Annotated in this window: 49 protein-coding genes, 1 tRNA gene and 1 pseudogene (1 of these 51 running past the window's edge); 22 read left to right on the top strand and 29 right to left on the bottom strand. The window is 70.9% G+C overall.

All coding sequences use genetic code 11. The features are described from left to right. Window positions 1-721, top strand: partial view of a hypothetical protein gene (locus P3X83_RS20000; RefSeq protein WP_277306653.1) — the 3' portion only. It extends 101 nt beyond the left edge of the window; the window shows 721 of its 822 coding nt (coding positions 102-822); its start codon lies beyond the left edge, outside the window; its stop codon occupies window positions 719-721. Between the two features lie 52 nt (window positions 722-773). Here P3X83_RS20000 and P3X83_RS19995 read toward each other — a convergent pair whose 3' ends face one another. From P3X83_RS19995 to P3X83_RS19985, 3 genes are all read right to left on the bottom strand, one after another. Continuing rightward, window positions 774-4220, bottom strand: a complete 3447-nt coding sequence (locus P3X83_RS19995; protein WP_277306652.1) for a protein kinase — start codon at window positions 4218-4220, stop codon at window positions 774-776. A 154-nt stretch (window positions 4221-4374) separates the two neighbouring features. Continuing rightward, window positions 4375-5043, bottom strand: a complete 669-nt coding sequence (locus P3X83_RS19990) for a response regulator transcription factor (protein ID WP_277306651.1) — start codon at window positions 5041-5043, stop codon at window positions 4375-4377. After that, on the bottom strand, window positions 5040-6227 hold the full coding sequence (locus tag P3X83_RS19985) for a GAF domain-containing sensor histidine kinase (protein WP_277306650.1): 1188 nt from the start codon (window positions 6225-6227) through the stop codon (window positions 5040-5042). Before P3X83_RS19985 ends, P3X83_RS19990 begins: the two co-directional genes overlap by 4 nt. Window positions 6228-6337: 110 nt before the next feature. Between P3X83_RS19985 and P3X83_RS19980 the strand changes: the two genes are divergently transcribed. The 4 genes from P3X83_RS19980 to serB all read left to right on the top strand — a co-directional run bounded on the left by P3X83_RS19980 (window position 6338) and on the right by serB (window position 10338). Continuing rightward, complete coding sequence (locus P3X83_RS19980; RefSeq protein WP_277306649.1) at window positions 6338-7012, top strand: SDR family oxidoreductase; 675 nt, start codon at window positions 6338-6340, stop codon at window positions 7010-7012. Next, window positions 7009-8052 carry an S-adenosylmethionine:tRNA ribosyltransferase-isomerase gene (locus P3X83_RS19975; RefSeq protein WP_277306648.1) on the top strand — a complete coding sequence of 348 codons (1044 nt, stop codon included), beginning with the start codon at window positions 7009-7011 and terminating at the stop codon, window positions 8050-8052. The genes P3X83_RS19980 and P3X83_RS19975 overlap by 4 nt, the downstream gene beginning before the upstream one ends. Before the next feature lie 195 nt (window positions 8053-8247). Next, on the top strand, window positions 8248-8892 hold the full coding sequence (locus P3X83_RS19970; protein ID WP_277306647.1) for a hypothetical protein: 645 nt from the start codon (window positions 8248-8250) through the stop codon (window positions 8890-8892). Between the two features lie 198 nt (window positions 8893-9090). After that, window positions 9091-10338, top strand: a complete 1248-nt coding sequence (gene serB / locus P3X83_RS19965; protein WP_277306646.1) for a phosphoserine phosphatase SerB — start codon at window positions 9091-9093, stop codon at window positions 10336-10338. Between the two features lie 44 nt (window positions 10339-10382). On the opposite strand, the gene P3X83_RS19960 is transcribed toward serB, so the two are convergent. The 5 genes from P3X83_RS19960 to P3X83_RS19940 form a co-directional block, all read right to left on the bottom strand. Next, on the bottom strand, window positions 10383-12641 hold the full coding sequence (locus tag P3X83_RS19960) for an FUSC family protein (protein ID WP_277306645.1): 2259 nt from the start codon (window positions 12639-12641) through the stop codon (window positions 10383-10385). A gap of 71 nt (window positions 12642-12712) precedes the next feature. Beyond that, complete coding sequence (locus tag P3X83_RS19955) at window positions 12713-13219, bottom strand: histidine phosphatase family protein (RefSeq protein ID WP_277306644.1); 507 nt, start codon at window positions 13217-13219, stop codon at window positions 12713-12715. Between the two features lie 304 nt (window positions 13220-13523). Then, window positions 13524-15854, bottom strand: coding sequence for a sodium-translocating pyrophosphatase (locus P3X83_RS19950; protein WP_277306643.1), 2331 nt, complete (start codon window positions 15852-15854; stop codon window positions 13524-13526). Window positions 15855-16202: 348 nt separating this feature from the next. Then, on the bottom strand, window positions 16203-16646 hold the full coding sequence (locus tag P3X83_RS19945) for an ATP-binding protein (protein WP_277306642.1): 444 nt from the start codon (window positions 16644-16646) through the stop codon (window positions 16203-16205). Between the two features lie 2 nt (window positions 16647-16648). Continuing rightward, complete coding sequence (locus P3X83_RS19940) at window positions 16649-16999, bottom strand: STAS domain-containing protein (RefSeq protein WP_111171502.1); 351 nt, start codon at window positions 16997-16999, stop codon at window positions 16649-16651. Between the two features lie 154 nt (window positions 17000-17153). Between P3X83_RS19940 and P3X83_RS19935 the strand changes: the two genes are divergently transcribed. Continuing rightward, a complete protein-coding gene (locus P3X83_RS19935; protein ID WP_277306641.1) occupies window positions 17154-19523 on the top strand; it encodes a DEAD/DEAH box helicase in 2370 nt (789 codons plus the stop codon). 661 nt (window positions 19524-20184) lie between these two features. On the opposite strand, the gene P3X83_RS19930 is transcribed toward P3X83_RS19935, so the two are convergent. The 9 genes from P3X83_RS19930 to P3X83_RS19890 form a co-directional block, all read right to left on the bottom strand. Continuing rightward, window positions 20185-21666, bottom strand: coding sequence for a hypothetical protein (locus P3X83_RS19930; protein ID WP_277306640.1), 1482 nt, complete (start codon window positions 21664-21666; stop codon window positions 20185-20187). Between the two features lie 278 nt (window positions 21667-21944). Then, the gene (locus tag P3X83_RS19925; protein ID WP_277306639.1) at window positions 21945-22370 is read right to left on the bottom strand and encodes an Rv3654c family TadE-like protein; all 426 of its coding nucleotides are present in this window, start codon (window positions 22368-22370) and stop codon (window positions 21945-21947) included. Window positions 22371-22389: 19 nt separating this feature from the next. Further along, window positions 22390-22806, bottom strand: a complete 417-nt coding sequence (locus P3X83_RS19920; protein ID WP_277306810.1) for a TadE family type IV pilus minor pilin — start codon at window positions 22804-22806, stop codon at window positions 22390-22392. 159 nt (window positions 22807-22965) lie between these two features. Next, entirely contained in the window at window positions 22966-23262 is a 297-nt protein-coding gene (locus tag P3X83_RS43345) for a DUF4244 domain-containing protein (RefSeq protein ID WP_346742724.1), read from the bottom strand. A 1357-nt stretch (window positions 23263-24619) separates the two neighbouring features. Then, the gene (locus tag P3X83_RS19910) at window positions 24620-25222 is read right to left on the bottom strand and encodes a type II secretion system F family protein (RefSeq protein WP_277306638.1); all 603 of its coding nucleotides are present in this window, start codon (window positions 25220-25222) and stop codon (window positions 24620-24622) included. A 491-nt stretch (window positions 25223-25713) separates the two neighbouring features. Further along, window positions 25714-26313 (bottom strand): type II secretion system F family protein, encoded by a 600-nt coding sequence (locus P3X83_RS19905; RefSeq protein ID WP_277306637.1) that lies wholly within the window; start codon window positions 26311-26313, stop codon window positions 25714-25716. 531 nt (window positions 26314-26844) lie between these two features. Continuing rightward, window positions 26845-28020, bottom strand: coding sequence for a TadA family conjugal transfer-associated ATPase (locus P3X83_RS19900; protein ID WP_277306636.1), 1176 nt, complete (start codon window positions 28018-28020; stop codon window positions 26845-26847). Continuing rightward, a complete protein-coding gene (gene ssd / locus P3X83_RS19895) occupies window positions 28017-29093 on the bottom strand; it encodes a septum site-determining protein Ssd (protein WP_277306635.1) in 1077 nt (358 codons plus the stop codon). The genes P3X83_RS19900 and ssd overlap by 4 nt, the downstream gene beginning before the upstream one ends. Window positions 29094-30114: 1021 nt before the next feature. Then, window positions 30115-30915: an oxidoreductase gene (locus tag P3X83_RS19890; protein WP_277306634.1), complete on the bottom strand. Its 801-nt coding sequence runs from the start codon at window positions 30913-30915 to the stop codon at window positions 30115-30117. A gap of 544 nt (window positions 30916-31459) precedes the next feature. On the opposite strand from P3X83_RS19890, the gene acs reads away from it, so the two are divergent. The 5 genes from acs (at window position 31460) to P3X83_RS19865 (ending at window position 36804) form a co-directional block, all read left to right on the top strand. Continuing rightward, window positions 31460-33454, top strand: coding sequence for an acetate--CoA ligase (gene acs, locus P3X83_RS19885; protein ID WP_277306633.1), 1995 nt, complete (start codon window positions 31460-31462; stop codon window positions 33452-33454). A gap of 146 nt (window positions 33455-33600) precedes the next feature. Then, the gene (gene nhaA, locus P3X83_RS19880; protein WP_277306632.1) at window positions 33601-34875 is read left to right on the top strand and encodes a Na+/H+ antiporter NhaA; all 1275 of its coding nucleotides are present in this window, start codon (window positions 33601-33603) and stop codon (window positions 34873-34875) included. A gap of 36 nt (window positions 34876-34911) precedes the next feature. After that, window positions 34912-35403, top strand: coding sequence for a phage holin family protein (locus P3X83_RS19875; protein WP_277306631.1), 492 nt, complete (start codon window positions 34912-34914; stop codon window positions 35401-35403). Further along, window positions 35393-36316: an alpha/beta hydrolase gene (locus P3X83_RS19870; RefSeq protein WP_277306630.1), complete on the top strand. Its 924-nt coding sequence runs from the start codon at window positions 35393-35395 to the stop codon at window positions 36314-36316. The genes P3X83_RS19875 and P3X83_RS19870 overlap by 11 nt, the downstream gene beginning before the upstream one ends. Beyond that, on the top strand, window positions 36313-36804 hold the full coding sequence (locus P3X83_RS19865) for a DUF309 domain-containing protein (protein ID WP_277306629.1): 492 nt from the start codon (window positions 36313-36315) through the stop codon (window positions 36802-36804). Before P3X83_RS19870 ends, P3X83_RS19865 begins: the two co-directional genes overlap by 4 nt. 11 nt (window positions 36805-36815) lie before the next feature. Here the strand turns inward: P3X83_RS19865 and P3X83_RS19860 are convergent, their stop codons facing one another. The 3 genes from P3X83_RS19860 to nth form a co-directional block, all read right to left on the bottom strand. Further along, window positions 36816-38006: a MarP family serine protease gene (locus P3X83_RS19860; protein WP_277306628.1), complete on the bottom strand. Its 1191-nt coding sequence runs from the start codon at window positions 38004-38006 to the stop codon at window positions 36816-36818. A gap of 79 nt (window positions 38007-38085) precedes the next feature. Next, a complete protein-coding gene (locus P3X83_RS19855; protein WP_277306808.1) occupies window positions 38086-38715 on the bottom strand; it encodes a CoA pyrophosphatase in 630 nt (209 codons plus the stop codon). A gap of 65 nt (window positions 38716-38780) precedes the next feature. Beyond that, on the bottom strand, window positions 38781-39503 hold the full coding sequence (gene nth, locus P3X83_RS19850) for an endonuclease III (RefSeq protein ID WP_277306627.1): 723 nt from the start codon (window positions 39501-39503) through the stop codon (window positions 38781-38783). A 142-nt stretch (window positions 39504-39645) separates the two neighbouring features. Between nth and P3X83_RS19845 the strand changes: the two genes are divergently transcribed. Further along, window positions 39646-40326, top strand: coding sequence for a Crp/Fnr family transcriptional regulator (locus tag P3X83_RS19845; protein WP_277306626.1), 681 nt, complete (start codon window positions 39646-39648; stop codon window positions 40324-40326). Here P3X83_RS19845 and P3X83_RS19840 read toward each other — a convergent pair. Genes P3X83_RS19840 through P3X83_RS19825 form a run of 4 tightly spaced genes read right to left on the bottom strand, consistent with a single transcriptional unit; the run spans window position 40308 to window position 42557 of the window. Then, window positions 40308-41108 carry an MBL fold metallo-hydrolase gene (locus tag P3X83_RS19840; protein ID WP_277306625.1) on the bottom strand — a complete coding sequence of 267 codons (801 nt, stop codon included), beginning with the start codon at window positions 41106-41108 and terminating at the stop codon, window positions 40308-40310. The two genes, P3X83_RS19845 and P3X83_RS19840, sit on opposite strands and share 19 nt — an antisense overlap. Continuing rightward, on the bottom strand, window positions 41105-41929 hold the full coding sequence (locus tag P3X83_RS19835) for an NUDIX hydrolase (protein ID WP_277306624.1): 825 nt from the start codon (window positions 41927-41929) through the stop codon (window positions 41105-41107). Before P3X83_RS19835 ends, P3X83_RS19840 begins: the two co-directional genes overlap by 4 nt. A 17-nt stretch (window positions 41930-41946) precedes the next feature. Then, entirely contained in the window at window positions 41947-42405 is a 459-nt protein-coding gene (locus P3X83_RS19830) for a RidA family protein (RefSeq protein ID WP_277306622.1), read from the bottom strand. Continuing rightward, window positions 42402-42557, bottom strand: coding sequence for a hypothetical protein (locus P3X83_RS19825; protein ID WP_277306621.1), 156 nt, complete (start codon window positions 42555-42557; stop codon window positions 42402-42404). Before P3X83_RS19825 ends, P3X83_RS19830 begins: the two co-directional genes overlap by 4 nt. 78 nt (window positions 42558-42635) lie before the next feature. Between P3X83_RS19825 and P3X83_RS19820 the strand changes: the two genes are divergently transcribed. Together P3X83_RS19820 and P3X83_RS19815 are read left to right on the top strand one after the other, a co-directional pair. Continuing rightward, window positions 42636-43640: an ArsA-related P-loop ATPase gene (locus P3X83_RS19820; protein ID WP_277306620.1), complete on the top strand. Its 1005-nt coding sequence runs from the start codon at window positions 42636-42638 to the stop codon at window positions 43638-43640. Continuing rightward, a complete protein-coding gene (locus tag P3X83_RS19815) occupies window positions 43637-44767 on the top strand; it encodes an ArsA family ATPase (RefSeq protein ID WP_277306619.1) in 1131 nt (376 codons plus the stop codon). Before P3X83_RS19820 ends, P3X83_RS19815 begins: the two co-directional genes overlap by 4 nt. Window positions 44768-44940: 173 nt before the next feature. Here P3X83_RS19815 and P3X83_RS19810 read toward each other — a convergent pair whose 3' ends face one another. Then, window positions 44941-45237, bottom strand: a complete 297-nt coding sequence (locus P3X83_RS19810; RefSeq protein ID WP_277306618.1) for a WhiB family transcriptional regulator — start codon at window positions 45235-45237, stop codon at window positions 44941-44943. Between the two features lie 279 nt (window positions 45238-45516). Between P3X83_RS19810 and P3X83_RS19805 the strand changes: the two genes are divergently transcribed. After that, window positions 45517-47790, top strand: a complete 2274-nt coding sequence (locus tag P3X83_RS19805; RefSeq protein ID WP_277306617.1) for a transglycosylase domain-containing protein — start codon at window positions 45517-45519, stop codon at window positions 47788-47790. Window positions 47791-47798: 8 nt separating this feature from the next. Here P3X83_RS19805 and P3X83_RS19800 read toward each other — a convergent pair whose 3' ends face one another. Continuing rightward, window positions 47799-47951 carry a hypothetical protein gene (locus P3X83_RS19800; RefSeq protein WP_277306616.1) on the bottom strand — a complete coding sequence of 51 codons (153 nt, stop codon included), beginning with the start codon at window positions 47949-47951 and terminating at the stop codon, window positions 47799-47801. A gap of 201 nt (window positions 47952-48152) precedes the next feature. Next, window positions 48153-48608: a GatB/YqeY domain-containing protein gene (locus P3X83_RS19795; protein WP_277306807.1), complete on the bottom strand. Its 456-nt coding sequence runs from the start codon at window positions 48606-48608 to the stop codon at window positions 48153-48155. A gap of 113 nt (window positions 48609-48721) precedes the next feature. Between P3X83_RS19795 and P3X83_RS19790 the strand changes: the two genes are divergently transcribed. After that, the gene (locus P3X83_RS19790; protein ID WP_277306806.1) at window positions 48722-49585 is read left to right on the top strand and encodes a metallophosphoesterase; all 864 of its coding nucleotides are present in this window, start codon (window positions 48722-48724) and stop codon (window positions 49583-49585) included. 65 nt (window positions 49586-49650) lie between these two features. Further along, window positions 49651-49724, top strand: a tRNA-Pro gene (locus P3X83_RS19785). A 250-nt stretch (window positions 49725-49974) separates the two neighbouring features. On the opposite strand, the gene P3X83_RS19780 is transcribed toward P3X83_RS19785, so the two are convergent. After that, the gene (locus P3X83_RS19780) at window positions 49975-50181 is read right to left on the bottom strand and encodes a helix-turn-helix domain-containing protein (protein ID WP_277306615.1); all 207 of its coding nucleotides are present in this window, start codon (window positions 50179-50181) and stop codon (window positions 49975-49977) included. Window positions 50182-50201: 20 nt separating this feature from the next. After that, window positions 50202-50648, bottom strand: a complete 447-nt coding sequence (locus P3X83_RS19775) for an XF1762 family protein (protein WP_277306614.1) — start codon at window positions 50646-50648, stop codon at window positions 50202-50204. 337 nt (window positions 50649-50985) lie between these two features. Between P3X83_RS19775 and P3X83_RS19770 the strand changes: the two genes are divergently transcribed. The 5 genes and pseudogenes from P3X83_RS19770 to P3X83_RS19750 all read left to right on the top strand — a co-directional run. Beyond that, a complete protein-coding gene (locus P3X83_RS19770; RefSeq protein ID WP_277306613.1) occupies window positions 50986-52245 on the top strand; it encodes a hypothetical protein in 1260 nt (419 codons plus the stop codon). A 6-nt stretch (window positions 52246-52251) separates the two neighbouring features. Continuing rightward, on the top strand, window positions 52252-53712 hold the full coding sequence (locus tag P3X83_RS19765) for a hypothetical protein (protein WP_277306612.1): 1461 nt from the start codon (window positions 52252-52254) through the stop codon (window positions 53710-53712). After that, window positions 53709-54605, top strand: coding sequence for a PrgI family protein (locus P3X83_RS19760; protein ID WP_277306611.1), 897 nt, complete (start codon window positions 53709-53711; stop codon window positions 54603-54605). Before P3X83_RS19765 ends, P3X83_RS19760 begins: the two co-directional genes overlap by 4 nt. Continuing rightward, window positions 54602-56347 (top strand): ATP-binding protein, encoded by a 1746-nt coding sequence (locus tag P3X83_RS19755; protein ID WP_277306610.1) that lies wholly within the window; start codon window positions 54602-54604, stop codon window positions 56345-56347. Before P3X83_RS19760 ends, P3X83_RS19755 begins: the two co-directional genes overlap by 4 nt. After that, window positions 56344-57671, top strand: a pseudogene (locus P3X83_RS19750) (hypothetical protein); the annotation flags it as partial. The gene P3X83_RS19755 and the pseudogene P3X83_RS19750, both read left to right, overlap by 4 nt.

Here is a 57671-nt window from a genome sequence, read left to right as displayed (position 1 = left end):
CGACCACATCGAGCGTACGGCCGGCCCCGGCATCGTCGCCTGCCCACCGTCAGATGATCTCCCCCCACGGGGATCCTCCGCCAGCGGATCGCCCACAAGCGAGCTCCCCGGCACCTCCCGTCCCACCGAACTCCCTCTGCGCGCCTTCCTCGCCGACCTGCGCGTGGACGGCATGACGGCGCTGCGCCTCGCCCTCCCCGTGGCGGGCGACCCGCTCGGGCTCACCGGCCCGCCGTCGTTCAACTCCGCCGCCATCGAGGCCGGACAGGCCGCCATCGCCGTGCTACGCGGCCGATGCGTCGGCCTGGTCCCCGAACCCGACCGGCGCGGCTCCTCCTACCGAGGCACCCGCTGGGTCTCGGAGGAGGCGGCCGTGACCATCCCCGACCTTCCGTCCCTCGCCGAGGCCGAACGCGAGCTGAGCACGTCCATGAGCGCCGTCACCGAGGCGCTGGCGGGCGTCGAGGGCCCGCGCCAGGCCCGCCCCGACGACGCCCTGTCCGCCCCCGGCGACACGCTCGCCCCCGGATACCCCGCACGGGCCCACCGGGTGGCGGCGCTGTCGGCGCGGCTCTCCGTCGTGCTGCGCCTGGCCGACGACCGTGGCCTGACCACCGGCCAGGTGGCGGCCAGGGGCGAGGCGCTGCGGCGGCTCGACCACGCCGTCCGCCGCGCCCAGGTGGCCGCCCACCACGCGATCCTCGAACCGCGCGCCTCGTGACCTCACGCCCATCCGGCGGCTCGGCTCGGGACCTGATCGGCTCGGGACCTGATCAGTTCAACGATCCGAACCGCCAGATGGCCAGGGCCTTGGCGTCCTTGCCCGTGGTCACGAGCATCAGCCTGCCGTCCTTGTCCACGTGCGGCACCACCGAGAGCGCACCGCCCGGGTGCGCGTCCTCGATCTTGCCCCGGAGCTTGCCCGTGGCCAGGTCCCAGGCCCGCAGCATACCGTCGCCGCTGGCCGCCACCAGGGTCTCGCGGTCGCCGAGCTCGGTGACCGCGAGGCCGTTGACGGACCCCTTCGGGCCGGAGATCGGCTTCCTGGCGGGCTTGCGGCTGGCGGCGTCCCAGATCCGGACGGCCTTCTCGCCGCCCGCGGCCGAGGCGACCACCGGCCGCCCGCGGATCACCCCGGTCGCCAGGGCCCGCACGGCGCGGGTGTGGTCGTTGTACGCCTTGCCGTACGCCTTGCGGCGCACGGGGTCCCACAGGCGGACCGTCTCGTCGCTCCCGCCGGAGGCCAGGTACTGCTTGCCCGAACGGAACTCGCCCGCGGCCAGCCACGTGATCGCCTTGTGGTGCCCGCGCAGCGGCTTGCCGATCGGACGGCGCTTGGCCAGGTCGTAAAGGCGGATCCGCTTGTCCTTGGCGGTCGCGACCGCCACCACCGTGCGACCGCGCGCCTTGAGCACCGTAAGCGCCGACACCGCGCCGCCACGCGTCTTGACGGCCTTTCCGATGGGACGGCGGGTGTTGAGGTCCCAGAACTTGAGCGTGCCGTCCCGGCCGCCGGAGACGGCCACCGGGCGCTTGCCGAGCCTGGCCGTCGCCAGCGCCTCGATCGCGCCCCGATGGCCCTTCCCGGCGAACCTGCCGCCGACGGCGTCGCCGGTCTCCAGCCTCCAGAGCCGCAGACGTCCGTCGGCGCCACCGGTCACGATGACGGCGCTCTTGCGCACCTGCGTGAGGGCGGTCGCCTTGACCTCGCTCCCGGTCTTCACGGACCGGATCCGGTAGCCGTACCCGAGCCACGACAAACCCTCGGGCGGAGGGGCCGCCTGGAAGGGGGTGATGTCGGGGGCGGGTGTCGAGGTGGGGAGGGTGGGCGTGGGCGCGACCGGCGTGGGCGCGGTGGAGGCGACCTCCGCCTGCTTCACGATCCCGACGGTGGGGAGGGCCTCGGGCTTCCCGGAGTTGCCCATCGGCCCGAACACCAGCCACGTCGGCACGGCCAGCACCGCCACGACCCCAAGCCCGACCCCGACCCGGGTCCACCCACCGACCCGCCGCCGCCGAGCGGTGGTCCCCGCCTTCGCGGGCCCGGTAGAGGTGGTCTTGGCCGCCGGCCGCGTCCCGGTGGCCTTCCCCGCGACCTTCTTGTCCGCCACCACCGCCGCCGTCCCAGCGGCCCTGGCAGGAGCGGAGGGCTTGATGGGCTTGATGGGCTTGGTCGACTTCGTGGCTCCGCCCGAGACGGAACCGGAGGCCGTGGGGGCGGGGGTGGAGTCCTGGGCCGCGTCTGTGCGCGAATCGGAGTCCGGGGTTTCGGTGAGCTTGGCGTCCTTGACCTCGTCGCCGGTCTTGTCCGGCTCGACGCCGTTGATCGAAGCGCCGGCCGAGCCCGGTTCGGCCTTCTGATCCGGCACGGCGTCGGTCTCGGTCTCGACCGGGCCACCGGAGGCGGTACCGGACGCAGGCGTCTCCGCCGCCGTCTCTGTGGCGTCGGAGGGCGCGTCGGCCGCGCCGTCCTGCTGGGGCTCCGGCTCTGCCGTCACGGCGCTTGAGGGGGCGTCGCCAGGCGTTTCATCGGCCCGCTCGGCACCGCCGGAGGGGACGGCGGCGGCCTCATCCACTGAGGGGGACGGCTCCGCCGTAACGGTGCCCGCACCGGCCGCCGCCACGGGCTCGGCTTCCGCACCGGCCGCACTGGCCACGTCGTCCGGACGCCCGACAAGGGCGTCCGCCTCCACGACCGAATCGACCACTCCGCCGGAAAGCTCCGGCCACTGGGTCACGGCGCTGCCCAGAGCGGTAACGCCATCGCCCTCCACGACCGCGTCCACCGTCACGGGCGCGTCCGCCGAAGGCTTCACGGGGGCCGTAGTACCGCCCGAGGTCACCGTGTCCGACTCCGCGCCTGCCGTACCGGACGCGGGCGCGTCGCTCAGCGGCTTCGCGGCGGTGCGGTCCAAGTCCGCCGCATCGGCCGAAGGCTTTGCGGGGGCCGGCTTGGGCTTTGGGGCTGTGGAGCGGGGGCGGGTGGTGGCGGGCTTGGTGGCGCGCTTGGTGGCGGGCTTCGGGCGGGCCGTGGCGGGCTCGCTGGACGCCGTGGTCGGCTTCGGCGTGGTGGTGCGGGGCTTCCTGGGCTTGGTGGTCCGGGGCTTGGCCGGGGTGGCGGGCTTCGATCCGGCGGCGGGGGTCGCGCTCGCCGTGCCCGGCTCGGCCGTGTCGGACGAGGTCGCGGCCTTGCGCATCGCCGCCGTTCCCCGGGCCCGCACGACCGTGGACCTGGGGGTCGGCGCCTTCTTGGGCCGCTCGGGCCGCTCCGGCTTCGCGGGCTTCTCCGCCTCTACCGGCTCGGGCTTCTCCTCGACGACGGGTTCCGGCTTCGGCGCCTTCGCCCGGACCGTGCGCGGCGCGGGTGCGTTGAGCCCCTCCAGCACCTCCGGGAACGAGGGCCGCTCCTCCGGGAGCTTGGCCAGGCAGCGCGCCAGCAGTTCGCGCAGGTCGGACGGAACCCCCGAAAGGTCGGGCGGCACCGCGAGGACCCGGTCGAGCACCGCCGGAACAGAGTCGTCGAAAAGCACGAACAGCTCAGACGACACCACATCATGCGTCAGCGGGGTGAACGGATCCCGTCCCGTCGCCGCGAAGGCGATCGTGGTGGCCCACGAGAACACATCGGAGGCCGGCCCAGGGTCCTCACCGGTGATCTGCTCGGGCGAGAGGTACTGCGGCGTGCCGATGGTCCCGCTGAAGACGGTCGCGCCCGCCTGGAGCGCGGCGGCGATTCCGGCGTCGAGGAGCCACGGCCGGTCCACGCCGAGCATGACGTTGCCGGGCTTCACGTCGCCGTGCACGACGCCCGCCGCGTGCAGCGACGCGAGCGCGCGGGCCGTCCCCTTGGCGAGCGAGCGCAGGCGGCGGGCCGCGACATTGGTGGAGAGCGGGAACCCGTCTGCCATGGCGCTCACCACGTACGGCCTGCCGTCATGGATCCCCGCGCCCAGGACGGTGACCGTGTTGGGGTGCTCCGTTCCGCGCAGTCCGTTCATGACCGCGAGGAACCGTTCGTCCCCGTCCTCGGTGAGCCGGAACCGGGGGTGGAGGAGCTTGACGACCACCTGGTCGCCCTCAGGGTCCACGGCGGAGAAGATCACGCCCTGGCGGCCCTCGCCGAGGCGGCCGGTGACGCGATAGCCGTCGATCATCTTGTCGACGGCATCGGGCACGGCCGGACCGGGGTCACCCGCCCCGGCAATTCGGGCGAGCGGCATGCGCACCTCCTCCGGCAACGCCGGAATCACGGGAACTCACGGGGATACGCGGGACCCGACCGTACTTGTCGTGGGTCCACACAATACGCCGGTCGAGATGTCGCGAAGGTCGTCTCCGCGCAGCCTTTCCCCTATCGAAACGATCAGAATCAGGTCATGCCATGCCATGTCGTACGGCATAGAGCGCGGCCTGGGTGCGGTCCTGCACGCCGAGCTTCATCAGCACGTTGGAAACGTGCGTCTTGACCGTTTTCTCGGCCACCGACAGCTCCCTGGCGATCTCCCGGTTGGAGCGTCCGCCCGCGATCAGCTTCAGGACCTCCCGCTCACGCTCTGTGAGCGGCGAGACCGAGGGCGCGTCGGATGACGACGCGCCCGCACGCGAGGCCGCGGTCTCCTGCCGGGCGTCCGTTCCTCCCGCCAGCATCGCCTGCGCGGCCTCGGGGGCGAGCAGCACCTGCCCGGCCGCCACCGCCCGGATGGCCTGCACCAGCGAGGCCGGATCGACGTCCTTGTAGAGGAACCCGGCCGCGCCCGCGCGCATCGCGGGGGCCACGTCGCCCTGGTCGCTCACCGAGGTCAGCACGAGCACCCGCACGGCCAGCCCGCGCTCGGCCAGCCGTCCGAGCGCGCCCAGGCCGTCCAGCTCCGGCATCCGCAGGTCGAGGAGGAGCACGTCGGGCGTCACCGCGGCGACGACTTCGACGGCCTCGGCCCCGTCAGACGCCTCACCCACCACCTCCACGTCCTCCTGAAGGTCGAGGAACGTGCGGAGCCCCTGGCGGACGACCGGATGATCGTCGGCGATCGCCACGCGAATCAAGGATGGACCTCCATGCGAACCGTCGTTCCGGCGTCTGGCCGCGATCGTATGTCCACCGTGCCGCCGACCGCCTGCGCCCGCTCCTGCATGGAGGCGAGCCCGAGCCCCTGGCCGCGTCCCGGTGCGGACTCGACGTCGAAGCCGTCGCCGTCGTCGCAAACGTCGAGCACCAGCGTCCCGCAGCTCTCGGTCAGCCGGACGGTGACCCTGGCCGCCCGCGCGTGCCGCAGCGCGTTGTGCAGCGCCTCCTGGGCCACCCGCAGCACGGCGACCTCGACGGCGGGCTCGGCGGCGGCCGAGTCGTCGTCGCACGCCTCGTCCACCCACTCGAACCGCACCTCGGCGGGGTGCAGGTGGTCGAGCAGCGAGACGTGCTTGCGCAGCGTCTCGGCCAGGCCGTGCCGGTCGAGCTCGGCGGGCCGCAGTTCGACGATCACCGCGCGCAGCTCGGCCAGCGCCTCCCCGGCGAGCCGCTGGACCTGGTCGATCTGGACGGCGGCGCGCTCTGGATGCTCGGCCAGCAGCGCCCCGGCGGCCTGCGCCGTCAGGCGCAGCGAGAACAGCTTCTGGGTGACCGCGTCGTGCAGCTCGCGCGCCACCCGGGTGCGCTCCTCGACCATGGCCAGCTCGCGGCTGCGCTCGTAGAGGCGGGCGTTGGTCAGCGCGATCGCGGCGTGCGCGGCGAACAGCGTCAGCAGCTCCTGGTCGGCCTGGGTGAACCCGCCGGGAGTGCGCTTGTTGGACAGGAAGATGATGCCCAGCACCTCGTCGGCGTCGCGGATGGGCACGCCGATGAAGTCCTTGAGCACCGGATGGGCCCTCGGCCACCACTCGAACCTGGGATCCCTGCGGATGTCGGGCAGCCGGGCGGGCACGCCGTCGCGCAGCATCGCGCCGAGCATGCCGTGCTGGCGCGGCGTGGGGCCGATCGCGGCCCACTCCTCGTCGGTGAGGCCCTCGGCCACGAACTCGGCGAACGCCCCCTGGTCGTCGGGAACGCCGAGCGCGGCGTATCGCGCGTCGAGCAGCCGCTGCGCCGAGCGCACGATGACCTGGAGGACCTCCCGGACCGACAGGTGACGCGTGACGGCCAGCACAGCCGAGCTGACGGCCTGCAGGATCTCCTCACGTTCCGCCACGCCGTCCGGACGCGGCGGCGATGGTTCTTCTCGCCTGTCCCCCACACAGTTCACCCTAGGTCGTCCGCGGCCGTTGGTCCTACGCCGATATGCCCAGACCGTCACGGGGCCTTGGCCCGATGTCCGAAAGGCACGCGCTGCCTAGCGTCGGCGGTATGACGAAGAACGCACTCATCACCGGCGCGTCCCGGGGACTGGGACTGGCCCTCGCCCGCTCCTTCGCCAAGGAGGGCTGGCGTCTGATCATCACCGCGCGCGGCGCGGATGCCCTGGACCAGGTGGCACTGGAACTCGGACCTTCTCAGGTCACCGCCCTGGCCGGGGACGTCGCCGACGCGACGCACCGCGCGCTGCTCGCCGACGCGGCACGAGATCTCGGGGGACTCGACCTGCTGATCAACAACGCCAGTGGGCTGGGCCCGACGCCGCTGCCCCCGCTGGCCAGATATCCGCTGGCAGAGCTGGGCGAGCTGTTCGCCACCAACACGCTGGCGCCGCTCGGGCTGATCCAGGCGACGCTGCCGGGCCTGCGGGAGCGGCGCGGCGCGATCGTGAACATCTCCTCCGACGCCGCCACCGAGGCGTATCCGGGCTGGGGCGGGTACGGCGCGACCAAGGCGGCCCTGGACCAGGTGTCGCACGTGCTGGCCGAGGAGGAGCCCGACGTCGCCGTGTGGTGGGTGGACCCGGGTGAGATGAACACCGCGATGCTCGCCGAGGCGGCGGGGGAGGAGGAGGCGAGCGGCGCGCCGTCCCCGGAGACCGTGGCGCCGACGATCCTGCGGCTCGTCCGGGAGCGGCCGGAAAGCGGAAGGCTGGTCCACCGATGACCGCGCTGGCCGCCAAACCGGGACTGAAACCGGATTTCGACTTCGAACTGCCGACCACGCTGGAGGCCCACGAACCGCCGGAGGCGCGGGGGGTGGCCCGCGACGGAGTTCGGCTGATGACCTCGCGGCGGGACACCGGGGAGATCACCCACGACGCGTTCACCGAACTGCCCGGGCTGCTCTCTCCCGGAGACCTGCTGGTGGTGAACAACTCGGGGACGCTCCCGGCGGCGGTGCGCCTGGACCGGCTGGCCGTCCACTTCTCCACCGAGTACGAGGACGGTTCATGGCTGGTCGAGCTGCGCCGCCCCATCCGATCGGGGGCCAGCAGCCCCTACGCCGGGGGCGAACCCGGCGAGTGGCTGCCGCTACCGGGTGGTGCGACGCTGCGGCTGCTGGCCAGGGAGACGCCGAGGCTGTGGCGAGCGCGACTGGACCATGAGGTCCACGGGTACCTGGCCCGGCACGGCGTGCCGATCCGCTACTCCTACGTCGGGCGCGACTGGCCGCTGGCCGCCTACCAGACGGTGTTCGCGGCGGTGCCGGGCAGCGCGGAGATGCCGAGCGCGGGCAGGCCGTTCAGCGAGGCGCTGGTCACGGCCCTGGTCTCACGGGGCATCGGGATCGCGCCGATCACTCTGCACACGGGGGTGGCCTCGCCGGAGAAGGACGAGCCGCCCTATCGGGAGCGCTTCGCCGTACCGGCGGCCACGGCGCGTCAGGTGAACCTGACCCTCGCGTCGGGCGGGCGGGTGATCGCGGTCGGCACGACCGTGGTCCGCGCCCTGGAGACGGCCGCCACGGGCCCGGGAGTGGTGGCGGCGGCCGACGGCTGGACCTCCCACGTGGTGACGCCGAACGGCGGGGTCCGCGCGGTCACCGGCCTGGTGACGGGCCTGCACGAACCCCGTTCGAGTCACCTGATGATGCTCACCGCGATCGGCGGGCGGGAGCTCGTCGCGCGCTCCTACGAGGAGGCGCTGCGCGAGGGATATCTGTGGCATGAATTCGGTGATACGCACCTCATTCTCGCCACATAACATGATCTAGACCTAAAACAGATCTTTACGCCGGAACCTAGATCATGATAGAACGCAGCGAATCTTCCGTGGGGATCAGGCGATCAGCAGGCGGAGATTCCCTGGGTGAGCGCGGGTTCCGTGCTGCCCGCCGCCGCTTCGACCCCTCCCGCAGCCCGTCCCCCGCGGACCCTCCAACCCGGGAGAACCCCTCACATGCGACACCCCATTGCACGAATCGCCAAGGCGGCGCTCGCCGTACCGCTCACCGGCGCGATGCTGCTCGCCGCGGGTCCGGCCCTCGCGACGACCATCGAGCCCGCCGAAGAACTCGTGCCGTTCCGGACGGGGAACACCGACACCGCCGCCGCCACGCTGAAGGTCGCGCGGGTCGTGGACTCCGCCCAGGCCACCCAGGCCGACCAGCCCTACTCCTCCTTCAAGGTCGAGCTGAAGGCGCCCAAGAAGGTGCGCGCGGGCGGCACGGTCACCTACTCCATCAAGGCCACGAACCTCGGCCCGCACGCCGCCGACGCCTACTTCATCGGCGGCAGGCTGCCCAAGGGCATCTCCGGCAAGGTCACCTACTGGGGCCCCGACGGCACCAAGTGCGACTGGGACGACACCGGCTTCTGGTGCTGGGGCGACTGGGTGCTGAAGGTCGGCAAGACCGACTCCCTCAAGCTCTCCTTCAAGCTGAAGAAGAGCGCGAAGGGCAGCGCCTCGGCCAAGCTCGGCGTGGAGACCTACGACGTCCCCACCGGCGCCGAGGAGATCAGCCGCGAGGAACTGGAGCGCATCGGCGCCATCAAGGGCTGGGACTTCACCCGCACGGTGAAGACCAAGATCGTCCGCAAGTAAGATCGCAGGGCACGGCCCGCCTCCGGCCACGGGGGCGGGCTTCGTCACGCCTGGCGGGGCTTCGACGGAACCTGACCCGGTTTCAACGGACCTTGACACGGTTTCGACACGCCTAGTCGGCATACGGGTTGAACAGGGGACGTCCGAATGGTGAACCGAGTTTCAGGCACGTCCGGCGGCCAAGTACCGTTGAACGAGATGAACCAGCGCACGCTCCTGATCACCCTGTCCGGCCCCGACCGGCCTGGTGTCACCTCCCGGCTCTTCGCCCTCCTGGCCGGCTTCCCGGTCACGGTCGCCGACGTCGAGCAGGTGGTCATTCGCGGCAAGCTCACCCTCGGTGTGCTGGTCGCCTACGCAGGCGAAAGGCCCACCGGCACCGGCGGCACGCTCGGCGCCCTGTGGACCGCCGTCGAGCGCATCGCCGAAGACCTCGGCATGGAGGTCGAGTTGTCCACCAGCTCCGCCCCCAAAGAGCACCGCAAGCGCGGGCGGCTGCACGTCACCGTGCTCGGCGCCCCGCTGCTGCCCGCCGCCGTGGCCGGCATCTCCGGGCGCATCGCCGCCGCCGGGGCCAACATCGACCGCATCGAGCGCCTCGCCCACTACCCGGTGACGTGCATCGAGCTGGCCGTGTCCGGGGCCGACCCCGACGCCATGCGCGCCGAACTGGCCGCCGAGGCCGTCGTCCAGCAGGTCGACGTCGCGGTCCAGCGCTCCGGCCTGCACCGCAGGGCCAAGCGGCTGGTCGTCATGGACGTCGACTCCACGCTCATCCAAGCCGAGGTCATCGAACTGCTCGCCGCCCACGCCGGGTGCCTGGGCGAGGTCGAGAAGGTCACCGCCGCCGCGATGCGCGGCGAGCTCGACTTCACCGCCTCGCTGCGCGAGCGGGTCGCGCTGCTGGCCGGGCTGCCCGAGGAGATCTTCGAGCGGGTCCGCGCCGAGGTCGTGCTCACCCCAGGCGCGCGCACCATGGTCCGCACGCTCAAGCGCCTCGACTACCGCTTCGCGATCGTCAGCGGCGGCTTCACGCAGATCACCGACGCGCTGGTGGCCGAGCTGGGCATCGACTACTCCGCGGCCAACACCCTGGAGGTCGTGGACGGCAAGCTCACCGGCCGCGTGACCGGCGAGATCGTCGACCGTCCGGGCAAGGCCCGCGCGCTGCTCCGCTTCGCCGCCGAGGCGGGCATCCCGGTCAGCCAGACGGTCGCCATCGGCGACGGCGCCAACGACCTCGACATGATCGCCGCCGCCGGGCTCGGCGTCGCCTTCAACGCCAAGCCGGTCGTGCGCCAGGCCGCCGACACCGCCGTGAACACCCCGTACCTCGACTCGATCCTCTACCTGCTCGGCATCTCCCGCGCCGAGGTAGAGGCCGCCGACGCCGAAGACGGCCTGGTCGGCGACCTTCAGGAGAACCTCTCCAGGCCGTCTCTCTGAGCCTCCGATCGCGCCCTGACACGGGCCTTCATACGAGGGCCGCTTCATACGATGGCCGCTTCCTTCGACATGGCCGCCTTGCTGAGCCGGCTCGCGTTGGTCACCAGGTCTTCCAGCGTGGGGTGCGCCGACGCCGCGTGCGTGTAGGCGTACCTGATGGCCGTCCACTCCTCGGCCGCCCCCTCGGCCACCTCGTCCAGCCGCTGCTCCGTCAGGTCCTCCACGTGGGTCGCCAGGGCGTCCAGGGCCTCGTCCAGGTCGTCGGGAAGCCCGCCGTGGTCCCCCGTGCGCACGGCGTCCGCCGTGGCCTCCAGCCGGTCGGCCACTGCGTCCAGGACGGCCGACGTCGGGGCCGACTCGTCCGCGCCCGGGTCGGGCGCGGGCACCGCGTACAGGGCCAGGGCGTCGTCCCTCACGCGCGCCGCGTGGTCCACGGCGTCCCGCAGGGGCTCCGGCACCGTCCCGCCCGGCTCCTTGCCCAGCCGCTCCAGGGACTCGTCGAGCCGCTGGGCCGACTCCGCGGCCTCCTCCACGCGCGCCGCGACGTCGCGCCGCTTCTGGTCGGCCAGCGCCCGCACCAGCCGCGCGTGCTCCTCCAGCATGTCGGCCAGCCGGTCCGACACCCGGTACCGCTCCGCCCTCGGCCACAGCCACCGCGCCGCGACGAACACGACCGCCGCGCCCGCGACGGTGAACAGCACCCGCAGCACGGCCGCGTTCCACGACAGCGGGATCACGTAGTCGGCGAGCAGCAGGCTCAGCGGCGTGCCGAACAGCGTCCACCAGTTGTGGCTGAGCGTCCGCAGCGCGTAGCCGACCACCGCCAGAGCCCCGATGACCAGCGCGAGCGTGACGTGCCCCGGCGTCAGGGCCAGCATGAACGCCCCCGCCGTGGCCCCGATCGCGGTGCCCATGACCGGGAAGAGCACCCGTTCGACGGTGTCCCCGAAAGTGGGACGCAGGTTGGCCACGACGGTGACCACGAACCACTTCCCGAACTCCTCGTGCAACACCAGCATCAGCACCATCGAGCACACCGTCACGACCGCCAGCCGCAGCGCGAAGTGCGCCGTGTGCGGCCCCTTGTGGCGGGTGCCGGGCGGCGCGGTGAAGCGCGGCAGCCGCGGCCCCACGGCCACGCCCTCGGCCGAGATCAGCGCCGCCGAGCGCGTCGCGACGCCGATCCGGTCCACACAGCGGCGGATCTGCCCGAGCAGCGCCCCGACGGCCAGCGGCTCGTCCCCCGAGAGCGTGGACCTGCGGATCGCCTCGACCCGGTCGGCGAACCTCGCCGCGCACGCCAGGGCCTTCGGCACCCCGCGCGGGCTGTCCCTGCACATCGCGTCGCGCAGGGCCTCGGCCTGGGCGTGGGCCGCCTCGTCCAGGTCCTCGACCCAGTCGCGCCGCTCGGTCAGCCCGGTGACCCCGTCGCGCAGGATGCGCATCGCGACGACCTCGTGGAAGATCCGGGTGAGCGCGTCGAGCATCCGGCCGGGGGTGGGGTCGTCCTCGTCCTCCTCCTCGCGCTCGACCGCGATGTAGTGGGCGACGGCGACGCGCGCCTCGGCCAGGGCGTCCTCGGCGTCCTTGCGGCGCGCCTCCCACTCCCGGTCGGCCTCCTCCGCGCGCTCCGCGTCGTCGGTCTGCTCGGAGTCGGCCATCAGTTCGGCGGAGTCGAGCAGGTCGGCGAGCGCCAGGCCCGCCGACTCGAACGCGGAGCGCAGCGGTCTCAGGCGGCGCAGCGGCCAGGTGAGTAGCACGATCCCGGTTATCCACAGGCCGCCGATGCCGGCCAGCTCGACGTGCAGGAGCACGCCCTCGGGCAGCGGGCCCTGGAAGTAGCTGAGGATCGTGGCCAGCGTCGGCGGCAGGCCGATCACGTTCCAGTACGCCCCGGCGGCGGCGATGAGGGCGACGACCGGCACGGCGATCCAGGGATTGGGCTCCACGAGTGAGCCGACGCCGGTGCCGATCATGATGAACAGGTTGTTGCGGAGCAGACGGCGGGCGCGCCTGCCGTACGGCATGGCCGGGTCGTCGGCGAAGGACGTCAGATACGCGCCCAGGGCCGCCGTGGACCCCTCCCGGACGTGGCCGGTCAGCGCGCCCGCGAGCAGCAGCACGCAGATCGCCGTGCCGCAGAGCGCGCCGTAGCCCCACGCGGGCCGTCCCGGCACCTCGTACGCCTCGCGCAGGGACGCGGGCAGCGCCTCCCACGCGCGGCGGGCCAGGTCGGCCACTCGCCTGACCGGCTCGCGGACCGCGCGCCGCGCACGACGCAGCGCCCCGGATACCCCCCTCATCCCCGCGCCCCCGTCTTCTCACCCAACGGGGGTTGTGCCCGGATCGATCCGGGCTAGTCAGGACGCGCCGGTCAGCGGGGCCGCTCGTGCGGCTTGGGGCTCCACAGCGTGACGGCCGTGCCGCCGCGCAGGTCGTGCCACGGCCCGGTGGACTCGATCACCGCGAACGCGCCCGGTGAGAACCCCGGATCACCGTCGTGGCCGATGAGGTCCATGACCAGCTCGTGCACACCCGGGTTGTGCCCGACCAGCAGCAGGGTGCGCACCTCGGGACCGGTACGGCGCACCAGTTCGAGCAGCTCGCTCGCGTAGGCCTGGTAGATGTCGCGCTCGAACTCGACCGGCGCGTCGGGCGCGAGAGCCGCCAGCGCCAGCTCGGCCGTGCGCCGGGTGCGCACGGACGGCGAGCACAGCACCAGATCGGGCCGCAGCTCCAGGGCGAGCAGGGTCTCGCCCACCCGCCGGGCGTCGGCCTCGCCCCGGTCGGTCAGCGGACGCTCGCGATCGTCCAGGCCGGGCACCTGCGCGGCCTTGGCGTGGCGAAGCACGATCAGCGTGCGGATCCCGGCATCAGCCAACTCCGACCGCCCAGATGGACAGGCCCACCAGGACGGCCAGCACGATCACCATGCCCAGCAGGATCAGGCCGAGCGTCTTGCCGCCGGAGGGCCGGTCGGGCTGGGTCACCGTGGCCCTCCTTCGTTCGTCTTCCATCAGTCTCCCACCCCCATGACACGGTACGGCCCGCGGTCCCCTTCATGGGGAACCGCGGGCCGTACCTCGGTTCGACCGGCCGCCGGCCTCGCCCGCCCACCCTCGGCGAAACCCGGCGGCCTCATGGCCCTGCGCCCACCGGATCGCGGCGGGCTCGGACCGCCGCCGCTACTGGCCCACGGGCTGCGGCTCGCGCTTCTCGCTGTCCTCGGACGGGGAGTCGCTGACGGAACGGCGCTTGGACACGATCACCGCGCCGACCACGACCGCGACCGCCAGGACCGTGATGCCCACGCGCAGCGGGACGCTGTCGGCGTAGGTGACCACGGCCGGAGCGATCAGCAGCGCGACCAGGTTCATCACCTTGAGCAGCGGGTTGATCGCCGGTCCCGCGGTGTCCTTGAAGGGGTCGCCGACGGTGTCGCCGATGACGGTGGCGGCGTGGGCCTCGGAGCCCTTGCCGCCATGGTGACCGTCCTCGACGAGCTTCTTGGCGTTGTCCCAGGCGCCGCCCGAGTTGGCCAGGAAGACCGCCATCAAAGTGCCCGCCGCGATCGCGCCCGCCAGGAAGGAACCGAGCGGAGCGTAACCGAAGGCGAAGCCGACCGCGATGGGGGTCATCACCGCGAGCAGGCCGGGGGTGGCCAGCTCGCGCAGCGAGTCGCGGGTGCAGATGTCCACGACGCGGCCGTACTCGGGCGTCTCGGTGCCGTCCATGATGCCCGGCTTGTTGCGGAACTGGTCACGAACCTCGAAGACCACCCGCATCGCGGCGCGGCCCACGGCCATGATCGCCAGACCGGAGAACATGAACACCACCGCGGCGCCGATGATCAGGCCGACCAGCACGTTCGGCGAGTCGACGCTCAGGCTGAAGTCGCTGAACGATCCCAGCGCGGCCTTGACTCCCGCGCTCGCGACGGCCAGCTCCTCCTCGACGGCGGTGCGGAACGCCCCGAACAGCGCGGTCGCCGCGAGCACCGCCGTGGCGATCGCGATGCCCTTGGTGATGGCCTTGGTGGTGTTGCCCACGGCGTCCAGCGAGGTGAGCACCTTGGCGCCCTCCCCCTCGACGTCGCCGGACATCTCGGCGATGCCCTGCGCGTTGTCGGAGACCGGCCCGAAGGTGTCCATGGACACGATCACGCCGACCGTGGTCAGCAGGCCGGTACCGGCCAGCGCGACCGCGAACAGCGCGATGGTCGTGTTGCCGAAGCCGAGCAGGAACGCGCCGTAGACGGCACCGCCGATGAGCAGCGCGGAGTAGACGGCGGACTCCAGGCCGACGCTGATGCCGGACAGGATGACCGTCGCCGGGCCGGTGCGGGAGCTTTCGCCGATCTCCTGCACCGGACGGCGGTTCGTCTCGGTGAAGTAGCCGGTGAGGATCTGGATCGCGCTGGCCAGCACCAGGCCGATGAGCACCGCCGCGATGGCGATGATCCGCGGGTCGCCGCTGAGCCCGGCGATCTGGTCACTGACCCCGGTGAGCCCCGCAAAGGTGCTCGGCAGGTAGAGGTAGGAGGCCACCGCGACGAGAATCGCGGAGATGATCGCGGAGATGAAGAATCCCCGGTTGATCGCGCTCATCCCGCTGCGGTCGCCGGCGCGCGGCGCGGTCACGAAGATGCCGATGATCGCGGTGATCACACCGATCATCGGCACGATCAGCGGGAAGACCAGGCCCTCGGTGCCGAACGCGGCCTTGCCCAGGATGAGGCTGGCCACGAGGGTGACGGCGTAGGACTCGAACAGGTCGGCCGCCATGCCGGCGCAGTCGCCGACGTTGTCGCCCACGTTGTCGGCGATGGTGGCCGCGTTGCGCGGGTCGTCCTCCGGGATGCCCTGCTCGACCTTGCCGACCAGGTCGGCGCCGACGTCGGCGGCCTTGGTGAAGATGCCGCCGCCGACCCTCATGAACATGGCCAGCAGCGCCGCGCCGAAGCCGAAGCCCTCCAGCACCGTCGGGGCGTCACCCTTGTAGATGAACACCACGATCGCGGCGCCGAGCAGGCCAAGGCCGACCGTGAACATGCCCGCCACACCGCCCGTGCGGAAGGCGATGCGCATGGCGGGCCGTTCACCGGCCTCACGGGCGGCCGCGGCGACGCGGACGTTGCCGCGCACCGCCAGCCACATGCCCATGAAACCGGTCAGCGCGGAGAAGACCGCGCCGATCACGAAGAAGACCGACCGCCCGATCTGCACGCTGGTCGAATCGGCCGGCAGCAACAGAAGGAGCAGCGGGATCAAGATGACAAAAGGAGCCAGAGTCCGGAACTGCCGCGTGAGATACGCGGCGGCCCCTTCCTGTACGGCTCGCGAGATGTTCTGCATGCGCTCGGTCCCCTGACCGGCACCGAGCACCTCCCGCACAAGGCCGCCTGCGACGGCGAGCGCGAGCAAGGCTACGGCGGCCACCACGATCACGATGGTGAGGTGGGAACCGCTCAGGGATACCGCTGTGGACGGCACAGCGGCGAGATAAGGGCCAGACATCCGTTCTCCTCGGCAAGACGGGTACGTCCTGCCCGGACGGCGCTGCGATTAATCGATCGGCGGGCGGCGGCGCGCATCCGGGTCGGTAGGCGGTGCCGCTTCCGGTTGAGTCCGCAGACCTCCCGCGATGGTACGCGGGACAAACCTTGGCCGGTGCGGGGGAGTCTACGCAGAGTGAGCGCGGATATGAAGCCTCTGCGGCTGGTCAATTGGCCACGAGTCGATTATGCAGTGTAACCATGCCAGGTTGACCGGGCATTCTGACATGGCATGACTGGCTTCTCATCACAAGTCCGGCGTATTGCGGACCGGTGTTGAACCGGGGTTTCGGTATGACCGAAACCCCGGCTAGGCGGGGGCGACGCCGTTCGTCGCGGCGGGCCAGCTCATCCTGATCCGCATGCCCTTGGGGCTCGGGTAGACCTCGACGTCGTCGGCCAGACCGGCGATTACCGCGATCCCGAAGCCCGAGGAGAAGGGATCGGGTGATATCCCGAACTGCTCGTTCGCGAGGGGGGAGAGACCGTGATCGATGTCGTCGCTTGGGGCCACGTCGGTGACGATCACCTCGAAACGACCCGAGTCATCACGCAGCTCGATGCGGATCGGCTCCCCCGGACAGTGCAGGCGGTGCGCCTCCACGGCCCGGGAACATGCCTCCCCCACGGCGAGCCGTACCTCGTCCAGAAGCGACTCCTCCACACCGGTGCGCCGGGCGATCGCCGTGGCGACCAGGCGTGCCGTACGCACGTGTGCGGGCAGCGCGCTGAACGTGAGCTCGACGGTTGCCATGACTACTTGTCTCGGCCGTGAGCTTCCTTGGCCTCGTCGACCGAGGCGTAGATCCCGAAGACCTTGGTGAGCCCGGTGATCCGGAAGATCTTCAGAATGCGCTCCTGAGTGCAGACGAGCTCCAGCGAGCCATCGTGGGCCCGCACCCGCTTCAGGCCGCCCACCAGCACACCAAGCCCGGTCGAGTCGAGGAAGTCGACCTTCTCCATGTTGACGAGCAGGTGGAAGTTGCCCTTGTTGACCAGGTCGATCAGGAGCTCACGCAATCTCGGCGCAGTGTACACATCGATCTCACCCTCGACCTCGACGATGGTGAGCCGATCCTCGGTACGGTGGTCCAACTTCAGATCCACAGATCCTCCAGCGCCTTGCCTGCGAAAGTATTGTTCTGGGCCTGGCGATCCGGAGGTTGGGACTCCAGAGCGCTAGACCCCGACGCGCGGCATTCAACCACGGTCTGCCTCAGTGTCTATACGAAATCACGAGTCCCGGCGACTCTGCCCGCAGATGCCAGACTGGAAACCAGTGACTCCCTCCGCCTCCTCGCCCCAGCGAGCGGACGCGCTGCTCGGCCGTCTGCTCGCTCTTTCGCCGCGCCGCGAGCGCGTCACTCATGTGGAGCACGTTCCAGCACGTCAAGCCGGTCAGGTCCGCTGGCCCGACTGGGTTCCCGAGCCGCTGGTCTCCCGATTGACCGCCGCCGGGGTGACTGGACTGTGGCCACACCAGTACGAGGCCGCCGAGCACGCCCACCGTGGCCAAAACGTGATCATTTCCACAGGCACGGGCTCTGGAAAGTCCCTGGCCTACCTGGTTCCGGCCCTGACCCAGGTGCTCGACGGCGGCACCGTGCTCTACCTCACACCCACCAAGGCTCTGGCCGCCGACCAGTTCCGCGCCCTGCGCGAACTGAACCTCGGCCAGGTGCGCGCCGCCTGCTACGACGGCGACACGCCGTACGAGGAACGCGCCTGGATCCGCCAGCACGCCAACTACGTCCTGACCAACCCCGACATGCTGCACCGCGCGCTTCTGCCCAGGCACGCCCAGTGGTCGTCGTTCTGGCGGCGGCTGCGCGTGGTCGTCGTCGACGAATGCCACGGCTACCGGGGCGTCTTCGGCTCGCACGTCGCCCAGATCCTGCGCCGCCTGCGCCGCGTCTGCGACCGGTACGGCAGGCAGCCGGTCTTCGTCCTGGCGTCCGCCACCGCGAGCGAGCCCGGGGCCGCCGCCGCCCGCCTCACCGGCCTCCAGATGGCCGAGGTGGCCACCGATTCCTCGCCCAGGGGCGCCACCACCTTCGCCCTGTGGGAGCCGCCCCTGACCGACCTGCGCGGCGAGGGCGGGGCACCGGTCCGCCGCACGGCCACCGCCGAGGCCGCCGACCTCCTCACCGACCTCGTGGTAGACCGGGTGCGCACCCTGGCCTTCGTCCGCTCCCGGCGCGCGGCCGAGACCCTCGCCCTCACCACCCGGGCCAAACTCGAAGAACTCGTACCCGACGCCCCCGGCGAGAGCTTGGCGGAAGGCTTGGCGGAAGGCTTGGCGGAACTGCCCGGCAAGGTCGCCGCCTACCGGGCCGGCTACCTCGCCGAAGACCGCAGGCTGCTGGAGAAGGCGCTGCGCTCGGGCGACCTGCTCGGGCTGGCCACCACCAACGCCCTCGAACTCGGGGTCGACGTCTCCGGGCTCGACGCGGTGCTCATCGCCGGCTGGCCGGGCACCCGGGCCTCACTCTGGCAGCAGGCGGGACGGGCGGGGCGCGACGGGCAGGACGCGCTGGCCGTACTGATCGCCAGAGACGACCCTCTCGACACCTACCTTGTCCACCACCCGGCCGCGTTGTTCGGACAACCGGTCGAGGCCATCGTCCTCGACCCTGACAATCCGTACGTCCTCGGCCCCCACCTGTGCGCCGCCGCCGCCGAGATCCCGCTCACAGAGCGTGACCTTCCGATCTTCGGCCCCACCACCCCCGAGGTCCTCGACGAGCTGGTGGCCCGGGGCATGCTCCGCCGCCGCACGTCCGGCTGGTACTGGACGCGCCGCGAACGCGCCACCGACCTCGCCGACATCCGCGGCTCCGGCGGCTCACCCGTCCAGGTCGTCGAAGGCTCCACGGGCCGCCTCCTGGGCACGGTGGACGAACCCTCGGCGCACACCACGGTCCACGAGGGCGCGGTCTACATCCACCAGGGCGAGACCTTCCTGGTCGACACCCTCGACCTCGACATCGGCATCGCCCTGGTCAGCGCCGCCGAGCCCGACTACACCACCTACGCCCGCGACGTCACCGACATCGTCATCCTCAACACGCTGCGCTCCCAGTCACTCGGGTCGGGCGAACTGCACTTCGGCACGGTCGAGGTCACCCGCCAGGTCGTCTCCTACCTCAAACGCCGCTTCCAGACCGGCGAGGTGCTCGGCGACGAACCACTCGACCTCCCGCCGCGCTCCCTGCGCACCCGCGCCGTCTGGTGGACCCTCCCCACGGCCCTGGTGAGCCCCCTGGCCGAGGAACACGGCCTGCACGTCGGCGGGGCCGCCCACGCGGCCGAACACGCCTCGATCGGCCTCCTGCCCCTCTTCGCCACCTGCGACCGCTGGGACATCGGCGGCGTCTCCACCGAACTCCACCCCGACACCGGCCTTCTCACCGTCTTCGTCTACGACGGCCACGAGGGCGGCGCCGGCTTCGCCGAACGCGGCTACGCCCGCGCCGAAGAGTGGCTCACCGCCACCCGCGAAGCCATCCAATCCTGCGAATGCGACCACGGCTGCCCTTCCTGCATCCAATCCCCCAAATGCGGCAACGGCAACGACCCCCTGGACAAACCCGGCGCCCTCCGCCTCCTCAACGCCCTGCTACCCCCCTGACCCCAAGCACGCCAAGACCCACCCCCTCGGCTGCACTGGAGCACACCACCGGCCCTCGCCCGCCCCCTCCCACCGTGCGCCGGCTCCTTCAACCTCACCGCGGCCGGCAAGCGCAACGCCCACAGAAACCCCAGAACGCCCCAACCAGGTCGCCTGCGGGAAATCCGCCACCACCGCGCAGGACGCGACCCCCAGCCACAAATGAGCTTCCCGGGCCAAGCCAGCATGCCCACGCAAACTCCATCACCCACACGGGACGGAACATCACCCCGCCCAACAGGGATGGCCTTCAGAGGCATGAACGGAAGCGGACACACCGAAGCCGCACACGCCAACGCGCGAACAGCCCACAATCGCCGCAGCAATCAACGGCGCGACGCGTGCCGACGCGTGCCGACGCGTGCCGACGCGTGCCGACGCGTGCCGACGCGTGCCGACGCGTGCCGACGCGTGCCGACGCCGAACAGCCGCACGATCGCCGCAGCGGTCAGCAGTGCGACGATCCGAAGCGGGCGACGCACCCGCCCCCGCGTAACTGCTCTCCTTTACATCACTCGCGGGGGAACCCCAGGGCCCTGACAGGGACCGGCCGACAACGGTTCACGGGAAGGTTGACCCGCCACCCACGAACCACGGTCATCGGGTGGACGGCATGCGGTACCTAATCCTCTGCTTCAGGACGAGCGGGCGGTGACCGTGGTGCCGGGATCGCTCCAGGTGGAACGCCAGGAGGCTGCTCCCCCGAGTCCCTCGGCACACCCCGGTGCCCGTGCGAGCGCGTCGTACCGTCGCTCGCCGCGCCCCGCTGGCGAGGGCCCGCGTCAGGCGGCGGATCAGAACCGCCCCGGCCCTTACGCTCGTCCGGAGGGCGTCCCGTCGGACGCTCCGGTAGCACCCCGCCCTCCCTACCGAGAGGGCCACGCTTTGTGATCGTGAGCACGACCGTGGGACGCCGACGCACCGATGGCGCTCCCCTGCCACCCGTGGCCCGCAGCGGCGACGCGGTGTCCGCCGCGCGGCCTTTGTGCCGGGCATGGGCGCCCGGGCCGACCCTAGGCGTGGCGACCAGGACGCGCGGAAGGTCGCGCCCCGGGGAAGGACCACGACGGCGCAACCATGCGCCCGCGTGGCCGCCGATCAGCAACAGCAGCAGGCCGCTCACAATGAGGAAGCCGTACTGGTTGATCTTGTCGGTCGTGGTGTCGCCCGCTTGAGGAAGAGCGACTCCACCCGAAGGCGTGCCGGGCACGCCTCCCTGCCCCTCGACCACGGCCTCGGGCAGTTTGATGACCTCCTCGCCTTCCCTCTCTCCCAAGCTGGGGAGAGGCGGCGGCACCTCCGAGGGGCCGGGCGCACGTGGCTCTGGCACGCCTCCGGGGGTGCCCACCGGGAAGTTCTGAATGCGCCGCCCGGCCGCGAGCGTCTCCGCCCGCTCAGCCGGTGGCTTCTCGGCGGGCACGCTCACGTACGCGACGGACGATCCGCCCGAGACCAGCGTGCCCCCCTGCCCATCACTCCGCACGGCGCGAACGACGAAGCCCACCTGGCGCCCTGCGTCCCGCTGGGGCACCGCGACCGTGGTCGTGCATGACGAGCCGGAGCACGCCTGGTCGACCGCGACGGTGCCGACTCGGCGTCCCTGCTCTGTGGTCACCTGGTAGGCCGTCAGGTCGGATTCCGCACCCTTGCGCCAACGGACGGCGACGCGGGTCTTGCCGCGCATCGCCGCCGAGACGCCGGCCGGTCGCCGTGGCGGAACGCTCACGTCGAAGGCACGCGTGTCGTACACCGTCCCGAAGGCCGCCCCCTTCAGGACGACGACGTAGGCGCGGTTGACCGCGTCACCGGGGTCGAACGAGCCACCGATCGTCTTGCTCCCCCGGCACAGGAGGGTGCGCACGCCGTCACGGGCGATCTCCCGCTCGCCGTCAGGACCGGAGACGACCAGCCGCACATCGCAGAGGCCGTCGATCTCCGCGGTCACCTCGACGGGACCTCGGGCTGAGACCGTGGACGCCGGAGCCGTGATCCGCCCGCCGTCGGCGTGCGCGGAGCCCGCTGCGGTCACGACGAGCATTCCGGCCAACGCGCACACCATCGTGACGGCCGGCAGCACGGCGGCCGGCCTGCGAATCGTCGTCACGACGCCTCCCTTCGCCGAGAGTCACACCGCCCGGCCCGCTCTACCCCTGAGCGGCCGCACGGCGACCGATCGCGCCGACTTGACCGAGCCGACGCCATGCACGCTCCCTCCCCGTCAGGCCCGCCCACGCCAAACGCGAGCGTCAGAGCCGACCATCCGGCCGCACGCAGACGACCCACGAGGTCAGCGGCACCTTACGAGCCAGCGGCACCTCTGGAAGGGGAGACCAAGAAGTCGTGACTCGATCGCGACTTGATAGTCAGAGATTCCTGTCAGATTCATCCTGACCTGGGAGGGATCGCCCCTTCCGGCACCTGGTGAACCGGCCCCGCCCTTGCCCTCGACATCACCCTGCGCTCACCGACGCCCGGCAGCGCGAAGCGCACGGAAACCTGAACCTCGGCGATCATCCCCTCGACCGAGCACCGCTCCAGCACAGCGTGATTGGCACTCGCCGAGAGCCCCGCCCGCGCACACGCCCGTTCCGGACCGTGAACACTCAACCGCGCCGCCGCCAGAGCACTGAGATCCGCCGCACTCTGCGCACGGTGCCGGGCCACCCTCGCCATCCCCACATAGACGATCGCCATCGCCATGGCCATCAACACCCCCGCGAACGCCACCCCCCAAAGCGTCGCCGCCCCTCGCTCCCGCCCTCCCCCCAACCCACTACTTCCTCTGCCGTACAGCTCCCGCCCCTCCATGACTCACCTCCGACCCCCGTCACCAGCGATCTCGCCCCAACAACCGCATCCCGCCTCTTTCCACCACTCCTTCTTCCGTCACGGCTACGGCGTCGGTGCCGACGGACACGGTCGGGAGCCGCTCGCCCCATTTGGGGCGCACTCGCGCGGACACGGTCACCACGGTCGTGCCGACGTCACGTCGTATGGCGATCTGCGCGCCTTCCGGAGCGAGATCAGCGGCCAGCTCACGAACCCGATCCAGGGATTCGCCGCGTGCCGCCGCCCGAGCACCGGCTCGGGCGGCGTCGACGCATTCGAGCTGGGCGCCCACCACGGCCACCGCCCACATGGCCGCCGCGAGGACCACCACGAGCGACGGCAGCACGGCCGCGGTCTCGGCGGTGACCGAGCCTCGTGAACCGCCGCACGCGGATCGCCTCCGGCCATCGCTCAGCCGTGCGCTCCCGGACCGAACGGGCACACCATCAGGAATCACGCCCGAGCGGGCCCGCCGGACTGCAGGAGCGGGCCGCGGCCTCCATGCGGCATCAGCGTGGAGGACCGCGTTGACCGACCTGGACCATCGGCGTGTGGGCGCCCTGCGTCGCATGCGTCACCCCGCGATGGTGAGCGCTTTGTTGATCAGGCCGGACAGGGCCTCCTGGATCTCCGTTCCGGTGACCACCTTGTACAGGAGCGCGGCGAACCCACAGGCGGCGAGCGTGCCCATCGCGTACTCCGCGGTGGACATGCCGCGATCACCACCGGCCTTCGCCACCATCGCGAACCTGGCGGCGCATCGCGTGGCCAGCCCCGATGTCGCGGCACGAGCCAGGTGGCCCACCCGTGCGACGGACGCCCCACCCCCACCCAGGCGGAACTTCCTTGCCGTCATCATCCAATCGCCCATCTCGGCCTCCCGACCTCCGGCACCGGGCCCCTCGCCCGGCGACTCCGCCAGGCTCGCCGAATCCCCACCCGCCCATCCAAACCGAACCGCATTCTGTGGATAACCCAGAGAGAATGACCCGAAGCACGGCTCCCCGACCAGCGAACATTCCAAACCGAATCCAATTCTGTGGATAACGCAGCCCTTAAGCCCCCGGACGCCCCCGGCCCGGCCTCTCACCAGAAAGATGCTCGATTTCGAAACCGAATTATGTTCCATATCCGGCAAGCACCCGGAAGATGACCTTGAGTGGCGCCAAGGTGCCGCAAAGAGACACCCGCCGTGCGCAAGAGAGTGGCACCTACGAATCGGGGGAATGGAGTCGTATCGGCAGACTCCACAGAGATCGGGCGTCTGGATCGGAGGAGCCTTCTCCTGCTTCACAGGAGTAAGACCGGCCGTCTCTCGCGGCGCGGGACCCACCGGCCCGAACGATCCAGGCAGAGCTTGCGCCCGATTCGACGAACACGCGGCGCTCCTTCGGTTGAGCCCTCCCGCCAGAGGCGTCCAGGAAACGCCTGCATGAGTGCCGTGACCTGCCCGAACGCAACGCCTTGCCGTCACCCTCGGAAGTGGGCACTCATGAATGAGCCGACTGCGCGATCCTCGACCGAGCGATCTCGGCGACGGCGCTTCCGCTGGGTCGGTGTCACATGAGGACGGCCAACCCGGGGGTCTCATCGCTTCGCGCGATGCCTGACAGTGGCGGCCTCAGTGATGTCGTGTCCAGCAGTAGACCCGGCACTTGGCCGCAGCCTCGCCGATCACGCAGTCCTGGTGGAACGTCGCACCCGCTCGGATACCGGTTCGGACCGGTCAGCGCCGGACCATGTCTCATCGCAGTGGTGGAGGACCCTGCCCTCAGAAGCAGCCGATCCGCGCGGACTCCGACATGACCGCTCCCATGCACACTGGTCGGCGAGACACCACCAACACCGCCACGGATCGCCCGGTGCCGTCTCGCCATGGCGGCCACCGTCACGGCGGTGTGACGACGAGCGTCTGCCCCACGCTCAGCGGGCGACCCGAACGGATGCGACCTGCTCGTGGTCGCGGCGCGCGCCCGGGACTCGATCTCCTCGGCCCGTGAGCCGCGATCTCGGCAGGTGAAATGAGCCGCCCAAATCCCCCGCCGCATCGGCATGAGGCGGCCACGGAGCCTCCTCGGCCGGGCACACCATCACACCTCAGACGAATTACAAGAATGGCAGGTAAATCACGTTGGCATCAGAGCAGTGTCTCACTTTGAGACGACCGGCCATATCCGAATTATCTGTTCACTAGAAGAATATGCGATGGCGTCTCCATGGGGATCGGGTCACACGATCAACACCCGGGCGGCCAGGACGGCAATCACTGGAACGATTCCGAGAAGGATGAAGGCGGGCAGAAAGCAAAGGCCGAGCGGTGCCACCGCCTGGATGCCGACTCGCCGGGCGGCGGCGGAAGAGGTGGCGCGGGCCGTCGCCGAGGCGTCGTCGGCGAGCCGGGTCAAGGCGTCGGCGACCGGGGAGCCGGTGGTCGAGGCGCGGACCATGGTCCGGGCGAGTTGTGCCGTGCAGCTCTCATAGAGCAGCGAGGACCATGCCTCCTCCGGCGCGGCCCCGAGGCGAAGCTGGCCGGTCACCCAGGCGAGACGGTCGCCGAGCGGGCCTCCGATCGCGACCGCCGTGGCCTCCAACGCGCTCGTCAACGGACGGCCCGCCCGAAGGCAGGCGGCCGTGAGATCGGCGGCGAGCGGAAGATCGGCGAGGATCCGAGCCGTGTCGCGGCGGGACTCCTGGGGCGGACGTAGGCGGAGCGTGATGAGAGCACCGCCGAAAATGAGGACGCCGGCGAAGACGCCTGTGACACCGACGCCGAAGATCATGACGCCGAGCAGCGCCGAACCAGCCGCGAACGTCAGATCCCGGATGCCCACCCGTCCCAGACGGCCGACACGCAACCCTCTGCCGGGCGTCATCGGCCGGTAGCCCCCAGCGGAAGCCTGGTCCGCTGGAGCGGCTGATCTGACGGTGCCGGGGCGCGGGGAAGGCTCCGCCCGGGGAGAGACGAACAGCGCCTGATGGCCGGGTCGTGGCGGGGAGACGCCCGACAACCTGCCACGTGCCCGAAGGCGGTTCCCGATGGAGTGTGACGAGGGCCCGGCGTCGACGAGGAACCGCTGATGGTCTGTGCGGTGGGATGGCCAAAGCTCCTGCCCACGGTCCAAGGCGGCACGAGCCCATGCCTGATCGTGGACGGCAGGCCCAGGACGACCTGTGCCGTTGGCGGGGCCGACGCTCCGGCGGAGGCGGTCGGCCTCGCGAATGGCCTTCAAACGGTGGTCCGCCGGGGAGAACCCGAGCCAGAGCCAGGCCGCCGCCCAGATCGACGCGGTAGCGATCACGATCGTCAAAGGTGCCTCGCTTCCTAGGCCCGCTCCGCGCGGGCGACCAGCCTGCCGGTCCACCAGAGGCCGCAGGCGTTCAGGGACAGACCGGCGGCCAGGGTCGCTAGCCCGATCGGGTCGCCGAAGAGGAAGGCGAGCGGGTTCATCCCCAAGCCGGTGGCCATGAGAAGCCCCAGAAGCGGCAGGGCGGCCAGAAGACGCGCGGTGGCCCGTGGGCCCGCGAGTTGGGCCGACGTGTCTTGACGATGCGTCTGGGCGGCTCTGAGGCCGGTTTCCACGCGATCCACGAGCGTGGACAGACTCGCGCCGACGCCGGTGCTCACCCGCCAGCAGGCGGCGAGCCCTCGTAAGCCCTCACCGCCGTCTTCGGGGGCGATCGCGGCGAGGACCCCCGGCACGTCACCGCCGTCTCGGGCCGCGGCTTCCAGCGCCTGCCCGGCCGACGCCTCCGGAAATCTGACCCAGGCGGCCACCCGGGACAGCGCCTCGGACGGCGTGCGCCCTGCGGCCAGCTCGGCACCGAGCCCCTGGCAGAGTTCGAGGCAGGCCGTACGCCAGAGCTCGGCGCGCTTGCCCTGCCCGGCTCCAGGCACCAACCGCGCGACGAACGGCAGTCGCACAACAAGCGCCCACAGCCACGGCGGAAGCGCCTCCCCCACCACTCCGGCGAGTCGCCCGACGGCCTTGTGAGCATCGAAGAGGGGTTCGGAGGCAATGGGACGACTCTGCGGTAGGAGCCTGGAACCAGCCTCGACACCGGCCCTCGACGCCGGCGGTGAAGCCTGCCCGGCACGAGACGGCTCCGCCATCAGGCGAAGCAATCTGGTCGTACCGACCTTGGGCATCGTCCAGACCCACACCGCCAGAGCGACAAGACACGCAACGGTCAGAACCATCACGGAAGCCCCCTGGGCAGGCGATCGCCATCACACCAAACGGCGGGGATGACCGAGGCCAGATCGGAACACACGCAGGTCGGCCCCTTGAACCGGAAGATGTCGCCAAGGACCACCGACCACGAAGGCGAGGCCGTCACAAGTACACCCCCGCAGGGTGGGCGGTGCGGAGGGCCTGGCCACATGGCGGATCGCACGGCTCAGCCGTCCAAACCTGGGGGCGTCGCCGGACCACCGGGCATGGAGGGGACGCCGTCACGGGGAGATTCCTGGGAGGTGGGTGGCGAGTGTGGGTAGGGCGGGGCCGGGGGTGGGGGGTTCGTTGAGGGGGAAGGTGATAGCAGGGGCTACGGTGACCAGGCCGGAGGGGGTGCGGTGGAGGAGGCTGATCTCGGCGATTCGGCGGCGGCCGGTGCCGTGGTCGCGGACGAGGTGGATGACGACGTCGAGGGCGGCCGCGACCTGGCTGTGGACGGCCTCGCGGCTCAGGCCCGCCGCGCAGGCGAGGGCTTCCAGGCGGGGGATGACGTCGGCCGCGGCGTTGGCGTGCAGGGTGCCGCAGCCGCCCTCGTGGCCCGTGTTGAGGGCCTGCAGCAGGTCGGTCACCTCCTGGCCCCTGACCTCGCCGACGACGAGCCGGTCCGGCCGCATGCGCAGTGCCTGGCGGACGAGATCGCGCAGCGATACTCCGCCCACGCCCTCGACGTTGGCCGGGCGTGATTCAAGCCTGACCACATGAGGGTGAGCAGGACGCAGTTCGGCCGAGTCTTCGACCAGGAGGAGCCGTTCGCCTGGGTCGGCGAGGGACAGCAGGGCGCTGAGCAGGGTGGTCTTGCCGGTGCCCGTGCCGCCGGTGACCAGGAATGCGAGCCGGGCGGTGATGAGGCCGGTCAGCACCACGATCGCCGAGGCCGGGATGGTGCCCGCCGAGACGAGGTCGGAAAGGGTGAAGGCACGCCGGGGAGGCAGGCGGAGCGACAGGCAGGCGCCGCCCGGCACCAGGGGCGGCAGGATCGCGTGCAGCCGCACGCCGCCGGCCAGCCGTGCGTCGACGAACGGCGAGGCGTCGTCGAGGCGGCGGCCCGCCGTGGCCGCGAGCCGCTGCGCCAACCGGCGCACGGCCTCGTCGTCGGGAAAGGTCACCGAGGTGCGGCGCAGGCCGCAGCCGTCGTCGATCCAGACCGCGTGCGGGCCGTTCACCAGCACGTCGGTGACGTCGGGCTGGGCGAGCAGCGGCTCCAGCGGCCCCGCGCCGATGAGGTCGGCGCAGAGCGCCCGCGCGACGGACAGGACCTCGGCGTCGCCCAGCACGGCGTTCTCGGCCCTGAGCGCGACGGCCACGTGAGCGGCGCTCGGCTCGACCCCCGCGCGGGCCAGGCGGACGCGCACCGCTTCCACCAGTTCGGGTGAGACGGACTCGGCGCGGGTCATGACCGCCCCCGTTCGGCGCTCTGGTCGGTGCCGTGCTCGGCGAGGAACGATTCGAGGAAGGCACCGCAGAAGCGCCCCAGCGGGGACTTGGGGGCCACCGGAGGGCCGTGGCCGTCGTTGACCAGGCGGCCGAACCGCGGCTCGTCGGGGAGGACCCCCGCGCACGGCACGCGCAGCGAGGAGAGGACCACCCGCTCCTCGACAAGGCCGTGTCGCAGCAGGGCACGGACCTCGCCCGCGTGCGGCCGCAGGGTGCGGAGCACCTGGTCGGCCGACAGCGTGCCGCGCACGTCGGGACGGACCACGATCACGGTGGTGGTGGCGCGGACCAGGGCTTCGGCCGCCGCCTCGTCGAGTTGGCGGGGCAGATCGACCACCACGAGGTCGAAGCCGCGCTTCGCCGACTCCAGCACGGATCGCATGGCCTCGGGCGGAACGGCCTCGGCCAGGCCCCGGTCGAAGGCCAGCACGAACAGCTCGCCGAACGCGGGCAGGACGGCCTGCAGCGCGCCGGGATTGACCCTGCCCTCGCGGGCCACCAGCTCCGACCAGCGGGCACCCGTCGTCTCCTCTCCGGCGACCATGACGTCGAGGCCGCCGCCGAGCGGGTCGGCGTCGAGCAGGAGGGTGCGAAGCCGCCGCCGGGCGGCCACGCGGGCGAGCGCGGCCGAGAAGGCGCTGGCCCCGACCCCGCCGCTGCCGCCCACGACGCAGACGACCAGCCCGGCGTGGGCGCTCGGCTCGGTGGTGTCGGCGAACTCGTCGACCAGGCGGCGCTCGGCGGCGGGGAGTTCGAGGACGGCCTGCGCCCCGATGGCCACGCATCGGCGGTAGGTGTCGGAGTCGGCGTCTTCGCGGGTGACCAGCAGCACGCGGGCGCGCGGGGGCGCCCCGCAGGAGGCCACGGCGTCGGCCGCGTCGGCCCCCACGATCACCACGGGCGCCCGGCTCCAGTACGGCCGGGCGAGGGCGGGCGAGTGGGCCACGTCGAGTTCCGTGCCCGCCGCGGCCGAGATGCGAAGCAGGTCGTCGAGCAGATCGTGGTCTTCGGTGATGACCAGCGGGCGGATCACGGGGGCCTCCTTCGAGTTCGGAGTCCCCACTTTGAGTGAGCGGCGCAAGCCGCTCCGCGACCGAACGCGGTTCTGTGGATAACCCGGCCTCCACCAGCGCCGGCGCCTGTGGACAACGGGCGGCCGAGGGGCATGGCGGTGAGGTCGGCGCGCCTCTGGAGGCCTTCGCCGAGACGGCGGAGCGCAGGATTAACAGGCGGCTTACGCAGTCTCGTCCATCATCTACCGGCATAGGTGATGTAGAGGGATAAGCGCTGGAAGCGCCTCACTTCGGGAGGCGAAAGGGGGCGACCCCCGCCGGGGGGGAGAGCGGGGGTCGCCAACCGGTCCGGCTCCGGGGGGGTAGAGCCGGTCCCGTTTCAGAAGAAAGCTTTCAACACTTGACCAGAGCATGGCAAGGGACTTGCAAAGCTGCCCCGTGCACAGTCACTCCAGTTTAGGGAGATACCAACGTATGCTGCCCGATCGACTTGAGTTTCGTCGAGGAGCAATCTGTAGTTTCCGCCAAGTTTTTTCGTGGTAACGGTTCGACTACTACGTGTTACCGAATCCGGACATCCGTATTCGGTCCTATACCGATCACCCTCTGTGAGCGAAACGCCACCCTCGAACATCTCGCGAACAGGCCAGATACCCCTGGAAAGACACCTATAGGGGCTTACGCGAGGTTCATCCGATTGCGTCACAATTTGATGAAGGTGGACGGTAAAGGTCTTGCGGTGGGGGGTTCCCAACAGGCCCAATCCGACGTAGAAAGGTGTCACGGACGGAATGTCCGGGCACGGCCGCCGGGCACCCACGCGCGACCAGCCGCGGGAGGCGCGTCGAGACGGGCTTGACCCGGTCCGACGGATATGAGGTGCACGCTTGGTAACCCGGTGCGACGTGCAGGCGACGGCGTCCCAGCCCAGGGACGCCGTCCGCTGTGTTTACGGCCTTCCGGTGCGCCCGATCGCCTGACGGCGGCCCGAACCCTCCTGCCCCTACGCTGGGGCTTCTCCGACTGGTCGCTCACTCAGCGTCAGCCGCGCTGCATCGCTTCGCACACCGCGACGGCTTCTCGCACGCCAAGTGTCACCGCCGAGGCACAGTGCCGTAACCAAAGGCCCACGCCTTCACGGCTGCCGGTCAGATAGGCCCGGACGCTCTCACCATATGACGTCTCGGCATGTCCGACCTCCACCGCGGCCAGCGACTTCGGATCGAGCCCGAACTCCGTCAGCGTCAGCCGTTCCGCCGCCCGCGCCACCAGACCGTCGGCGACGCCGAACGGGCGCAGGGCCACGATCTCGGCGTGCACGACCGCGGCCGTCACCACCGCCGGGGCCTTGGTGCCGCTCGTGATCAGGGTGGCGAGCGCGTCCATCCTGACGGCGGTCTCCTCCGGGCCGGGCGCTTCGCCCAGCTCAAGCGGATCCTCGACCGTGACGGGCTCCAGGTCCGCGGAGGGGCCGACCCGTGGGCGGCCGAGGTGGGTAGGGTCCGCCGTTCCGGTGGCCGCAAGGGTGTGCAGGCGGGCCAGTACCTGGCGCGGGGCCGTGCGCCAGGTGGCGCCCAGCCGTCCCAGCTCGGCGGACACCCGCAGCGCGCCCTGGACCAGCGGGTCCTCTACCTCGCCTGAGCGCAGGGAGCCCAGCGGCACATCAACGCCCTCCAGCGCGGCCGAGGCCCGCGCACCGCGCAACGCCGACTCCGCCGACACCTCCGGACTCCGCCGCCGCAGCACACGGTGCCGGTAGAGCCGGTCCACCGCCTCCCTGGCCTCCTCGACCGCCTCGGGCACACCGGGCAACTGGGCGATCACAGCCAATGGGTCACTCACACCGCCTGACCCTACAGAGCCACCGGGCCCTCACCCGAAGGCGGGCCGGGAACAACGCCCCACGTCGGGCGCCGTCTGCGGGTCTCCGTCAGTGAAGGACGCCCGGGCGCGGCGAGGCCCACTGAGGCGGCGGAGTGCGAGGGCGGGGTTTCGGAGGGGGGCCTACTTGGGCCGAGGAGGGAGGGTGGTTAGCCTGGCGGGGTTGTGCGGAGGGTGGTGGGTAGAGGTGATGAGGGCGCGCGGGATTGGGGTTGGCTGACCTGGGGGCTTTCTGGTTGTGGCGACTCGGACCGCCCGGCGCACCGCAGACCGTTCAGCGAAGGGTTCGGACCGTCCAGCGCGCGATGACGGCCCCGGCAATCGATAACAAGCCAGACATTCATAAGATTCCGTTATTACAACGGTTACAGGTGGTTTGTCAGAACCCCCAGAAGACTGTCGGCCCACGGTACAGACCTGTCTAGACCTCTTGTGGCAGGCGCCCGTGGACTGGTGAAGTGGGGGTCCGCAAGCAACCGAATCAGGCCCTGTGAAGGAGTATGTAGTGGCCCCGGAAACCCCTGGTCACGGCCCTGGCGGCGGCAACCAGACACAGGAGACTCTGTCGAACCTGCTGCAGGAGACGAGACGCTTCGAACCTCCGGCCGACCTCGCCGCGGCGGCGAACGTGACCGCGAGCGCATATGACGAGGCGCAGCGTGACCGGCTGGCCTTCTGGGAACGGGCCGCGGAACGCCTGAGCTGGGCCGATCGCTGGGACACCACCCTTGAGTGGAACCCGCCCTTCGCCAAGTGGTTCGTCGGCGGGCGCCTCAACGTGGCCTACAACTGCGTGGATCGGCACGTGGAGGCGGGCAACGGCGGCAAGGTCGCCTACCACTGGGAGGGTGAGCCCGAGGGCGACAGCCGTACGATCACTTACTCCGACCTGCAGCGCGAGGTGAGCAAGGCCGCCAACGCGCTGCTCGAACTGGGCGTCCGCAAGGGCGACCGGGTCGCCATCTACCTTCCGATGATCCCCGAGCTGCCGATCTCGATGCTGGCCTGCGCCCGCATCGGGGCGGTCCACTCGGTCGTCTTCGGCGGCTTCTCGGCCACGGCGCTGAAGAACCGCATCGACGACGCCGACGCCAAGGTCGTCATCACCGCCGACGGCGGCTACCGCCGTAACGCGCCCTCGGCGCTCAAGCCCACGGTGGACGAGGCCGTGGCGGAGTGCCCCCAGGTGGAGCACGTGCTCGTCGTACGCCGCACCGGGCAGGAGGTGGGCGCCACCGACCGCGACGTCTGGTGGCACGACCTCGTCGACCGGCAGAGCGACCAGCACACGCCGGAGGCGCACGACGCCGAGGACCCGCTGTACATCCTCTACACCAGCGGCACCACGGGCAAGCCGAAGGGCATCCTGCACACCGGCGGCGGCTACCTCACCCAGACCGCCTGGACCCACCAGGCCGTCTTCGACCTCAAGCCCGAGACCGACATCTACTGGTGCACGGCCGACATCGGCTGGGTGACGGGCCACTCCTACATCGTGTACGGCCCGCTCGCCAACGGCGCGACGAGCGTGATCTACGAGGGCACCCCGGACACCCCGCACCGCGGCCGGTTCTGGGAGATCGTCCAGAAGTACAAGATCACCCTCCTCTACACCGCGCCCACGGCGATCCGGACCTTCATGAAGTGGGGCGACGACATCCCCGCGAAGTTCGACATGTCCAGCCTGCGCGTGCTGGGCAGCGTCGGCGAGCCGATCAACCCCGAGGCGTATGTCTGGTACCGCGAGCACATCGGCGGCAACCGCTGTCCGGTCGTGGACACCTGGTGGCAGACCGAGACCGGGGCCATCATGATCAGCCCCCTGCCGGGCGTCACGGCGGCGAAGCCGGGCGCGGCCATGCGCCCGCTGCCGGGCATCTCCGCCGACGTGGTGGACGACCAGGGCAACAGCGTCCCGAACGGCGGCGGCGGCTTCCTCGTCGTCCGTGAGCCGTGGCCCGCGATGCTCCGCACGATCTGGGGCGACGACCAGCGTTACATCGACACCTACTGGTCGCGCTTCGAGGGGATGTACTTCCCCGGCGACGGCGCCAAGCGCGACGAGGACGGCGACCTCTGGCTGCTCGGCCGGGTCGACGACGTGATGCTCGTCTCCGGTCACAACATCTCCACCACCGAGGTGGAGAGCGCCCTGGTGTCGCACCCGAAGGTCGCCGAGGCGGCCGTCGTGGGCGCGACGGACCCGGTGACGGGCCAGGCCATCGTGTCGTTCGTGATCCTGCGCGGCAGCGCGGAGGAGAGCGACGACATCGGAGCCGAGCTGCGCGCGCACGTGGCCAAGACGCTGGGGCCGATCGCCAAGCCGCGCCAGATCCTGGTGGTGCCCGAACTGCCGAAGACGCGGTCCGGCAAGATCATGCGCCGGCTGCTTCGCGACGTGGCGGAGAACCGCTCGCTGGGCGACGTCACCACGCTGACGGACAGCTCGGTGATGAACCTGATCTCGGAGAAGCTGCCCTCGGCCAAGTCGGAGGACTGATCCAAGCGACGTCCAAGCGCAGGCGCGATTCTGGTACGCCGGGTCGCGCCTGTCGGCTTTGGTGGGGTTAGTCCGTTAATCTTAAGGCGGTGTGCCGGGAAGTCTGGTCGGCGATCAGTCGACCGATCCCGAGCACCGGAGTGAGCATGCGCAAGGCCGCGCAAGTGTGGCCCATCCGTCCCACCGCCCGTTACGCACTCCAGATCGCCGAAGCCCTGCGCGCCGAGACGATCGGCGGCGTGATCATGCTGCTGGCCACCGTCGGGGCGCTGATCTGGGCGAACATCTCCTACCAGGACTACGACGCGTTCCGCTCGCTGACCATCGGCCCGGCGACCCTGCACCTCGACCTCGAACTCTACAAATGGGCGCAGAACGGCCTGCTGGCGATCTTCTTCTTCGTCGCCGGGCTGGAAGTGAAGGAAGAGTTCACGCACGGGGAACTCGCGGTGCTCCGCAAGGCCGCCCTCCCCATCATCGCGGCGGTGGCCGGGATGGCCGGGCCCGCCGCCGTCTACCTCCTGGTCTCGATGGGAGCGCCGGACGCGGGCCGGGGCTGGGCGATCCCGACGGCGACCGACATCGCGTTCGCGCTCGCCGTCCTGGCCGTGACGGCCTCGGCGATGCCGGCGGCGCTGCGCGCGTTCCTGCTCACCTGTGCCGTCGTGGACGACCTGGGGGCCATCGCCGTCATCGCGGTGTTCTACACCGAGCGGCTGAACGTGCTCGCGCTGCTCGCCGGCGCGGCCCTGATCGCCCTGTACGGCGTGCTCCAGCACAAGCGGGTACGCGGGCCCTGGCCGTACCTGCCGATCGCCCTGGCCGCCTGGTACTTCGTGGAGGTCAGCGGCGTGCACGCCACGGTGGCCGGGGTCGCCCTCGGACTGCTCACCCGGTGCACCGCCTCCCCTGGAGAGGACCGCGCGCCGTCCGAGCGGGCCGACCACTACATCCGCCCGATCTCGGCGGGGCTGGTCGTACCGGTGTTCGCGTTCCTGTCCGCCGGGGTTCCACTGAATTCCTCCGCATTGGGCACGATCTTCGCTGACCGGGTAGTGGTAGGCGTCATGGCAGGACTGGTCGTTGGCAAGTTCATCGGAGTGTTCGGCGGGGCCTGGCTCGCCGTGCGCCTCGGGCTGGCACGGCTGTCCAGCGACCTGAGCTGGAGGGACATGGCGGCGGTATCCCTGCTCGGCGGCATCGGGTTCACCGTCTCGCTGCTGATCGGCGATCTGGCCTACGGTGGCGACCCGGCGCGCTCCGGCGCGGTGACCACGGGAGTCCTGGCCGCCAGCCTCACGGCGTCGGTGCTGGCCGCCGTGCTGCTCCGCCTGCGCATACGCTCACGGGGCAGGGCCGAGGAAGTCGATCAGGACGGCGGTGAGGGGGCGCGTGCCGAGGCCGATGACCGGCCAGGATGATTGACAGCAGGTCCGGCTACCGATAGGAGATCGTTCATGCCGCATAATCCGGCCGCGGAGCCGTCCCAGGAGGAATCCCTGGGCGAACTGGTAGCCCAGGCGAGCGACCAGATCTCCACCCTGATCCGGTCGGAGATCGAACTGGCGAAGGCCGAACTGAGATTCGACGCCAAGCGCGTGGGCACCGCAGGCGGCCTGTTCGCCGCCGCCGCCTTCATCGGCCACCTGGTGCTCATCCTGGCCTCGTTCACGATCGCGTACTGGCTGGTCGCGGCGGGTCTGTCGCAGGCGCTGGCCTTCACGATCGTGACCGTCTTCTACATCCTCGCCGCCGCGCTGCTCGTCCTACTCGGCTGGCGCAGGCTGAAGGGTCTGACCAAGATGCGGCGCACCACCCGCACTCTGAAGAGCCTCAAGGGCGGCCCGGGCGACCTCGACGGCGACTTCGACGGCCTCGGGGCGGCGAAGACGCCGGATGGGGCCGGTGAGATCGGCGCCCGGCGTGAGTCGGTGAGTCATGCCCCTTGACGAGTCGCTGGCCCAGGTAGAGGGCCCCTGGACCCACCGCGGCGTCCACGCCGGGGGCACCCGCTTCCACGTCGTGGAGGCCGGTAGGGGCCCGCTCGTGCTCCTGCTGCACGGGTTCCCGCAGTTCTGGTGGACCTGGCGGCACCAGCTCGTGTCCCTGCCCGCGGCCGGATACCGGGCGGTGGCCGTCGACCTGCGCGGCTACGGCGCGAGCGACAAGCCGCCGCGCGGCTACGATCTGCCGACCCTCGCCCAGGACGCCGCGGGCCTGATCCGCGCCCTCGGCGAGACGGGCGCGATCGTGGTCGGCCACAACTGGGGCGGGCTGCTGGCCTGGACCATGGCGGCGCTCGACCCGAAGAGCGTGCGCCGGCTGGTGCCGGTGGCGGCCCCGCACCCGCTCAGGCTGCGCCGGTCGCTGGTGGCCGACCCGTTCGGGCAGCTTCGCGTGACGGTGACCCGGTTGCCGTACCAGCTCCCCTTCATCCCGGAACGACGGCTGACGGCACGCGGCGCGGTCCGCGTCGGACGCCTGCTCGAACGCTGGTCGGGCCCCAACGGCAAGCCCGGCGAGGAGGTCCTCGCGACCTACCGAGAGGCGTTCGGCATCCCTGGCGTCGCGCACTGCGCGCTCGAATACCACCGCTGGCTCGGCCGGTCCCAGTTCCGCCCGGACGGCCTGCGCTACGCGCGGAGCATGCGCGCGCCCGTCGAGGCGCCCACGCTCCAGCTCCACGGCTCGCTCGACCCGTGCGTGCTGCCCCGCACCGCCCACGGCTCGGGACGCCACGTCTCGGGGCCCTACCTCTGGCGAATGATCGACGGCGCGGGGCACTTCCCGCACGAGGAGCGCCCGGCCGAGTTCGACGCCGAGTTGATCTCCTGGCTCGACGGCCAGGAGTCCGGGCGTTGAGCCGCGACAGGGATCCCTCTGGACGGCCCAGAAACGCCCGTCCGCGCGACGAGTACGGCCGCCCCTTGCCCCGGGGCGCGGCCGGGGTCGAACGCGTCCCGGACGACTACGCGCCCGGCGGCGCGGAAACGGTGACGGAGGCGGCGCGGCTGCTGGGCGAGGGGCGGCCGTTCCACGCCCACGAGGTCCTGGAGGCCCGCTGGAAGAACGCGCCCGACGACGAGCGCGCGATGTGGCAGGGGCTCGCCCAGATCTGCGTGGGCCTGACGCACCTGCAGCGCGGCAACACGCGCGGCGCGGGCACCCTGCTCACCCGCGGCGCCGACCGCGTGCACGGCCACAGCGGAGGCGGCGGCGAGCGCACGCCGTACGGGATGGACCTGACCGGGATCGTACGGCGGGCGCACTCCCTGGCGGCCGACCCCGCCCAGGCCGACCCCTCGGAGGCCATCGCCGCCGTCAGGGCGCTCCTCGACCCGGGCCGCTGAGCCGCCCGCCGTCAGTCGCACCCCTGGGTGCCGACCCGGTTGACCCGCTGGGAGCCGTCCTCGGCGTCGGGGGTGACCTCGCGGGCGGTCAGCACGTAGCCGGTCTCATCCTCGTCCGTGGCCGCCGCGAAGATCACGCCGAACACCCGGCCCTCGGGGGTCAGCAGCGGCCCGCCGGAGTTTCCCGGCTGGACGACGCCGCGGATCGAGTAGACCTCCCTGATGACCTTCTTGCGGTGGTAGATCTCGTAGCCCTCGGCGTGCTGCTTGACCCGGATGCGCGCCGCCACCGGCGTAAAGGGACGGCCTCTCGGGTATCCCGCGATGATCGCCTCGTCGCCCTTCTCCGCCTTGCCGTCGAAGCGCAGCACCGGCAGGTCGAGGCCGGGCACGTAGAGGACGGCGATGTCGCGGTCGGGGTTGTAGAGGACCACCCGCGCGGCGTGGGTGCTGCCGGTGTGGTCGGTGACCCGGAGCTGCTCGGTTACCCCGGCCACGACGTGCGCGTTCGTCATGATCCGGTCGTTGGCGTAGACGAAGCCGGTGCCCTCGATGCTCTTGCGGCACGACGGCGCGGTGCCCTGGATCTTCACGATGCCCTCGCGGGCGCGGCGCAGCGCGGCCCCCTTGAGGATGCCCGCGTCGGGCGGCGGCACGTCGACGAACTGGCCGCCGCCGATGGCCTCGAACACCTGCGGGAACTCGGAGGTGTCGACGAACTCCTTGAACTTGACCCGCCATTGCTTGGCGACGTCGGGGAGGGTCTGGTCGACGGTGGCCAGCACCAGCGAGTTGTTGACCTGCTGGCTGAGCGGCGGGAACGGGCCGTGGGCCAGCACGCCGCCGATGAGCCAGACGACGACCAGCACGGACAGCGCGCTCGCGAACGTGCCGCCGACGGCATCGGCGACCTTGGCCGGTTCCCAGGTGACATGACTTCGCACCACCGCGCCCAGCGTCGACGATGCGAACTGGCCGATCGTCGCGGCCAGGAAGACGATCACGATGGCGAGCAGCGCCCGCTCGGTGTCGCCGTCCACCAGCGAGCGGGCGATCGACGGCGCGATCGCCACGCCGAGGAACGCGCCGCCCACGAAGCCGACGAAGCTCAGCGCGCCGATGATGAAGCCTTGGCGGTATCCCGAGACGCCGAAGGCAATCACAAGACCGACGAGGATGAGGTCGAGGAGATCACCGCGCACGCTTCAACCGTATCCAGCGCGGACCGCGTACGTGCACCGGTTCGGTCGTACCGGCGCGACACACCCGCGCCGGCACCCCTCAGCCGCGGGCCGCGAGCATGATCACTTCGGGCGGGAGGTCTTCGACGCGGTCGTGGTCCCACGGGCGTTCGAGACCCGAGGCGGACAGCACGCCGTCGAGGATGCCCGCGGTGAACCCCCACACCAGCAGGCCCCTGACGCGGAACGCCGGGCCCGAGTCGCCGCGCGGGTGGCGCAGCCGCAGCCGGTTGGCCGGATCGACCAGTTCGGCGATGGGCACCCGCTCGACCGCCGCCACCTCGGCGGGGTCGGCGGGATGAACCGCGCTCGGGCGGTGCCACCAGCCGAGCACGGGGGTGACGCGGTTGTCGCTGTGCGAGACGTAGAGCTCGGGGAGGGTGCCGAGGACGGTGACCCCGGTGGAGTCGAGCCCGGTCTCCTCGGTGGCCTCGCGCAGCGCCGCCCCGATCGGCCCGCCGTCGCCGGGATCGACCCCGCCGCCGGGGAAGGCGGGCTGACCAGCGTGCCTGCGCCCGCGCGTGCTGCGCTGGATCAGCAAGACGTCGGGGCCGTGCGCGGCCTCCTGGCCGAACAGCATCAGCACCGCCGCCTCGCGGCCCCGCCCCACGGGCGGTCGCAACTCGGGCGGCACGGGACGGTGCACGACGGCGGCGGCCAGCGCGTGCAGCCACCCGGGCGCCTCGGGCCCTTCCCCGTCGCCCCCGCCGATGGCCCCGTCGCCCTCGCCGACGCTCACGAGAACGGCCCCGTGCGAACCAGTTTGACGGCCTTGGCCTCAGCGGTCGGCCCGGTGCCGTAGGCCGGGCAGAGGGCGGCCACCGGGCAGACGCCGCAGGCGGGGGTGCGGGCGTGGCAGATCCGGCGCCCGTGCCAGATCATCCGGTGCGACAGCATGGTCCACTCGCGTTTGGGGATCAGCGAGCCGACCGCGTGCTCGATCTTCACCGGATCGGTCTCTGGGGTCCACGCGAAGCGGTGGGTGAGCCGCTGGAAGTGGGTGTCGACGGTGATGCCCGGCACGCCGAACGCGTTGCCCAGCACGACGTTGCCGGTCTTGCGCCCTACCCCGGGGAGCTTCACCAGGTCGGCCAGCTTGCCCGGCACCTCGCCGCCGTGCCGCTCGCACAGCGCCTGGGCCATGCCGATGATGCTGTTGGTCTTGGCCCGGAAGAACCCCGTGGAGCGGATGATCTCCTCCATCTCCGAGCGGTCCGCCGCGGCGTAGTCGGCAGCCGTGTGAAACTTCGCAAACAGGACTGGAGTGACCATATTTACCCGTTTGTCCGTACACTGCGCAGAGAGAATCGTGGCGACCAGCAGCTCAAGCGGGTTGTGGAAGTCCAGCTCGCAGTGGGCGTCGGGGTAGGTCTCCGCCAGGATCCGGTTTATCCGCCGGGCGCGGCGCACCAGCGCGAGCCGGGATTGTCCGGCGGGGTCGGCTGCTTTTCGGGGCACCCCGACAGCCTACGCTGGCAGTCCGCCGCGACTCGCCGGGTGGGGTAGGTCACAATGGCTGCGTGGAACGGGTGGGATCGGGACGGGCGGGTTCGCCCCCCGAGACGACCTCGCGAGCGTGAGCAGACTTCATGGAGGAACCGTGAACACCGACGACGTGCTGGGCAAGGCCCCGCTCTTCGCCGCGCTCGACCGTGAGGGCGCGGCGGCTCTGCGCACGAGCATCACCGAGGTCGAGCTGCACAAGGGACGCACCCTCTTCAACGAGGGCGAGACGGGCGACCGCCTCTACGTGGTGCTCGAAGGCAAGATCAAACTCTCCCGCACCTCTCCCGACGGGCGCGAGAACCTCCTCAGCGTGCTCGGGCCGGGTGAGATGTTCGGCGAGCTGTCGCTGTTCGACCCCCGCCCCCGTACGGCCAGCGCCAGCGCCCTCACCGAGGTGCGCCTGGCCGGGCTCGGGCACGACGACCTGCGTCCCTGGCTGACCGGCCGTCCCGAGGTGGCGCTGCACCTGCTGCGCGCGCTGGCGCAGCGGCTGCGCCGTACCAACGACGTGCTGGCCGACCTGGTCTTCACCGACGTCCCCGGCCGGGTCGCCAAGCAGCTCCTCGACCTCGCCGAGCGGTTCGGCAAGCGGGTCGACGATGGCACGCGGGTCCACCACGACCTCACCCAGGAGGAGCTGGCCCAGCTCGTCGGCGCCTCCCGCGAGACCGTCAACAAGGCGCTGGCCGACTTCGCGCAGCGCGGCTGGCTGCGCATCGAGGCCAAGGCCGTGGTGATCCTCGACATGGAGCGGCTCTACAACCGCTCCAGGTAACGAAGCTGGGCGCGCACCGACATCTCGGCGGCGGGCCACAGCGACCTGTCCACCTCCGCGTAGACGATCTCCACGACCTCGGCGGGCGTCCGGGCCCCCGCCGCCAGGGCGCGTCTGATCTGCTCCAGGCGCTCCCCGCGATGCTCGATGTAGGCGTCGAGCGCCGCGATCGGGTCCGGCAGGACCGGCCCGTGCCCGGGCAGCAGCGCGCGGGCGGCCACCTTCTCCGCGGTGACCCGCAGCTTGTCCAGGCTGCTCAGGTAGTCGGCCAGATCGCCGTCGGACGCGATGACCGTGGTGCCCCGGCCGAGCACCGTGTCGCCGGTGAGCATCGCGTGGTCCTGCGGCAGCCAGAAGCACAGCGAGTCGAACGAGTGGCCGGGCGTGCCCACGACCCGCACCTCCAGCCCACCGACCGAGAGCACGTCTCCGTCGGCCAGCCCCTCGGAGCCGAGCCGGTGGGCCGGGTCCAGCGCCCGCACCGGGGCGCCGACCAGCTCCGCCAGGCGCGCCGCGCCCGCGCTGTGGTCGGCGTGGCCGTGGGTGAGGAGCACCGCCTCGACCCGCCGTCCTTCGAGGTGCGCCGCCACGCGCCGCAGGTGACCCTCGTCGTCGGGGCCGGGGTCCACGACCAGCGCGGCCTCCGCGCCGGGTTCGGCGAGCACCCAGGTGTTGGTGCCTTCGAGCGTCATCGGTGAGGGGTTGGGGGCGAGCAGGCTCACCGCGCGGGGGGTGCCCGAGCCGTCGAGGCCCCCGCCGAGCGGGATGCGCAGGCCGCTCACGCGTCGCCCCCTCGCAGGACGCGGATCTCGCCGTCCACCTCGACTATGACCGGCAGGATCGGCACGATCTCCCGCTGCGCCGCGAGCACCGCCGTCATGTCGGCGTACTCGCCGACCTGGGCGATCGTCCGGTACGTAGGCGTCATCAGGCGTATCTCGCCGCCGGCGCTGCGGGCGAGCGCGTCGGCCGGGCGCATCCAGGTGACCTTGTCGGCCTCACCGCCCACGTCGCGGGTGCGCTGGCCGGGCGGCAGCGCCGCGACGAAGAAGCGGGTGTCGAACCGCCGCGCCTCCACCTCCGGCGTGATCCAGTGCGACCAGGGGCGCAGCAGGTCGGAGCGGAGCACCAGCCCGCGCGCGCCCAGGAAGTCGGCGAACGACAGCCGCCTGTCGATGAGCGCGAGGCGGTCGGCCTCCCAGTCGTCGCCGGTGGTGTCGGTGACGATCGAGGCGTCGTCGGGACCGGCGAGCAGCACGCCCGACTCCTCGAACGTCTCCCGGACGGCGGCGCACACGAGCCCGCGCGCCGTACTGGGGTCGGAGCCGAGCGCCACCGCCCACTCCTCGGGGGAAGGGCCGCTCCAACCCGTCGGATGGTCGATGTCGCGCGGATCGACCGACCCGCCGGGGAAGACGTAGGCGCCCGCCGCGAACGCCATGCCCACCTTGCGGCGGATCAGGTAGACCTCGAAGCCGTTGGAACGGGCCGGACGGAGGATGACCACAGTGGACGCGTCGCGCGCTGGCACCGGGGCCACCCGCCCGGCCATGACGTCGCGGGCCCTGGGGCCCAGCTCTCTGGAGAGGGGGAATCCGTTCATGAGCCGCCAGCCTCGGGCTAGCGCACCTCGGCGATCAGCTCGACCTCAACGGGGACGTTCAGCGGCAGCACCGAGACACCCACCGCGCTACGCGCGTGACGGCCGGCCTCGCCGAAGACCTCGGCGAACAGCTCGCTGGCGCCGTTGACCACCTGCGGCTGCCCGGAGAAACCGGGGTCGCTGGCGACGAATCCGACGATCTTCACGATGCGCACCACGTTCGACAGGTCGCCCACCACGGACTTCAGCGCGGCCAGGCCGTTCAGCGCGCACACCCGGGCCAGCTCCTTGGCCCGCTCGGGGTCGATCTCCACGCCGACCTTGCCCTCGGCCAGCACCTTGCCCTCGGCGATCGGCACCTGGCCGGAGACGTAAACGTGGTCGCCGCTGCGCAGCGCCGGGACATAGGCCGCCAGGGGCGATACGACCTCGGGCAGCGTGAGCCCCAGCTCGGCGAGACGCTCCTCGGGGGTCACCGCTTCTCCCGCTTCATGTAGGCGACGAGCTGCTCCGGGTTGGGCCCCGGCACGACCTGGACGAGCTCGTATCCGTCCTCGCCCCAGTTGTCGAGGATCTGCTTGGTGGCGTGGGTGAGCAGCGGCACCGTGACGTACTCCCATTTCTTCATGGGGTCACATTAGCGATCGGCATGGGCAACAGGGGCTCCCGGCCGACCCCCCAGGTAAGCGTTGGGTAGCCTCGAAGCGTGAGCGCACGCGACTCTGACTGGGACGGCGTACGCCTCCATGTGGTCACCGGCAAGGGCGGTACTGGCAAGACCACGGTGGCCGCCTCGCTCGCCCTGGCGCTGGCCTCGGGCGGGCGCAAGGTGCTGCTCGTCGAGGTCGAGGGACGCCAGGGCATCGCCCAGGTCTTCGACCTGCCGCCGCTGCCCTACGAGGAGCGCAAGGTGGCCGTCGCCCCCGGCGGCGGCGACGTGTACGCGCTCGCCGTCGATCCCGAAGAGGCGATGCTCGAATACCTGGAGATGTTCTACGGCATGCGCCGGGCCGGCCGGGCGCTGACCAAGATGGGCGTCATCGACTTCGCCACCACCATCGCCCCCGGCCTGCGCGACGTCCTGGTGACCGGCAAGACCAGCGAGGCGGTCCGCCGCCGGGGCAAGAACGGCAAGCGCGTCTACGACGCCGTGGTGCTCGACGCCCCGCCGACCGGCCGGATCGTCCGCTTCCTCAACGTGACCCACGAGGTGGCCGGGCTCACCAGGGTCGGCCCCATCAAGAACCACGCCGACCTCGTGCGCGGCGTCATGGCCTCCCCCGAGACGGCGGTCCACTTCGTCACGCTGCTTGAGGAGATGCCGGTCCAGGAGACCATCGACGGCGTCGCCGAGCTGCGCGCCGCCGGGCTGCCGCCCGGCGGCATCTTCATCAACATGGTCCGCCCGGCCGGGCTGCCCGCCGACGCCCTGGAGTCCGCCCTGGAGGGCCGCTTCGACGTCGCGGAGCTGGCGCTCGGGCTGAAGGCCGCCGGGCTCGCGGACGGCCCCGCAGACGCCTCCGCGATCGCCGACGCGCTGGCGGAGGAGGTGTCCGAGCACGCGCGCCGTACGCGCTTGGAGGGCGCCGAGCGGGAGACCCTCGCCGAGGTGGGCCTGCGCCGCTACGAGCTGCCGCTGCTGGCCGACGGCGTCGATCTGACCGGGCTGTACGAGCTGGCCGAGTCCATGAGCACACAGGGAGCCGCGTGACCGCCAAGAATCCCCCGGTCCTGGAGATCGACGCCATCCTCGACGACCCCGCCACCCGGATCGTGGTGTGCTGCGGATCCGGCGGCGTGGGCAAGACCACCACCGCGGCGGCCCTCGGGCTGCGCGCCGCCGAACGCGGGCGCTCGGTCGTGGTGCTGACCGTCGACCCGGCGCGCCGCCTGGCCCAGTCGCTCGGCCTCACCGAGCTGGACAACACCCCGAGGCCCGTGCCGGGCATCGACGGCGACGGCACGCTGCACGCCATGATGCTCGACATGAAGCGGACCTTCGACGAGATCATCGAGGCGCACGCCGATCCCGAGCGCGCCCGGCTGATCCTGACGAACCCCTTCTACCAGTCGCTCTCGTCGAGCTTCTCCGGCACGCAGGAGTACATGGCCATGGAGAAGCTGGGCCAGCTCCGCCGCTCCGGCGAGTGGGATCTCATCATCGTGGACACCCCGCCGTCGAGGTCGGCCCTCGACTTCCTCGACGCCCCCGAGCGCCTGGGCCGTTTCCTGGACGGCAAGCTCATCCGGGTGCTGTCGGCCCCGGCCAAGGCGGGGGGACGCAGCGCCTTCAAGCTGCTCAACGCCGGTTTCGGGCTGGTCGCTGGAATGCTCACCAAGGTGCTGGGCGCGCAGGTGCTCAAGGACCTGCAGACCTTCGTGTCGGCCCTGGACGCCGTCTTCGGCGGCTTCCGGCAGCGGGCCGACCAGACCTACCGGCTGCTGCAGGCGCCGGGCACCGCCTTCCTGGTCGTCGCCGCGCCGGAGCGCGACGCGATGCGGGAGGCGTCGTACTTCGTGGAACGGCTGGCGGAGGAGCGGATGCCCCTCGCCGGGCTGGTGGTCAACCGGGCTCACGTCTCCCCCGCCGGCGCGCTCTCCGCCACCAGGAGCGCCGCGGCCGCGGAAGACCTGGAGAGCCGGGGGGAGCACGAGCTGACCGCCGCCGTGCTGCGGCTGCACGCCGGGCGGATGCAACTCGGGGCTCGTGAGCACCGGGAGCGGAACCACTTCGTCTCTGCGCACCCGACCGTGCCACTGGCCCAGGTGCCCGCTCTTCCGGTGGACGTGCACGATCTCGCCGGGCTACGGCAGATCGGCGCCCTCATGACGGGCTGACCACTCAGGCGTGGCCGGCCCCGGGCCCGTACCAACGGGCCTGTATCGGCTTGGGGGGCCTGTGGCGGGGCACACGACTCGCCGGCGTCCCGCCAGACGCCGGCCCGCGTCCACTGGACGCGAGCCGCCTGGAGGCCCCAAGGCCCCGCCCTCAAGGCGGCTCGCCACCGAGGTCACCCGGCGATCAGCTCATTCGTCCGCTCGTACTGCTCCTTGGCCGTTTCGAGCAGGTCGCGCCAGGAGGTGACGTCGGGCCGCCTCCGCAGCAGCGCGCGTCGTTCCCGCTCGGTCATGCCGCCCCAGACACCGAACTCGATCCGGTTGTCCAGAGCGTCGGCCAGGCACTCAGTACGGACCGGGCATCCTCGGCATATCAGCTTCGCCCTGTTCTGGGCGGCACCCTGGACGAACAGCGCGTCAGGATCCGCACCTCGACAGGCGGCACGGGAGGTCCAATCCGTGATCCACATTTCGACCCCACTCCCCTTAAGGTGGTCAGTCGTCTTGTCGGCCGACGGGCGCGGGCGTCGAGCCTCCTTATTCAGTTGCCGCAGAGGAGAACGTACGCAACCAAGCGCTGGGGCGGACAGTCCCCGGCTGGGCCAATTTCCCGCATGGTCATCAGGGGCCATGTGGCCGGGAATGACTAGTCACCTCGGTCGAGGGGAAGGGGCGGAGCACCGGTCTCGGTTCGGCAAATTGGACTTTGCATGCCGTTTAGCTCATGGTGCCGTCGTACTCTTAGTCTCGTGCAAGCACAGGCCAAAGATCGGTCGTCGCTGCTCGCGAACGTGTTACGGCTCATCATCGCGGCAGCGGTCGCAGGCATGCTCGCAGCGGCGGTCGCGCTGCCGGCCGTCGGCGGAGTGGGCATGACCGTCAAGTCCGCCACCGAAGGACTGCAGCTGACCCCGGAGGAGCTGGACGAGCCTCCGCTCCCCGAAAAGTCAGTACTACTCGACCGCGATGGGGATCCTATCGCCCAGTTCTACTTCGAGAACCGCGAATCGATCAAACTCGATCAGGTCGCCCCCGTCATGCGGGAGGCGATCGTCGCGATCGAGGACTTCCGGTTCTACGAGCATGGGCCGATCGACCTGGAGGGCACCGTCCGCGCGCTGGCCAAGAACCTCTCCAGCGGCGGCGTGACCCAGGGCGGTTCGTCCATCACACAGCAGTACGTGAAGCTGGTCCTGTTCAACAAGGCCGAGACCAAGGAGGAGCGCGCGGCCGCGACGGCCACGACCTACTCCCGCAAGCTCACCGAGCTGCGCTTCGCGATGGCGCTGGAGAAGAAGTACACCAAGGACCAGATCCTGGAGCGGTACCTCAACATCTCCTACTTCGGGGCGGGCGCGTACGGGGTCCAGGCGGCCTCCCGGCGGTTCTTCGACAAGCCGGCCTCCAAGCTGACCCTGGCCGAGGCGGCGACGCTGGCGGGGGCCGTCCAGAACCCGTCGGTGACCGACCCCAACGTGAACAAGGCCAGCCGCAAGCGGCTGCTCGACCGGCGCAACGTCGTGATCGACCGGATGTACAAGATCGGCAAGATCACGCCCCAGGAGGCCGCGGAGGCCAGAGCCAAGCCGCTCGGCTGGAAGGACGTCGACATCCCCGGCGGCTGCCAGGAGAGCCCATATCCGTACTTCTGCCTCTACGTGCAGTACGAGATCCTGACGAACCCGGCGTTCGGCAAGAGCGACTCACAGCGCCGCAGGCTACTCCGCAACGGCGGGCTGACCATCCGGACCACGCTCGACCCCAAGATGCAGCGGGCCTCGGAGAAGGCGATCGCCCGTTACGTCGATCCCACCGACGATCCGGTGGCCTCGCAGGCCATGGTGGTCCCCGGCAGCGGGGAGATCAGGGCGATGGCCGCGAGCCGGAAGTTCGGGGCGAGCCGGAAGAAGAAGGAGATCAGCTACAACCTGCCCGCCGACCGCGCGCACGGCGGCGGCGCCGGCTTCCAGGCGGGCTCCACCTTCAAGGTGTTCACCCTGCTCACCGCGCTCGACCAGGGCATGAAGGTGGACGACGGGCTGAAGGCGCCGAACGGCTACATCGCCCCCAGCGTCTCCTCCTTCAAGAACTGCAAGGGACGCAATGTCGGCGAGCCCACCGCCCCCCATCCGATCAGCAACTCCAGCGAGGGCGGCGGCGGCTTCAAGAGCCTGTCCACGGGCACCTGGGGCTCGGTCAACACCTTCTTCGTGGCCCTTGAGGAGAAGGTCGGGCTCTGCGAGACCGTCACGATGGCCAAGGAACTCGGCGTCAAGCGGGCCGACGGCACGCCGCTGCGCGAGTTCCAGACCTTCACGCTCGGCATCAACGAGATGGACCCGGTCACGCTGTCCAACGCCTACGCCACCATCGCGGCGCGCGGCGAGTACTGCCGGCCGATCGCCGTCACGGAGGTCCGCGACCGGTACGGCAAGGCCACCAAGCACAAGCCCAAGTGCAAGCAGGTCCTCGACGAGGAGGTCGCCGACGCGGCCAGCCACATCCTGTCCGGCGTGTTCACCAAGGGCACCATGTCGGGCGTGGGCGGCATCGGCCGTGACGCGGCGGGCAAGACCGGCACCACCGACAACTACACCGCCGCGTGGTTCGCCGGATACACCCCCGACCTCGCCTCGGCGGTCAGCCTGGGCGACCCGCGCGGCGCGTTCGCCAACGACCTCACCGGCGTCACCATCGGCGGCACCACCTGGGGTTACGTGTACGGGGCGACGATCTCCGGGCCGATCTGGAAGTACTCGATGATGGAGGCGCTGAAGGGCACCGACCCGACCTCCTTCACCCCGCTCAACATGGAGCGCTTCGGCGGGTGCAGCACGGCCTGCGCGCCCAAGCCGCCCAAGAAGGAGAAGAAGGAGGGCGAGGACGGCGACGGTGACGGCGATGACGGCGACGGTGACGACTGGGAGGAAGAGGACCAAACCCTCCCGGACCAGGACGGCGGCATCGACCAGCGCTGGAACGACGACGTCGACTTCGGCGACCCCATCACCCCGATCGGCTGACCGCCTGATCAGGTTTTGTGTGAGTCGAGCAGCAGGCGGAGCAGCCGGTTGAGCTCCGCCTGGTCGCCGGGATCGAGCGCGTCCAGGAAGTCGCGCTCGATCTTGTCGGCCGCCCCCGAGAGGGCCTCCGCCGCCGCCCCTTCGGGGGTCAGGATAATCACCCGGCGGCGGCGGTCGTCCGGGTCGATCTCGCGCAGCGCGAGCAGGATCCCGACGGGGACCGGCAGCCGGCGGGCCTATGGACACGCCGTGGGGGCGCGACATCACTCACCCGCCGCTCAGCCGACCAGGCGAAGCCGTACGGCCTGCGCCACCCGGCCGTACAGAAGGAGACGGGCCCTGTGGGCCGGTGAAGGGGGCTCTCAGCCGGCCAGGCGGGTCCGGACGGCCTGAGCCACGCGGCCGCCCTCGGCGCGGCCGGCGACCTTTGGGTTGAGGACCTTCATGACCTGGCCCATCGCCTTGGGGCCGGACGCGCCGGACTCCGCGATGGCCTCGTCCACGAGCCTGCCCAGCTCGTCGTCGGAGAGCTGGGCCGGGAGGTACTCCTCAAGGACGGCGTGCTCGTCCAGCTCCGCCTGGGACTGCGCGGCCCGGCCCGCGCCCGCGAACGCCTCGGCCGCCTCCCGGCGCTTCTTGGCCTCCTTGGTCAGCACCTTGACGACCTCGTCGTCGGACAGCTCCCTGGCCGCCTTCCCGGCGACCTCCTCGGTGCTGATCGCCGCGAGGGCCATCCGGATGGTCCTGGTGCGGACCTCGTCACGACTCTTCATGGAGACCGTGAGATCGGCCTTCAACTTGTCCTTCAGCGCGCTCATGCGGTCCATCTTGCCGTACCGGCGGACGCCGCCCGGCGAGTTCGGCCCCGCCGTGACGCGCACGGCGCTGGCATGATGAAGGGGTGAGAAAAGCAGCAGCGGTCTCTCTGTCCATGCTGGGGCTCGGCGTCGCGGGCATCGGCTACGCCTCCGTGGTCGAGCGCAACTGGTTCCGGCTGCGCCGCTTCGACGTGCCCGTCCTGGCCCCGGGGCAGCGCCCGCTGCGCGTCCTGCACCTCTCCGACCTCCACCTCACGCCCGGCAGGCGGCGGCTGATCGAATGGGTGCGCTCCCTGGGCGAGCTGCAGCCCGACCTGGTGGTCAACACCGGCGACTCCATCGCCCACCCGGAGGCGATCCCCCCGCTGCTGCACGCCCTTGAGCCGCTGCTCACCCGGCCGGGGCTGTTCGTCTACGGCTCCAACGACCTCTACGCGCCGCAGCCGAAGAACCCGGCCCGGTACCTCTGGCGCACCTCCAAGGGAGACGCCCGCCAGCACGTGCCGTCCCTGCCGTGGGACGAGCTGGGCGCCGCCATGGCCGCCGAGGGCTGGCTCGACATGAACAACACCACCGCCCGCCTCAAGGTCGGCGAGGTGGACATCGCGGTGGGCGGCATCCACGACTCCCACATCAACCGCGACCGCTACGACCTCATCGAGGGTCCGGCCCCGGCCGACGCCGACCTCCGCCTGGGCGTCATGCACTCCCCCGAGCCGCGCAACATGACCCGTTTCGCGGCCGACGGCTACCAGCTCCTCCTGGCCGGCCACACCCACGGCGGGCAGCTCTGCATCCCCTTCTACGGCGCGCTCGTCACCAACTGCGGCATCGACCGGGCCCGCGTCAAGGGCCTCAGCCGCCACGACTCCGCCTTCCTCCACGTCTCCGCCGGCCTGGGCACCTCCCCCTACGCCCCGGTCCGCTTCGCCTGCTTCCCCGAGGCCTCCCTTCTGACCCTGGTTCCTCGCCGTTGATCGATGACACATCCACCCACGAAGTCCGCTAGACTTTCCCAAGCACGGGCCGCCAGCCCGGGCACCGGGGTGTAGCGCAGCTTGGCAGCGCGCTTCGTTCGGGACGAAGAGGCCGTGGGTTCAAATCCCGCCACCCCGACCCAGAAGTTCCACGTCAAGGGCCTGATCGCTAACGATGGCGATCAGGCCCTTGATCGTTTGACCGTCATTTGACCGTGGCTCTGAACCTCGTCACAGGGCACTGACCGGTTCAAATGAGTTCCCTTGGGCACCTTGATCGCCAGATCATGGCCGGTTCATCACGCCGGATGGTTCAACCAGACTCACCCCCAGCGGGACAGCGAGAGCCCCGTCCCTGCCGGGTACGGGGCTCTCGCGGATGTTGTGGTTCAGGAGCCGAAAACGCTCCGCGCGTTATCTCTGTCCACGCCGATCAGGCAGAGCAACTCGCTCGTGGGTACGCGGTAGGTGTCGCCGACCCTGATGACGCGACAGGGGAACTCGTCTCGCTGGACGAGGCGATAGGCGGTGTTCCTGCTCAGCCCCAGCGCACGGGCGGCCAGCAGGAGAGGTACGACCGCGGGTAGTGCTTGCACTTCCGCCAGCGTCAGCGGCTTCATGGCGCTTCCTGACCACGCTCGCCTCTGGCGATCGCGTTGCGCGCGACTTTGGCGATGATGGCCATCGTCCACGACCCGCGATGATCGCTGCCACCTCGCACATGCCGCGACCCGGCGGTGCGCAGGCTAGTGACCGAAGCTCCGGCCGAAGCGCAGGCGATCAGCCGCCGGTGGCCCGCCGCGAGGGCGGCCCGCCAGACGGCGTCCAGCAGCACAGTGCAGGCGTTCGGGGTGCCGTCGGTGGCCAGGCACAGCACCTCAGCCGTACGGCCGTCGTCCACCCGCCAGCAGGCGGGGCCGCCGGCGAACACGACACCGACCAGTGTTCCCGCCCCGGTCGTGGCGGCGAGAACGATATCAGCCGTGGTGGGCGGAGCGGCGTGCTCACCGGTCCAGGCGACAAAGGCCCGGGCGGTCTGCACCCCTACCGGTTCGACGGCCAAGTGTGATTTCTCGGTTTTGTTCAGCCCGCTGTGCGCGGAACGTGTGTCATTCCAGTTCTCCATTGCTGTTGTCGGGACACGCATTTTCCGGATGCGCGCCACCCGGACCGCAGGCGCAGCGCGGGCGGCATGTGACCAGGCAAGCAGACGGCTCAGAGTCTGCTCCGAACCTCCTGCGCGGGCTCAGAAGCGGGCCGCTCAGATGCTCAGAACCGGCTCAGACACTCAAATCTCTGAGAAATTCCTGAGCGGATTCCCAACCGTCTTCTGAGCCGCTTCTGAAGGGGGGTGCATAAAGGGTTCGAGACAAATTCGAGCCTTCGACCGGAGCAATGACATGAGCGCTCACCGCCGCGCCGAATCGCCCTTGGACACCGCCGAGACCTCTTTCCGGCTGCTGACGACCGGGCCGGGCGGGCTGTCGCTGGACTGCACCACCATCGCCCCCGGCATGCCGCGCGGCCCGGTCGGGCTACGCGACCTACGGCTGCTGCTCACCAGCCGGGAACTCACCGAACAGACGCGGGACGCCGTCTGGCGCCAGATTATCGCCCGCGCCCGACAGTCCGGCTCCGCCTGGACCGTGGCGGCTGTCGGCATGGCGATGCCCGCCCTGCGCCGTATCGCACTCTCGCTGACCCGCGACCTGCCCTGCGGCGATCCGGTGGACATCGACATCGCGATCATGGCGGGCTATCTGCGGGCCCTGCACCGGCTGGACGTGCGACTGCCCGATGTCCGCATGCGCCTGTGCGCTGCGGCCCGCCACGCGGGCGAGCACACCCGCCGCCACATCACCACCCAGCGACGCCCCACAGCCGAACCGCCACCGCCGTCCCGGCCCTGGTATCACCCCGACCTGGTGCTGATCGACGCTGTGAGCGAGGGCGTGCTGAGCGAGCAGGACGCCGAGCTCATCACGCTGTCCTGGCTGGAGGACATCCCCCTACGACGGCCGGTCGGCACGCCACGATCCTGGCAAGCCATGCCCTGCCCTGCCTGCCCATCCGCTTCCGCGCGGAGCCGAGCACTTCCGGATGCGACAACGGGAACCGGACTGAAAGGAGACAGGGACACCCGCCCTGGCTCCGCGCGGATCTCTCCCAACCATCCCTCCGTAGCGGCACGCCGCAACCGGCAGCAACCCGCCGCCGCCCGGCACGCGCCTACCACCCGGCGGCAGACGGGCTGCCGCTCGTGGCAACAGCCACAGGCGCGGCAGCACACCGGTTGCCGCCACCGGCACGGCATGCCGCCCGCGCGCTGGATTGCCGTCTGGGCGCTGACCTTGACGGTGGTTGCGGTCGTGCTGGTCGCCGTTGTGGCAACCGGCGCGTCCGCCGCCTCGATGGCCGCTGCCGTCCCGCCTGATCTGAACACCGTCCTGGCCAACCTGCGGAACTGGCTGATCGGGCTGCTTGCCGCACTGGCAACGCTGATGCTGACCGTCGGCGGCCTGCGGTACCTGATCGCCGGCGGTGACCCCGGCGAGGTCCAGAAGGCCAAGGCCGCGCTGAAGGCGTCAGCATTCGGGTACGCCCTGGCCATCCTGGCCCCGCTGTTCGTGAGCGTGCTGCAGCGCATCGTGGGCGGATGAGCGGCGATGAACATCCGCACGCCTCTGCCACCCGCCGCGGCAGTCGCGGCAACGGCGGCAATGGGCTTCCTCATCGCCGGATGCGTTGCCACCATGACGGCAACCGCGAATGCCGCCTCGGCACCGGCCCCCTCGCCCGAGCCGTCACCGCCCGCAGACGAGGGCGGCGGCTGGGGGTTCGGGCTCGGTGACCTGATCAACAATCAGATCAACGCCTGGTTCGCGAACCTGGCCGCAGTGGCGATCAAACCGCTGCTCGAGGTGCTGGCCGTGACGCTGCTGGCCACCCCTGACCTGTCCGGCAACGACCGGGTGTTCGACCTGTGGAAGGCGACCGCCGCGATCGCCAACTCGGGATTCGTGCTGCTGGCCACCATCGGTGCGATCGTGGCGATAGGCCACCAGAGCGTGCAGGCCCGGTACGCGGTCAAGGAGGTCCTTCCCCGGCTGGTGGTCGCGGTACTGGCGGCCAACGTCAGCTTCACCGTCTGCGGGAAGATCATCGAGCTGGCCAACGCGCTGTCGCGGGCGCTACTCGGCCAGGACTTCGACGGCAACCGCGCGGTGGCCACCATCCGGCTGTTGATCATTACCGGTGGGCAGCAGGCGATCTTCTACGTCCTGCTATCCCTGGTCGGGGCGGTCTTGCTGCTGGTGCTGCTGATGGCCTACGTGATGCGGGCCGCCCTGGTGTTGCTCCTGGTCGTGGCCGCGCCGCTCGCGCTGGCATGCCTGGCCCTGCCGTACACCGACGGGCTGGCCCGGTTCTGGTGGCGGGCCTTCACCGGACTGCTGATCGGCCAGGTGGCGCAATCGCTGACGCTGGTGCTGGCGGTGCGGGTCTTCTTCAACCAGGACGGGGGGCTGCTGCTCGGGCTCATGCCGAGCGGACAGTTGATCAATCTGGTCCTGGTGTTGTGCCTACTGATCATTCTGGTGCGGATCCCGGTGTGGGTCTCCCGCCGGATCTTCGCCCAGACCGCCGGACGCCGGTCGATGATCGCCCGGATCGTGACCTACGCGGTTGCCTACAAGCTGACCTCACCGGTCCTCAACGCCCTGCATCTTGGCAGGGGCCGACGCGGCAACGGCACAGAGGGCGGCAGGGGCGTTGCCGCGCGGAATGCCGCCGTTGCCGTACCGGCCATCGCGGCAGGGCCTGCCGGAACGGCTGCCGCCCATGCGGCAACGCGGCGTACCGGCCCCGGTGGCCACACGGCACGAGCGGCATCCGCTCCCGCCAGACGCAGCCCCTCGTCGAGAAGGCCTGCTCCGACGGCTTCGCCGAACCCAGTCGCGCATCCAGCGGGATCCCAGGCACCGATCAGACCGACCACGCCGGTGTACGGGTACCCACGCGAGACCTACTACGCCAACGGTCCGGCCGGACTGGCCCAGATGTACCACCTACGAACTCGCCCTCATTCCGGGAAGCCGCCGCAAAGCGGGGGCGGTGAGAAGCGATGAGCTGGACAGAGCCGGTCCGCATTCCCAACGTTGATCAGGAAGACCGGATCGTCGGCGGCTTCACCGCCCGTCAGGTGGCCATCCTGGGCGCTACCGCAGGTGTGCTGTACACCGCTTATCTGGTGGCAGGGGAAGGTCTATCGCTCCTTGTCTTCGCCGCCGTCGCTCTACCCATCGCGCTGGCCGGGCTCCTGCTGGCCATCGGACGGCGGGGCGGCGTCGCCTTGGACCGCTACCTGCTGGCGGCGCTCCGCCACGCCCGTAGACCCAAGCACCTGATCGGCCCACCGGGGGATGCGCCGAGCCCGCCCGCGTGGATCGCCATAAGGCCCGGTCCGCGTCCTGCGCCGTTGCGGCTGCCCGCGCACGGCGTGACCGGCGACGGACTGATCGATCTCGGCCCGGACGGCGTCGCCGCCGTGGCGGAGGTGTCCACACTTAGCTTCGCTCTGCGCACGCCAAACGAGCAAGACGCGCTGGTGGCGGTGTTCGGCCGCTGGCTGCACTCGCTGTCCGGCCCGGCGCAGATCCTCATCCGCGCCGAACAGGTGGACCTCACCGGCATCATCAGCACGCTGGCCGGGCAAGCCCGCACCCTGGCCCATCCCGCACTGGCAGCGGCGGCACAGGAGCACGCGGACTTCCTGGCCGATCTTGCCGCGCGGCATGAACTGCTGCGCCGCCAGGTCCTGCTGATCGTCCGCGAGCCGTCACCGGCCCGGGCGCTGCGGCGGCTAGAGGAGGCCACCCGGCTGCTGTCGGCGTGCGGACTGACGGTCCGCATGCTGAACGGCCACGCCATCAAAGCGTTGCTGGCCTCCTGCTTCGATCCGACCGCCCCACCCTGTCCGCAACTTGAGCCCACCGAAATTATCACGAGGAAACGCCGATGAGGATTTTCCGTAAGCGCATAGACCGTGACCACTTCGGGCCAGACGCGATCAACGTTCAGCCGAGGAGCCTGCGCGTCGGTGACGGCCTGTGCACGACCCTGGCCATCAGCGGCTATCCGCGCGACGTCTCGCCGGGCTGGCTCGAACCACTGCTCACCCACCCCGGCCGCCTGGACGTTTCCATCCACGTCGACCCGGTCCCATCCCTGGTCGCCGCCGACCGGCTGCGCAAGCAGCTCGCCCGCCTGGAATCCAGGCTGCGCAGCGACCACGAACACGGCCGTCTCCTGGACCCCGGCGCGGAAGTCGCCGCCGAGGACGCCCAGGAACTGGCCTCCCGGATCGCCCGGGGCCAGGCGAAGCTGTTCCGCGTCTCGATCTACCTCACCGTCCACGCCGCCACACAGGACGAGCTGGACGAGGCATGCGCCCAGGCCAGAGCACTGGCCGGCGCGCTGCTACTGGACGCCCGACCGGTCGCCTTCCGCCAGCTCCAGGGCTGGGTATCCGCGTTGCCCCTGGCGTTCGACAACCTGAACGCGAGCCGTACCTTCGACACCCCCGCGCTAGCGGCGGCCTTCCCGTTCACCAGCCCGGACCTGACCACCGAGCTCGGCCCGACCGCCGTCCTGTACGGCGCGAACGCCGCCAGCGCCTCGCTGGTCGCCTGGGACCGGTTCGCCCAGCCCAACCACAACTCGGCGATCATCGCCAGCAGCGGCGCGGGGAAGTCCTACCTGGCCAAGCTCGAAGCCCTGCGGTCGTTGTACGCCGGGGTCGAGGTCGCGGTCATCGACCCCGAAGACGAGTACGCCCGGCTCTGCACGGCGGTCGGCGGAGCCTACCTGCACCTGGGCGCACCCGGAGTGCGGCTCAACCCCTTCGACCTGCCTCAGGACAACCACACGGATGGCGATCTGCTCACGCGACAGTCGCTATTCCTGCACACGCTAGTCGTGGTCATGCTCGGCGAAACCCTGGACAAAGCGAGCAAGGCAGCACTGGACCGTGGGATTTTGGCCGCTTACAAGCAGGCCGGGATCAGCTTCGATCCGGGCACCTGGAACCGGCCGCCGCCGCTGATGCGTGACCTGGTCACCGCGCTGACCGAGTTCGGTGATGCCAAGGCGGCCGAGGTGGCGGCTGGGCTCACGCCGTATGTGTCCGGCAGCCACCGAGCCCTGTTCGACGGGCACACCACCACCCGCCCGGACGCGCATCTCATCGTGTTCTCGCTGCGGGATCTGCCAGAGGAACTGAAGGCCGTCGGCACGCTCCTCACGCTCGATGCCGTCTGGCGACGCGTCTCCGATCCGAGCAAGCGACGCCCGCGTTTGGTGGTTGTCGATGAGGCGTGGCTGCTCATGAAGGACCCCGAGGGCGCCAAGTTCCTGCTGCGGATGGCCAAGGCGGCGCGCAAGCACTGGGCGGGGCTGTCGGTGGTCACCCAGGACGCCGGCGATCTGCTCGGTTCTGAGGTGGGGCAGGCGATCATCGCCAATTCCGCCACGCAGATCCTGCTCCGCCAGGCGCCCCAGGCCATCGACGCGATCACCGACGCCTTCCGCCTGTCCGACGGCGAACGACACCTCCTGCTGTCGGCCGAGCGAGGTACCGGTCTGCTGGCCGCCGACTCCGGCGCGTCCCGGGTGGCCTTCCACGTCCTGGCCAGCGAGCAGGAACACCGCCTGGTCACCTCATCGCCGCAGGAACTCGCCCGATACGAGGAGGAGGGCCGATGATCGGTGACCTTTTGAACCACCCGGACGCCCTCGTGGAAGTCGTCATGTCCTGGCTGGCCGGACACGGCAGTTGGCTTGTCCTGACGGCTTCGGCCGCCGTAGTCGCCGTCGCCGTGGTGGGGGCGCTGCTCTCGCGGGTGCGGCAGCGCGCGATGAACGACGGGGCCCGCTGCCTGGAGATCCTCGCACCGCCCGCCGCAGACCTGCCAGGCGCGCAGGCCCTGTGGAGCAACCTGCTCGGATTGCTGCGCCCGGCCTGGAAACGGTTCCTGTTCGGCCAGCCGCACCTGGTCTTCGAATACGTCTTCGGCGTCGGCGGCGTGCGGATCCGGATGTGGATCCCTGGCACCGTGCCCCAACACCTGGTCGAGCACGCGATCGAGGCCGCCTGGCCCTCCGCACGCACCACCCAACTCGACGCCACCCCGCCTCTCCCGCTGGAGGGGCAGGCCACCGGCGGGCAATTCATACTCGCCCGCGACGAACGGCTGCCACTCAAGCACGACCATGACCACGACCCGCTGCGCGCCCTGCTCGGCGCGGGAGTGGGCATGCCGACCTGGCAACACGCCGCCGGGCAGATCCTGGCCCGGCCCGCCACCGGCCGCCGCCTCACCCGCGGCGCCTCCAACATCCCAATCGTGCTGTTGCGCGGCGTCCTGGACTTCGTCTCACCCGGTCCCGCCCGCGCTGGGGTGATCCACCCCGCGCCCGACCACGCCGTACGGCTGGAGCACTACGCCGAGGCCCGCGCCATCCGCGACAAGGCCGTCCAACCCCGGTACGAAGTCGCCGTCCGCTACGCCGTACAGGCCGACGAAGGCGACAAGCCCCCGCTCCGGCGCGGCGCGATCCGGGGCCGGGCACACGCGATCGCCTCCGCCTTCGCCGTGTTCTCCGGACACAACCGGCTGGAACGCCGCCGCCTGTACCGCCCAGCACGGCAACTCGCCGTCCGCCGACTGCGGCGGGGATTCCTGCTGTCGGTCCCGGAACTCGCCGCGCTCGCCCACCTGCCGATTGACCCCGCCGTACCTGGACTCCAGCGGGCCGGAGCCAACGCCATCGCCCCCTCACCCCAGATCGCCCAGCGCGGCAAGGCGCTCGGCGTCGCCGACGCCGGCCACCAACGGCCGGTCGCCCTGGGCGTGATCGACTCCTGCCACCACGTCCACGTCCTGGGCCCGAACGGCACCGGCAAGAGCACGCTGCTCGCCCAGATGATCCTTTCCGACATCCAGGCCGGGCGCGGCGTCGCCGTAGTGGACGCCAAGGGCGACCTGGTCACCGACCTGCTCGGCCTCATCCCCGAAGAGGCCGCGCC

It is taken from the genome of Spongiactinospora sp. TRM90649 (assembly GCF_029382225.1).
Taxonomy (GTDB): Bacteria; Actinomycetota; Actinomycetes; order Streptosporangiales; family Streptosporangiaceae; genus Spongiactinospora.
Note: the sequence above shows the minus strand (reverse complement) of the source record. Positions and strands in the feature narration are given on the sequence as shown.

Bases quoted from the DNA above. Each gene is read 5' to 3' on its own strand.
- P3X83_RS19995 (WP_277306652.1), bottom strand. From the start codon at position 4,220: ATGCCGCTCGCCCGAATTGCCGGGGCGGGTGACCCCGGTCCGGCCGTG.
- P3X83_RS19980 (WP_277306649.1), top strand. From the start codon at position 6,338: ATGACGAAGAACGCACTCATCACCGGCGCGTCCCGGGGACTGGGACTG.
- P3X83_RS19975 (WP_277306648.1), top strand. From the start codon at position 7,009: ATGACCGCGCTGGCCGCCAAACCGGGACTGAAACCGGATTTCGACTTC.
- P3X83_RS19970 (WP_277306647.1), top strand. From the start codon at position 8,248: ATGCGACACCCCATTGCACGAATCGCCAAGGCGGCGCTCGCCGTACCG.
- serB (WP_277306646.1), top strand. From the start codon at position 9,091: ATGAACCAGCGCACGCTCCTGATCACCCTGTCCGGCCCCGACCGGCCT.
- P3X83_RS19960 (WP_277306645.1), bottom strand. From the start codon at position 12,641: ATGAGGGGGGTATCCGGGGCGCTGCGTCGTGCGCGGCGCGCGGTCCGC.
- P3X83_RS19950 (WP_277306643.1), bottom strand. From the start codon at position 15,854: ATGTCTGGCCCTTATCTCGCCGCTGTGCCGTCCACAGCGGTATCCCTG.
- P3X83_RS19945 (WP_277306642.1), bottom strand. From the start codon at position 16,646: ATGGCAACCGTCGAGCTCACGTTCAGCGCGCTGCCCGCACACGTGCGT.
- P3X83_RS19935 (WP_277306641.1), top strand. From the start codon at position 17,154: ATGCCAGACTGGAAACCAGTGACTCCCTCCGCCTCCTCGCCCCAGCGA.
- P3X83_RS19925 (WP_277306639.1), bottom strand. From the start codon at position 22,370: ATGGAGGGGCGGGAGCTGTACGGCAGAGGAAGTAGTGGGTTGGGGGGA.
- P3X83_RS43345 (WP_346742724.1), bottom strand. From the start codon at position 23,262: ATGGGCGATTGGATGATGACGGCAAGGAAGTTCCGCCTGGGTGGGGGT.
- P3X83_RS19900 (WP_277306636.1), bottom strand. From the start codon at position 28,020: ATGACCCGCGCCGAGTCCGTCTCACCCGAACTGGTGGAAGCGGTGCGC.
- nhaA (WP_277306632.1), top strand. From the start codon at position 33,601: ATGCGCAAGGCCGCGCAAGTGTGGCCCATCCGTCCCACCGCCCGTTAC.
- P3X83_RS19875 (WP_277306631.1), top strand. From the start codon at position 34,912: ATGCCGCATAATCCGGCCGCGGAGCCGTCCCAGGAGGAATCCCTGGGC.
- P3X83_RS19870 (WP_277306630.1), top strand. From the start codon at position 35,393: ATGCCCCTTGACGAGTCGCTGGCCCAGGTAGAGGGCCCCTGGACCCAC.
- P3X83_RS19835 (WP_277306624.1), bottom strand. From the start codon at position 41,929: ATGAACGGATTCCCCCTCTCCAGAGAGCTGGGCCCCAGGGCCCGCGAC.
- P3X83_RS19825 (WP_277306621.1), bottom strand. From the start codon at position 42,557: ATGAAGAAATGGGAGTACGTCACGGTGCCGCTGCTCACCCACGCCACC.
- P3X83_RS19810 (WP_277306618.1), bottom strand. From the start codon at position 45,237: ATGTGGATCACGGATTGGACCTCCCGTGCCGCCTGTCGAGGTGCGGAT.
- P3X83_RS19795 (WP_277306807.1), bottom strand. From the start codon at position 48,608: ATGAGCGCGCTGAAGGACAAGTTGAAGGCCGATCTCACGGTCTCCATG.
- P3X83_RS19790 (WP_277306806.1), top strand. From the start codon at position 48,722: ATGCTGGGGCTCGGCGTCGCGGGCATCGGCTACGCCTCCGTGGTCGAG.
- P3X83_RS19770 (WP_277306613.1), top strand. From the start codon at position 50,986: ATGAGCGCTCACCGCCGCGCCGAATCGCCCTTGGACACCGCCGAGACC.
- P3X83_RS19765 (WP_277306612.1), top strand. From the start codon at position 52,252: ATGAACATCCGCACGCCTCTGCCACCCGCCGCGGCAGTCGCGGCAACG.
- P3X83_RS19760 (WP_277306611.1), top strand. From the start codon at position 53,709: ATGAGCTGGACAGAGCCGGTCCGCATTCCCAACGTTGATCAGGAAGAC.
- P3X83_RS19755 (WP_277306610.1), top strand. From the start codon at position 54,602: ATGAGGATTTTCCGTAAGCGCATAGACCGTGACCACTTCGGGCCAGAC.